Origin of the sequence: Rheinheimera pacifica, from assembly GCF_024809855.1 — a bacterium.
GTDB lineage: Bacteria > Pseudomonadota > Gammaproteobacteria > Enterobacterales > Alteromonadaceae > Alishewanella > Alishewanella pacifica_A.
This window is the reverse complement of record NZ_JANUEM010000015.1, coordinates 57,672-104,734: the sequence shown is the minus strand read 5'-3', so window position 1 is coordinate 104,734 and position 47,063 is coordinate 57,672. Positions and strand designations below refer to the sequence as shown.

General features: G+C 48.1%; 38 protein-coding genes (1 of these 38 only partly in view). 24 read left to right on the top strand and 14 right to left on the bottom strand.

Features of this window, described 5'->3' with window-relative positions:
• Nucleotides 1-131: 131 nt before the first annotated feature.
• Nucleotides 132-473, bottom strand: coding sequence for a zinc ribbon domain-containing protein YjdM (locus M2404_RS16960; protein WP_259240945.1), 342 nt, complete (start codon nucleotides 471-473; stop codon nucleotides 132-134).
• A 186-nt stretch (nucleotides 474-659) separates the two neighbouring features.
• On the opposite strand from M2404_RS16960, the gene M2404_RS16955 reads away from it, so the two are divergent.
• The 3 genes from M2404_RS16955 to M2404_RS16945 all read left to right on the top strand — a co-directional run bounded on the left by M2404_RS16955 (nucleotide 660) and on the right by M2404_RS16945 (nucleotide 5,600).
• Nucleotides 660-1,802 (top strand): pyridoxal-phosphate-dependent aminotransferase family protein, encoded by a 1,143-nt coding sequence (locus M2404_RS16955; RefSeq protein ID WP_259240944.1) that lies wholly within the window; start codon nucleotides 660-662, stop codon nucleotides 1,800-1,802.
• A 131-nt stretch (nucleotides 1,803-1,933) separates the two neighbouring features.
• Nucleotides 1,934-5,212, top strand: coding sequence for a S41 family peptidase (locus tag M2404_RS16950; RefSeq protein ID WP_259240943.1), 3,279 nt, complete (start codon nucleotides 1,934-1,936; stop codon nucleotides 5,210-5,212).
• Between the two features lie 139 nt (nucleotides 5,213-5,351).
• Nucleotides 5,352-5,600: a TIGR02647 family protein gene (locus tag M2404_RS16945; RefSeq protein WP_259240942.1), complete on the top strand. Its 249-nt coding sequence runs from the start codon at nucleotides 5,352-5,354 to the stop codon at nucleotides 5,598-5,600.
• Here M2404_RS16945 and M2404_RS16940 read toward each other — a convergent pair.
• The 4 genes from M2404_RS16940 to M2404_RS16925 form a co-directional block, all read right to left on the bottom strand.
• Nucleotides 5,565-7,529 carry a transglutaminase TgpA family protein gene (locus tag M2404_RS16940; protein ID WP_259240941.1) on the bottom strand — a complete coding sequence of 655 codons (1,965 nt, stop codon included), beginning with the start codon at nucleotides 7,527-7,529 and terminating at the stop codon, nucleotides 5,565-5,567. The genes M2404_RS16945 and M2404_RS16940 overlap by 36 nt on opposite strands.
• Entirely contained in the window at nucleotides 7,523-8,503 is a 981-nt protein-coding gene (locus M2404_RS16935) for a DUF58 domain-containing protein (RefSeq protein ID WP_259240940.1), read from the bottom strand. Before M2404_RS16935 ends, M2404_RS16940 begins: the two co-directional genes overlap by 7 nt.
• The gene (locus tag M2404_RS16930) at nucleotides 8,491-9,399 is read right to left on the bottom strand and encodes an AAA family ATPase (RefSeq protein ID WP_259240939.1); all 909 of its coding nucleotides are present in this window, start codon (nucleotides 9,397-9,399) and stop codon (nucleotides 8,491-8,493) included. Before M2404_RS16930 ends, M2404_RS16935 begins: the two co-directional genes overlap by 13 nt.
• A gap of 122 nt (nucleotides 9,400-9,521) precedes the next feature.
• Nucleotides 9,522-12,011: a S8 family serine peptidase gene (locus M2404_RS16925; protein ID WP_259240938.1), complete on the bottom strand. Its 2,490-nt coding sequence runs from the start codon at nucleotides 12,009-12,011 to the stop codon at nucleotides 9,522-9,524.
• Between the two features lie 287 nt (nucleotides 12,012-12,298).
• On the opposite strand from M2404_RS16925, the gene M2404_RS16920 reads away from it, so the two are divergent.
• The 5 genes from M2404_RS16920 to M2404_RS16900 all read left to right on the top strand — a co-directional run bounded on the left by M2404_RS16920 (nucleotide 12,299) and on the right by M2404_RS16900 (nucleotide 15,863).
• Complete coding sequence (locus tag M2404_RS16920) at nucleotides 12,299-12,700, top strand: curlin subunit CsgB (protein ID WP_259240937.1); 402 nt, start codon at nucleotides 12,299-12,301, stop codon at nucleotides 12,698-12,700.
• A gap of 82 nt (nucleotides 12,701-12,782) precedes the next feature.
• A complete protein-coding gene (locus tag M2404_RS16915; protein WP_259240936.1) occupies nucleotides 12,783-14,261 on the top strand; it encodes a hypothetical protein in 1,479 nt (492 codons plus the stop codon).
• Nucleotides 14,262-14,310: 49 nt separating this feature from the next.
• Nucleotides 14,311-14,691, top strand: a complete 381-nt coding sequence (locus tag M2404_RS16910) for a curli production assembly/transport protein CsgE (RefSeq protein WP_092793758.1) — start codon at nucleotides 14,311-14,313, stop codon at nucleotides 14,689-14,691.
• Between the two features lie 11 nt (nucleotides 14,692-14,702).
• Nucleotides 14,703-15,086: a curli assembly protein CsgF gene (locus M2404_RS16905; protein WP_259240935.1), complete on the top strand. Its 384-nt coding sequence runs from the start codon at nucleotides 14,703-14,705 to the stop codon at nucleotides 15,084-15,086.
• Nucleotides 15,087-15,863, top strand: a complete 777-nt coding sequence (locus M2404_RS16900; protein ID WP_215397687.1) for a CsgG/HfaB family protein — start codon at nucleotides 15,087-15,089, stop codon at nucleotides 15,861-15,863.
• Here the strand turns inward: M2404_RS16900 and M2404_RS16895 are convergent.
• Nucleotides 15,836-16,513 (bottom strand): helix-turn-helix transcriptional regulator, encoded by a 678-nt coding sequence (locus M2404_RS16895; RefSeq protein WP_259240934.1) that lies wholly within the window; start codon nucleotides 16,511-16,513, stop codon nucleotides 15,836-15,838. The two genes, M2404_RS16900 and M2404_RS16895, sit on opposite strands and share 28 nt — an antisense overlap.
• A 135-nt stretch (nucleotides 16,514-16,648) precedes the next feature.
• Here M2404_RS16895 and M2404_RS16890 point away from each other — a divergent pair, with 135 nt between their 5' ends.
• The 3 genes from M2404_RS16890 to M2404_RS16880 all read left to right on the top strand — a co-directional run bounded on the left by M2404_RS16890 (nucleotide 16,649) and on the right by M2404_RS16880 (nucleotide 19,711).
• Nucleotides 16,649-17,131: a low molecular weight protein-tyrosine-phosphatase gene (locus M2404_RS16890; protein WP_259240933.1), complete on the top strand. Its 483-nt coding sequence runs from the start codon at nucleotides 16,649-16,651 to the stop codon at nucleotides 17,129-17,131.
• A gap of 140 nt (nucleotides 17,132-17,271) precedes the next feature.
• Nucleotides 17,272-18,621, top strand: a complete 1,350-nt coding sequence (locus tag M2404_RS16885) for a class II 3-deoxy-7-phosphoheptulonate synthase (protein WP_259240932.1) — start codon at nucleotides 17,272-17,274, stop codon at nucleotides 18,619-18,621.
• 22 nt (nucleotides 18,622-18,643) lie between these two features.
• Nucleotides 18,644-19,711 carry a 2-dehydropantoate 2-reductase gene (locus tag M2404_RS16880; protein WP_259240931.1) on the top strand — a complete coding sequence of 356 codons (1,068 nt, stop codon included), beginning with the start codon at nucleotides 18,644-18,646 and terminating at the stop codon, nucleotides 19,709-19,711.
• Here M2404_RS16880 and ppsR read toward each other — a convergent pair.
• A complete protein-coding gene (gene ppsR, locus M2404_RS16875; protein ID WP_259240930.1) occupies nucleotides 19,708-20,517 on the bottom strand; it encodes a posphoenolpyruvate synthetase regulatory kinase/phosphorylase PpsR in 810 nt (269 codons plus the stop codon). The two genes, M2404_RS16880 and ppsR, sit on opposite strands and share 4 nt — an antisense overlap.
• 137 nt (nucleotides 20,518-20,654) lie before the next feature.
• Here ppsR and ppsA point away from each other — a divergent pair, with 137 nt between their 5' ends.
• The 3 genes from ppsA to M2404_RS16860 all read left to right on the top strand — a co-directional run bounded on the left by ppsA (nucleotide 20,655) and on the right by M2404_RS16860 (nucleotide 25,473).
• Nucleotides 20,655-23,033: a phosphoenolpyruvate synthase gene (gene ppsA, locus M2404_RS16870; protein WP_259240929.1), complete on the top strand. Its 2,379-nt coding sequence runs from the start codon at nucleotides 20,655-20,657 to the stop codon at nucleotides 23,031-23,033.
• A gap of 153 nt (nucleotides 23,034-23,186) precedes the next feature.
• On the top strand, nucleotides 23,187-23,873 hold the full coding sequence (locus M2404_RS16865; protein ID WP_259240928.1) for a glutathione S-transferase: 687 nt from the start codon (nucleotides 23,187-23,189) through the stop codon (nucleotides 23,871-23,873).
• A gap of 82 nt (nucleotides 23,874-23,955) precedes the next feature.
• Nucleotides 23,956-25,473 carry an alanine/glycine:cation symporter family protein gene (locus M2404_RS16860; protein WP_259240927.1) on the top strand — a complete coding sequence of 506 codons (1,518 nt, stop codon included), beginning with the start codon at nucleotides 23,956-23,958 and terminating at the stop codon, nucleotides 25,471-25,473.
• 85 nt (nucleotides 25,474-25,558) lie between these two features.
• Here the strand turns inward: M2404_RS16860 and M2404_RS16855 are convergent, their stop codons facing one another.
• Complete coding sequence (locus M2404_RS16855; protein WP_259240926.1) at nucleotides 25,559-27,406, bottom strand: ABC transporter ATP-binding protein; 1,848 nt, start codon at nucleotides 27,404-27,406, stop codon at nucleotides 25,559-25,561.
• Nucleotides 27,407-27,698: 292 nt separating this feature from the next.
• Here M2404_RS16855 and ribA point away from each other — a divergent pair, with 292 nt between their 5' ends.
• The 3 genes from ribA (at nucleotide 27,699) to ydiJ (ending at nucleotide 31,962) form a co-directional block, all read left to right on the top strand.
• Complete coding sequence (ribA, locus tag M2404_RS16850; protein WP_259240925.1) at nucleotides 27,699-28,283, top strand: GTP cyclohydrolase II; 585 nt, start codon at nucleotides 27,699-27,701, stop codon at nucleotides 28,281-28,283.
• A 92-nt stretch (nucleotides 28,284-28,375) separates the two neighbouring features.
• Nucleotides 28,376-28,843, top strand: coding sequence for a YehS family protein (locus M2404_RS16845; RefSeq protein ID WP_259240924.1), 468 nt, complete (start codon nucleotides 28,376-28,378; stop codon nucleotides 28,841-28,843).
• An 80-nt stretch (nucleotides 28,844-28,923) separates the two neighbouring features.
• Nucleotides 28,924-31,962, top strand: a complete 3,039-nt coding sequence (gene ydiJ / locus M2404_RS16840; protein ID WP_259240923.1) for a D-2-hydroxyglutarate dehydrogenase YdiJ — start codon at nucleotides 28,924-28,926, stop codon at nucleotides 31,960-31,962.
• A 102-nt stretch (nucleotides 31,963-32,064) separates the two neighbouring features.
• Here ydiJ and M2404_RS16835 read toward each other — a convergent pair whose 3' ends face one another.
• Nucleotides 32,065-34,626, bottom strand: a complete 2,562-nt coding sequence (locus tag M2404_RS16835; protein ID WP_259240922.1) for a TonB-dependent receptor plug domain-containing protein — start codon at nucleotides 34,624-34,626, stop codon at nucleotides 32,065-32,067.
• A 217-nt stretch (nucleotides 34,627-34,843) separates the two neighbouring features.
• Here M2404_RS16835 and M2404_RS16830 point away from each other — a divergent pair, with 217 nt between their 5' ends.
• Nucleotides 34,844-35,410 carry a GNAT family N-acetyltransferase gene (locus tag M2404_RS16830; protein ID WP_259240921.1) on the top strand — a complete coding sequence of 189 codons (567 nt, stop codon included), beginning with the start codon at nucleotides 34,844-34,846 and terminating at the stop codon, nucleotides 35,408-35,410.
• Nucleotides 35,411-35,424: 14 nt separating this feature from the next.
• Nucleotides 35,425-36,762 (top strand): NAD(P)/FAD-dependent oxidoreductase, encoded by a 1,338-nt coding sequence (locus M2404_RS16825; RefSeq protein ID WP_259240920.1) that lies wholly within the window; start codon nucleotides 35,425-35,427, stop codon nucleotides 36,760-36,762.
• Nucleotides 36,763-36,793: 31 nt separating this feature from the next.
• Here the strand turns inward: M2404_RS16825 and M2404_RS16820 are convergent, their stop codons facing one another.
• Entirely contained in the window at nucleotides 36,794-39,142 is a 2,349-nt protein-coding gene (locus tag M2404_RS16820; protein WP_259240919.1) for a TonB-dependent receptor, read from the bottom strand.
• Between the two features lie 161 nt (nucleotides 39,143-39,303).
• Between M2404_RS16820 and M2404_RS16815 the strand changes: the two genes are divergently transcribed.
• The 5 genes from M2404_RS16815 (at nucleotide 39,304) to M2404_RS16795 (ending at nucleotide 42,831) form a co-directional block, all read left to right on the top strand.
• Nucleotides 39,304-39,948 carry a LysE family translocator gene (locus M2404_RS16815; protein ID WP_259240918.1) on the top strand — a complete coding sequence of 215 codons (645 nt, stop codon included), beginning with the start codon at nucleotides 39,304-39,306 and terminating at the stop codon, nucleotides 39,946-39,948.
• A gap of 45 nt (nucleotides 39,949-39,993) precedes the next feature.
• A complete protein-coding gene (locus M2404_RS16810) occupies nucleotides 39,994-40,524 on the top strand; it encodes a YaeQ family protein (RefSeq protein ID WP_259240917.1) in 531 nt (176 codons plus the stop codon).
• A gap of 94 nt (nucleotides 40,525-40,618) precedes the next feature.
• Entirely contained in the window at nucleotides 40,619-41,533 is a 915-nt protein-coding gene (gene trhO / locus M2404_RS16805; protein WP_259240916.1) for an oxygen-dependent tRNA uridine(34) hydroxylase TrhO, read from the top strand.
• Nucleotides 41,534-41,698: 165 nt separating this feature from the next.
• Nucleotides 41,699-42,247: a cytochrome b gene (locus M2404_RS16800; protein ID WP_259240915.1), complete on the top strand. Its 549-nt coding sequence runs from the start codon at nucleotides 41,699-41,701 to the stop codon at nucleotides 42,245-42,247.
• Nucleotides 42,248-42,261: 14 nt separating this feature from the next.
• The gene (locus tag M2404_RS16795) at nucleotides 42,262-42,831 is read left to right on the top strand and encodes a YceI family protein (protein WP_215397667.1); all 570 of its coding nucleotides are present in this window, start codon (nucleotides 42,262-42,264) and stop codon (nucleotides 42,829-42,831) included.
• A gap of 20 nt (nucleotides 42,832-42,851) precedes the next feature.
• Here M2404_RS16795 and M2404_RS16790 read toward each other — a convergent pair whose 3' ends face one another.
• The 4 genes from M2404_RS16790 to nrdA all read right to left on the bottom strand — a co-directional run.
• Nucleotides 42,852-43,937, bottom strand: a complete 1,086-nt coding sequence (locus M2404_RS16790; protein ID WP_259240914.1) for a tetratricopeptide repeat protein — start codon at nucleotides 43,935-43,937, stop codon at nucleotides 42,852-42,854.
• Between the two features lie 70 nt (nucleotides 43,938-44,007).
• Complete coding sequence (yfaE, locus tag M2404_RS16785; RefSeq protein WP_259240913.1) at nucleotides 44,008-44,262, bottom strand: class I ribonucleotide reductase maintenance protein YfaE; 255 nt, start codon at nucleotides 44,260-44,262, stop codon at nucleotides 44,008-44,010.
• An 8-nt stretch (nucleotides 44,263-44,270) separates the two neighbouring features.
• Nucleotides 44,271-45,401: a class Ia ribonucleoside-diphosphate reductase subunit beta gene (nrdB, locus tag M2404_RS16780; RefSeq protein WP_259240912.1), complete on the bottom strand. Its 1,131-nt coding sequence runs from the start codon at nucleotides 45,399-45,401 to the stop codon at nucleotides 44,271-44,273.
• Between the two features lie 70 nt (nucleotides 45,402-45,471).
• Nucleotides 45,472-47,063 carry the 3' portion of a class 1a ribonucleoside-diphosphate reductase subunit alpha gene (gene nrdA / locus M2404_RS16775; RefSeq protein WP_259240911.1) on the bottom strand. Its footprint extends 694 nt past the window's final position, so 1,592 of the gene's 2,286 nt are visible here — the last part of the coding sequence; the start codon falls outside the window, past its right edge; the stop codon is at nucleotides 45,472-45,474.

Below are 47,063 nucleotides of genomic sequence, written 5' to 3'. Positions count from 1 at the left end.
GTGTTGTGGCAAGGATGGTTTAAACTACAAACCATCCTTGAGGGTTATGACCTCGCTAAGTCTCTTGAAGCCGACTTGTGATCAAGAGACAGGCTTAAAGCCCCGTTTTGTTATGCTGGGCTTGCACTTTTTTAGTCTTGTACCTTACGTACAAATTCAGACTTTAAACTCATGGCGCCAAAGCCATCTATTTTGCAGTCAATATCGTGATCGCCATCCACTAAACGAATGTTTTTCACCTTAGTGCCAATTTTTACCACTGAGGATGAGCCTTTTACTTTTAAATCTTTAATCACGGTAACGGTGTCACCATCTTGCAGTACATTACCTGCGCTATCACGAATTTGTTTGCTGTCTGTGGTATCAACGGCATTGGCCGACCATTCATGGCCGCACTCAGGGCAGATTAGCAGAGTGCCGTCTTCATAGGTGTAAACAGACTGACATTTAGGGCAGGCGGGTAATGTACTCATAGCAGGGTTCCTGAAACGCAAAAACGCGCATTATACATCAGGGCGGCTCACTGGTGGCACTATTGATCCGTTGAGCTATTAATCCTCTGAGCTATTGATCTTTTGAATAGTGGCAATAGCCGAACCATGCTGGCTTTGGGCACTGGTTTTGCTATGGTAAGCAAAAAATAACTGTACGGAGTAACTATGCAACAGGCTATGTTAAAGGCACCGACAACAGAGGCTTTTTTACCACCACGGCGCATTTTAATGGGCCCCGGGCCTTCTGATGTACATCCGCAGGTTTTAGCTGCTCAGGCCAGGCCAACAATCGGCCATCTGGACCCACTGTTTATCGGGATGATGGATGAGTTAAAACAGCTGCTGCAGTATGCCTTTCAAACTCAAAACGAGATGACACTGGCGGTATCTGCGCCCGGCAGCGCCGGTATGGAAACCTGCTTTGTTAACTTACTGCAGCCCGGTGATACCGTAATTGTGTGCCGTAACGGCGTATTTGGTGAACGTATGCGCCAGAACGTTGAGCGCTGTGGCGCTACGGCCATTACCGTAGACAATGCCTGGGGCGAGCCGGTAGATCCAACGGCAGTTGAAGCGGCATTAAAAGCTAACCCACAAGCCCGGTATCTGGCCTTTGTGCATGCTGAAACCTCTACCGGCGCATTGTCGGACGCGAAAACCTTGTGTGCACTGGCGCAGCAATACGGCTGTTTATCTATTGTTGACGCGGTAACGTCATTAGGTGGTGTTGAACTGCGGGTAGATGATTGGGGCATTGATGCCATTTATTCTGGCAGTCAGAAGTGTTTATCCTGTGTGCCGGGTTTATCACCGGTATCATTTTCGCCCAAAGCAGTTGAGCGTATTAAAGCTCGTTCCAGGCCGGTACAAAGCTGGTTTTTAGACCAAAGCCTGGTAATGAGTTATTGGAGTGGCGGCGCCAAACGCAGTTATCACCACACGGCACCGGTTAATGCGTTATATGCGCTGCATGAATCGCTGCGTTTGCTGGCTGGCGAAGGGCTGGAGCAAAGCTGGCAGCGCCATGCTGATATGCACACGCTGCTAAAGCAAGGTTTAGTTAATCTGGGGCTGGAGTTTGTTGTAGCAGAGCCGTACCGCTTGCCGCAGCTTAACAGTGTGTATATTCCGCAAGGCGTGGACGATGCCGCTGTGCGCAAACAGTTGCTGGTGCAATACAACCTGGAAATAGGCGCTGGTCTGGGTGAGCTGGCAGGCAAAGCCTGGCGTATCGGTCTGATGGGCTATGCCGCCCGGCGCGAAAATATCGCACTGTGTATCAAAGCGTTAGAGGATGTTCTGCCGTAGTTTATTAGCTAATCATGCCTTGTGGTTATTTGGTCGTTTTTGTTTGGCGCGTTTTGCCGCTTCTGCTAAGTTGAAGCACGAAATAAACATAACTAAGCCACTCAATTAAGTTAAATAGGCACGAGGCCATAATGAAACTACGTTACACCTTACTAAGCCTGGCATTGCCGGGTTTATTGTCGTTGCCGGCATTGGCAGTACAGGGTTATTACCGTTCACCGGTACTACAGCAGGATCAACTGGTGTTTACCGCTGAAGGCGATTTATGGCAAGCCCGGCTCAACAATGAAAAAGCCCGGCGTATTACCAGCCATGCAGCAGAAGAAACCCAACCTCTGCTGTCGCCTGATGGCAGCCACTTAGCCTTTGTGGCCGATTATGACGGCGCTGCTGAAATTTATGTTATGCCTTTAGCCGGTGGTGTAGCCAAACGTATCAGCTATGAAAACAGCCGGGTGCGTATTCAGCAATGGTTAGCCGACGGCCGTATTTTATATGCTACCGACAGTGCTGCCGGGCCAGCCAACTACTGGCTGTTGAAAACGGTTGATCCGGTCAGTTTAGCCACTGATACCTTACCTCTGGCCGATGCATCCGGCGGCACAATTGATGAGCAAAACGGTACGGTGTTCTTTACCCGCTTTGGCCTGCAACTAACCGGTGACAATAGCAAGGTTTATCGCGGTGGAGCGATGGGCGAGCTGTGGCGCTGGACACTGGGCAGCAAAGAAGAAGCGGTGCAGCTTGGTAAAGATCATCATGGCAGTATCAGCCAGCCGTTGTTTTATCAGGGCCGGGTATATTTTGTCAGTGATGCTGATGGCAACAGCAATATCTGGTCTGTTGCCGCTAACGGTGGTGATATTAAACAGCATAGTTTTCATCAGGACTGGCGCATTGGCCGGATCAGTGTGTCAGACGGGCGTATAGCATATCAGTTGGGCGCTGATATCCAGCTGTTGCAACTGGCAGATGGCCAAAGCCGTGCGTTAGCGCTTGAGATACAGTCAGATTTAGTGCAACAGCGCGAACGAATTATCAGTAAACCGCTGCAGTATTTTAATTCGGCCATTTATCAGGCGCAGCACGATAACAGCGACAAAGTGGTGGTAACTGCCCGCAGCCAGATTGCAGTTGCTGTGCCGGGTAAACAGCGGTTGGTGCAGATCAGTACACCGCCGGGCAGTCGTTCCCGCGCTGCGGTGCTATCTAAAGACGGTAAATGGATATATGCCATTAACGATCACAGTGGCGAAAATGAAATTTGGCGTTTTGCAGCCGATGGCTCAGATAGCGCGCAGCAATTAACGAAAGATGGCAGCGGGCATCGCTGGCAGCTAATGTTATCGCCTGATGGTGACTATCTGGCACACGATGACAAAAACGGCGATTTGTGGCTGCTGCAGCTCAGTACTGGCCGCAATAGTAAAGTATACAGCGGCGGTATCGGCCTGGCGGGTTATGATGACATTAGCTGGGCGGCAGATAGCAAACTGCTGGCGTTTACGCTTAATTCGTCCAGACAAAGCCGCTCGCAGGTTGTGTTGTATAGCCTGGCAGAGCAAAAAAATGCGGTACTGACTTCGGATAAATACACGTCTTATGCACCGGCATTCAGCCCCGATGGCCTCTGGCTGTATTTTGTTTCAGACAGGCAGTTCACTGCCACTCCCGGCCACCCCTGGGGCGATCGTAATCTTGGGCCGATGTTTGACCGCCGTAGCCAGTTGTTTGCTGTTAGCCTGAAGCAACAAGCCTGCTTTGCATTCCGCCCGGTACAGGAGTTGGAAAACTGTGACGACAAGGCAGCTAAAGCCAGCCTGAGCGGTAAAAAAGCGGCGTTAGTGGATTGGGACGGCCTCAGCGCCCGCTTGTGGCAGGTGCCGCTGGCATCAGGTAACTACAGCCAGTTGGCGGTAACGGATAAAAGGCTGTATCTGCTGGACCGCAACAGTGGCCCTGATAGCAAACCGGCATTAAAGCAAGTTAAATTCAGCCAAACAGAAGCCAGGGCTGAAGTGTTTGCTAATGATATTGCTGACTATCAGTTAGCAGCCAACGGCAAAAAGCTGTTTATGCGTAAGCACAGTGCCAACGGTGCCGGTGCTATGTATGTGGTGGAGGCGGGTGATAAAGCGCCAGCTGATCTGGCCAAAGCCCGGCTTAATAGTGACAGTTGGCAACTGAGTATTAACCCGGCGCAGGAATGGCAGCAAATGTTTGCTGACGGCTGGCGTATGCACCGTGATTTTCTGTTTGATAAGGGCATGCGTGGCCTGGACTGGCAAGCCAGCAAAGCGAAGTATCAGCCATTATTAGCACGGGTTACTGACCGCTATGAACTGGATGATATTTTTGCCCAGATGATGGGTGAGCTTAATGCCTTACACTCACAGGTTCGTGGTGGTGAATATCGTGCTGATGAAACAGCAGCAAAAGCAGCCAGCCTGGGGGCAGAGTTTAGTACCGGTAGAGATGGCCTGGTTATCCGGCATATCTACCGCACTGACGGTGAGCTACCGGCACAGGCCGCGCCACTGGCTAAGCCGGGTGTTAATGCCAGAGCTGGTGATAAACTTATTGCTATTAACGGCCTGGCGGTAAAAGACTTACCGGCCCTTACCCAGGCACTGCGCAATCAGGCCGGTAAACAGGTACTTTTAACTCTGCAGCGCGGTAAGCAGCAGTGGCAAACGGTTGTAGAGCCGGTTAGCAGCGGCAGTGACAGCATGCTGCGGTATCAGGACTGGGTTACGGCTAACCAGCAGCAGGTTGCCGATGCAACCAATAATCAGTTAGGTTACTTACATTTATATGCGATGGGCGCCAATGATATTGCTAACTTTGCCCGCGAGTTTTATGCACATTATGATAAACCCGGCTTAATTATTGATGTAAGGCGTAACCGCGGTGGTAATATTGACAGTTGGATCATTGAAAAACTGCTGCGCCGTGCCTGGGCGTTCTGGCAGCCAACACAGGGCGATGCCTATACCAATATGCAGCAGGCATTTCGCGGCCATTTAGTGGTATTAGCTGATCAACTGACGTACTCAGACGGCGAAACCTTTTCTGCCGGGGTTAAAGCGTTGGGGCTTGGGCCATTAATTGGTAAGCGTACAGCAGGTGCTGGTGTCTGGTTATCCGGCCGTAACCGGTTGGCTGATAACGGCATGGCCCGGGTGGCGGAAACAGCTCAGTTTGCCATGGACGGACGCTGGATCATTGAAGGCTATGGTGTAACGCCGGATCAGGAAGTGGATAATTTACCTTATGCCCGCTTTAACGGCAAAGACGCGCAATTAGAGCAGGCTATTGCTTATTTACAGCAAAAATTACAAAGCCAGCCCGTTGCGCCGCTAAAAGCACAACCTATGGCAAAACCATTGGCAGCAGACATTCTGCCGTAACATCTTTAGCACCAGTTCACACTGATATAAGCCCGGTAAATATAACCGGGCTTTTTTTACTGCTGTATTTCACATCAGAGCTTTGCTTTTAGCTTAAGGGCAGCTATGGTGAGTAAAACAACAGAGCAGGAACACACCTATGCCAATATCACCACAACTTAATGCTGAAATTCGCGTGTTAACCTTGTTTAATCTGGACAGTGCAATGGAAGGGATTAAAGTGCATAAATCGGCCGATACAGATACGCTGGCCGCCATAAAGCGGCTGTATGAAAAAGGGTTGGTAACACAGGAAGACGGCGGTTATTTAACCGATTTAGGCATTCACTGTGCCGAGCACCTGCAAACGGCGTTACGTATTCTTAATGGCGCGGCGCAACCGGCCTAACTCTGCTTTGTGGCACTGAAGGTATTGTTTCAACTGCTTAAGTGCCACCACATCTTCTTTATATAATGCCAACTCGTATAGTGCAATTAACTGCTTAAGACATACATTGTGTGCCGGGTAGTGGCTGGCGTATTGCAGTAAAAATGCCGAAACAGATAGCGATGGCGGTTTTGATGCCAATACCTTGCCCAGATAACGATACAGCTGTTTGGTGGCCTCCGGCGTGTTGTCAGTGCTGCTTCGGGTTAAGCGGTAATACAACAGCACTACAATAATAATACTGAATAGGGCAGCCACGGCATAAGCGATAGCCGGTAAGTGGCGGTACAGGTTGCGCCACAGCTGCTGCTGGCTGTTTTCATTAAACCCCAGTACCCATACCGACCAGTAATAGTCGAGATGCATCAGCTGTTGCCGTACATTTTGCAGTAAAGCCAGCTGGCGCCAACCCGGATCCAGTAAAGCACGCTGATCTTCCGGTAAGGCAGAGTCCAGGCTATTCAGAATGCGCTCAGGCGCCACCGCTGCGGTTGGATCAAATGGCTGCCAGACACCGTTATCAAGATACTCTACCCAGGCATGGGCTTCGCGCTGTCGTACCGCCAGATAGCCTTGCTGCGGGTGCCAGTTACCGCCCTGATAGCCCCCAACCACCCGTGCTGCAATACCGGCATGGCGCAGAATAACGGCGCTGGCCGACGCATAATGGCTGCAAAAGCCGGTACGGCTGTCAAATAAAAAAGCATCAATACTGTTGCTACCAAGTGGCGGCGGGGTAAGGCTGTAATAAAACGCTTGCTGGCGAAAGTGTTCAGCCAGAGCCTGCACCAGAGCATGGTTTTGTGGGTACTGCTGCTTAAGTTGATAGGCAAATTGCCGTGTCTGCGGGTTACCCGGCGCGGTGCGCAGGTTCAACAGTTGCTCTTGCTCAGATACCAGCATAACAGGTATAAGGCTGCCGCTTACCTGATAACTTAACCGCTGGCTTACCGGTTTACTGCTGCTTAACAGCCCGCCCGGGCTGATAAAAACATTACTGCTGCTGGTAACGGGGGTAGCCAAAGCAAATAAGCCGGTTTGTTGGCTGGCCTCGGCAATAATGCGGTAACTCAGGCTGCTATCTTTACTAGCGGCAGCATCGTTTGCCGCACGCTGGCGGTTGGCATTTTGCCGCAGTGTAGTTACCTGCCAACGTCTGCCATCAAAATCTTCGTATAGCCTGGCGCGCCAGTACAGTTGCTGTCGCGGTGGCAGGGCACCGTCAAACTCTACCCGAAATGCCAGGCTGTCATCCTGCACCAGTTGTTCTATGCTGCCCGGATCCAGCGTATCGCTAAGGCCTGTGCTGGCAATGTTAGCGTTGGGGATCTGCCAGAACGGTGGCAGGCGGGGAAACAGCAAAAACATTACCAGCCACAGTGGCAGAATAATCAGTAAGCTGCGGCCGGTCTGAGGCCAGTTCACCTGGTGGACAGAGGGCGAAAACAGCCGGTAGTGGCTGTACAGGTTAGCGGCAAACACCAGAAAAATAAGCAGGGCTATCAACATGTCCTGGTGCAGAATAAAGCAGCAGGCAATCAGGAAGTAATGCACCCACACCAGTTGGCGGGCTTCGTATAAATGCCGTAAAGCCAGCAGGCGTGCAGTAGCAGCCAATAGCAAAATTTGCAGCATAAAGTGCAGCACACCGGCTTGGCGAAGCTGTAAAAAGAAGGTTATAGCGATAATACCTGCCAGCAGATTTACCAGTTTAAGGCTAACCGGCGCTTTGGCCTGAAATACACTGAGCAACCGGTACAGCAGTAACAAAGCAAATATGGCAATAACCCAGCCGGCAAAAGCCTGTTGCAATAGCAATAACAACGAAAACTGAATGACCGCCCAGCAAAGCAGTAACTTTTTTTGTTGCAGCATCTGTTGGGTCAGCACAGTGCCAGCTCCTGCAGGCAGCGCTGTAAATGCTGCGGGCCCTTTGCCTGGGGCAGTGTCAGTGCTGGCAGTTTAAGCCCGTAACTGCTGCCGGATTGTTCCAGTTGTAATAATTGCTGGCAGGCATAACGTAAGGCACGCTCTAAAGCGTCGCCTGACAACGCTGGCACGACCACCCAGCTTGGTTCTGCCTGAGCCAAAAAGTGTTGTTGCCTGACAACCGGGTTCGCCGGGTCACGGGCCAGGCGTTTCCACACCATATGCCGCACACTATCGCCGGCGCGATAAGGTGCCAGTGTTTCTCCGGCATCGGTTTTAGCCTGTTGGCTGGCCGCATCTGATGAGAAGTTAACCGCAGGTTTATCGGTATCAGGGCTGGGGTAAACCCAATGGTATTGCACCAGTGCAACATAGCTCCAGGCACGCCATAAACCAAACGGATACTGGCTGGTGATCTTGATGCGTGGCAGGGCATATTTACCACGCTTTGCACCGCAGAGGTCTAGTGAGGCTGTGGTAGCGGGCTGGCTTAGCAGTACGGTTTCATTCTGTTCTGTGTCTTTGTGCCGGGTGTTATAGGGCTGCACAAAATGCATACTCAGCATAAAGTGCTGTTTATCACGGCTAAGATTTACCGCCACGGCGGTTTTTGTACCGGCAAAGCCTTCTGCGGCATGGCGGCACTGCAGGGTTAAGCCGCTCATATTCTGGTAAACCAGCACAATGCTGACCAAAAACATACTCAGCAGCAAATAGCACAGCAATAAGATCAGGTTATTCTGATAGTTAGTGCCCAACAAATATAACAGCGCAATTAATAACACAAACCACCAACCATAGCGGGTGGGCAGAATAAAAATCAGTTTTTGTACCAGCGTAACTTTGTCTGCGGCCGGTTGGCGCTTATCCAGATACCGGCTGATCAACCGCCAGTACCGCTGATATAGCCGTTGTTTTAACGTCAGATTGGGCATGGTGTTTGTAAGAGCAACAATTGGCTTAAACGGCTCTCCTGTGCGTCCGACGATGGCGCCAGGCGGTGCTCAGCAACATAAGGAAACACCTGTTGTACATCTGCAGCGGTAACATAATCACGCTGGTTAATTAAGGCGAACGCTTTGGCGGCACGCAAAATAGCTTTTGATGCGCGCGGTGATAATGGCAACATATCGCTGCGGTGGCGGCTGCTGTTAACCAGTGCCAGCAAATAATCTATCAGTGCATCTGATGCTGCTACTTTGGGTACTTGTTGCTGTAAGGCGCGCAGCTGTTCGGTATTCAGTTGCTCGGTTAACAGCTCCAGCCGGGAAGTACTACTGTCGCGTTGCAGTAGCTGATGTTCTGTCTGATGATCAGGAAAACCCAGCGACAGGCGAAACATAAAACGGTCCAGCTGTGACTCTGGCAGTGCGGAAGTACCGGCATGAAATAACGGGTTTTGTGTGGCAATTACAAAAAACGGTGTGGGCAGGGCGCGGGTTTCACCATCGACAGACACCTGTTTTTCTTCCATCGCTTCGAGCAGTGCGCTTTGTGTTTTCGGGCTGGCACGGTTTATCTCGTCTGCCAGCAATACCTGGCTGAATACCGGACCAGCCTGAAAACGAAATTGTTGTGACCGGGTATCGTAAATGTTCATGCCGACCAAATCACCGGGCAGCAAATCGCTGGTAAACTGTACCCGGCGATAACTAAGACCTAAGCTATTTGCCAGCGCGTGTGCCAGAGTGGTTTTTCCCATACCGGGTAAATCTTCCAGCAGTAAATGGCCCTCTGCCAGCAGGCAGCATAACGCCAGCCGGATCTGGCTGCTTTTTCCCAGAATCACCTGATTAAGGCTTTGCTCTACATTATGTAACTGAGTTAACACTATGGCTCCTTACTGCTGTGAGCGGAAATAACATTTACCGTTGGCTCATACTACCTCTGCGATGCAGAACTGCAAACTAAAAAGGCGGCCGAAGCCGCCTGCAGATATGTTTAACGCTACTATCAGAAGTTAACGGTTAAATCGGCTGAACAAGCGTCTGTACCCGCCAGACAAATCTTGTACGTTACCGTTGCCGCTTGTGAATTAAAACGATCACGGTAGCTGCCGCTGTTATCAATGGTTTCTACCAGTTGACCATCGCGGAACAGATCTAACTCACCGGATGCACCTGTCCAGCGCAGATCAACAATGGTTGAGCCGGTGCGGGTGCGTACAGAGCGTTGCAGGCTAAGTGCAATAGTGCTGTCGGTTACGGTTACTGTTTTCTCGGCTGTGTTGCTCAGGCCGGTGCTGTCAGTGGTAGTCAGGCTAACACTGTAGCTGCCACTGCTGGCATAGGTATGGCTTGGGCTGGCTGTATCGGCCTGATTGCCGTCACCAAAATCCCAGCTCCAGCTGCTGATATCGTTATCAGCATCGGTAGACAGATCAGTAAAGTTAACCGTTAAGCCGGACGCAACAAAACTGAAATCGGCTACCGGTGCCACTGGGCCGGGTGGGGTATCATCGTCAGACAATGCTGTCAGCGTCAGTGTCCAGCTATTGAGAGTGCCGGTATCCAGGCCTGCGTTATCAGACACAACCAGTGTCCAGTTGCCCTGCATGCTTTCGTCGTTAAAGCTGGTTACTTGCCAGTTTTGTATCAAATCGTCAGCACTGCCACCGGTACGGTTATGCAGCATATGCTCTGTGCCTTCCGGCGAGCGCAGTTTAACGATCAGATCGCCGCGCCAGGTATGGGTAATATTTACGCCAACATCAGTACCAAACACCACGCCGGTTTGTGGCACATTAATCACACTTTCTATACCGGCAGCATTGTTGTCTGGAATAGCCACGGCAGTGTTGTTGCTAAAAGAATAATCCTGTAAGCCTTGCGGCAATATGCTCAGGCTGGCATTGACCGATTTCACCAGCTCACCGGTCGCGCTGTCAACGCCGGTAACAGTAAACTGATAACTACCCCAGTCAGTTTCTGCTGACGTTGCAATATTCAGCGTTACCGTATCACCCGGTTGTGCTGTACTGGCAGACAAGCTGACGCCGTCCAAAGCGGGTTGCACATCAACACTTAGCGCAACTTCACCTGTCCAGTCGGCAATATTACCAATATCCAGCGTATACTGTGCGGCATCACCAGCGGTAATCTCTTGAGCGCGTGGGCTGATAGCCAGTTTAAATGATGGGGTAGGATCGGCTTCAACCATGGCACTGGACAGATTCAGCCGTTTGCCTGATACCGTTTTACCATCTAATGCAGGCAGGCTGTCGCCTGAATCCATCAGAATGGCCTTCATTTCAAGCGCTGTAATATCAGGATTAACTGACCACAACAGCGCTGCAGCGCCAGCGACATGAGGTGATGCCATAGAAGTACCTGAATAGCTGGCATAGCCACCACCGGGCACGGTCGATAAGATGGCTGAACCCGGCGCGCCGAGATCTACCGAAGTTGCACCATAGTTAGAGGCACCATTGACAAAAATAGACAGATTGTCATTTCTGTCAGTTGAGGCAACAGACACGATAACATCAAGATCATAAGCTGCCGGATACATTGGTGTGCTGTCTGCATCTGCGCCATTATTGCCTGCTGCGGCAATAAACAGTATACCGGCATCACCACCGGACTGAATCGCAGCCCTTAAGGTTTCAGAAAACGCACCGCCGCCCCAGGAGTTGTTGGTTGCCTTAATATCAACGCCGTGGTTGAGTTTTAAATCGGTAAAATAGTTAATACATTCGATAGCGCCGGCTGTACTACCACCTAACGGGCCTAAAAACTGACAAGGCAATAAGGTTACACTCCAGTTTACGCCGGTAATACCAATGCCATTATTACCTGATGCACCTATAGTACCGGCTACGTGTGTACCGTGGCTGTCGCTGTCCATCGGGTCTTGTTCAGCATTTAACGTTGAATAACCATAAGTACTGCCTGGCAGATTGCCCGGATTTACCCAGCGGTTGTCGATAAGGTCCGGGTGGGTGTAGTCCATGCCGCTATCAATTACGCCAATGATAATGTCATGGCTGCCGGTTGAGATATCCCAGGCATCAACCGCTTTAATATCAACTCCTGCGGTACCACCGTTTTGTCCGGTGTTTTGCAGGCCCCATAAATCACCAAAGCTGGGGTCATTTGGCACGGCTAAAGCATGTAACGGATAATCTGGCTCGGCCACTTCAACTGCCGGGTTTGATGCCAGTTTCTTGATCAGATGATCACGCTGGACTCCATTGGGTACCTGAACTTTAACAATACGACCATCTGCAACATAGCGCATTTTCATATCGCGGCCCTGTGCATCCAACTGACGCAGGCTGGCGCCATGCTGCTGGATCACAGTTTCCCGTTCTTGTTTGGATACGCCATGTTTAAACATCACCAACACAGCATCTTCTGCTGAATTTGTTACGGTGTCAGCCAGTGTATTCGCTGATAACAAGGCTGTTGCTACAGCCAATGCGATCATTTTCTTATTAGTCATAACTGTCCCCAGATTAATTAATTGTGAAAAATATGCTTATTTTTAGCACCAGATAGGAATAGCACGCAATGCAACAACTATTAAACAATTTATACAAAAATAAGCCAAATTAACTAGGCTAATCGGTGGGGTAGTTGTAAATGATAATCAGCATATCTTTGTTTATTAAGGGTTATATTATTTTAACTGATGTTATTAATTGTTTTCAAAATAGCTCTTTATTCCTATTGCACCTTTTTCGTGGTGCTTTAGCCTAACTTTCGTCGTAACGATTTGAGGTAGGTATTTTGCATAGTATTAACAAAAAGCTGGCATTAGTGAGTTTGTTGCTGTTAAGCGGCTCAGTGCATGCAGATATTTCGTTGCAAATGACATCTCTGCTGGAACGACATGCACTGGCAAGCGGTGTAGACATCACGCAATTGGGCGATCTGAATGTGGCGGATGTTACTCAGTCTGGTCAGGCTCATTACGCTGTGCTGTTGCAACAAGGTGTGCTAAATCAAATTTTGTTGCAACAAACTGGCTATGGGCATCAGGCTGAGCTGCTGCAGACAGGTAACAACAATATTGCCAACATTATTCAAACCGGTGAAAGCAATCTGATCCGGGTCGAGCAGTGGGGCAACAGACAATTGTCCATTGAGCAAAGCGGCGTTGGTGAGCGAATCTCTATTGTTCAGTACTGAGAGTTCTCATTCGGTTATAGGGTAACCGGCAACAAGATATAAATAATAAACTAATAAACAACAAAGAGTTAGGGAGAATCAGATGAAAGGTCTAATTTCACGTAAGCATATACTCGGCCTTACAGTTGCGCTGGCGATGTCAGCACCTGCACTGGCTGTCAGCAATGAAGTTATTATTAACCAGACATCAGCAGCAGCGGCTGAAGGTAACCTGGCTGAAGTGACACAAAGCGGCGAAATCAACCTTGCTGTTATTGATCAAAACGGCAGCATCAATACCGCCAGCGCTATGCAGGATGGCGTTTGGCTGGAGGCTTATCATTTTGTCAGCGGCAACGACAACCAAACCCGTACTGAACAACTGACTGACTGGCATATTGCCTATATTGATATTATCGGCGATGACAACACCGCCAGCATGACGCAAGACGGTTTTTACAATGTTGCTGAAGCGGTGATTACCGGTAATATCAATGATGTGGCCGTACTGCAATTTGGTGATTTGAACGAGACCTTTATCAACATTACCGGCAATGGAAATTTGGTTGAAACTACGCAGGAAGGTTTTGGTAACTGGGCCAATGCTGGCTTCAGTGGTAACGATAACAGCCTGTTCAGTGTGCAGGTTGGCGATAACAACGAAGCCGGTATGTTTAATCTGACCGGCAACCGCAATACCTTTGAGGTAGAGCAAACCGGTAATGCTAACGTTGGTGGTATTGTGGGCGTAAGTGGTGACAACAACAGCACCTTTGTGCAACAACAAGGCGATGGCAACGTTTTTATCCTGTCTAATCTGATTGGCGATGACAACCTTGTTGATGTGTATCAGCATGGTAATGCCAACCAATTCCTGCTGGACCCGCTGCAGGGCGAGCAAAATCTGGTGTTAATTGATCAACGTGGCGATGGCAACCTTATTGAGGCACCGCTTGGCCTGGTTGGTAACGACAACCAGATTGATATCTGGCAAAACGGTAATCTGAATGCCACCTTATTTGCCACTGACGGCGATGGCCATAACGTTGAAGTTATCCAGCGCGGTGACGGTAATATCGCAGAGCTGGTACTGGCAGGCAGTGATAACAGCGCCATGGTATACAGCCGTGGCGATGATAATATTGCCGCTGCAGGCTTATATGGTGCCGGCAACAGTGCCGATATTCAGCAAATAGGTGATACAAACTTCGCAGTGGTTGATGTGCTTGGCGACAATAATGATTTTTATATTGACCAGTCAGGCTCTGCCAATGAACTGCTGATAACCAGCGATGTAGCAGTTAATGGTAACAGCGTAAACGTAGAGCAAAACGGCGATATTAACCTGGTTGATGTGTTAATTGCCGGCAATACTAATACGCTGGATATCCTGCAGTCGGGCAATGGTAACTGGGTTGCCGGTGACAATGGCTATTTTGCATTAAGTGGTAATAACGGCCTGGTGGCCATTACTCAGAACGGCAGTGATAACCTGGTCTTGGGTAGCCAGGCAGGTCAGGGCAATGTGATGAGTGTTACGCAAAACGGCGATTTCAATACCGCCATTGTAGTACAAAACTAATGTATTGGCTCAGGCAGCCTGCCTGTCTGAGCCTGCTGTATTATCTGCTATGAAATTACTTTTTATTTTGTTGCTGGCCTGCGGTATGAGTTTGCCGCTGGCCGCTGCCGATATTGAGCTGGAAGGACTGGTGCTGGATCGCACCATTTCGCGTTTTGGCAAAGATTTCACCTACTACTATGCTGGTTACTGGCGCGATATGCCAGGCACCGATGGTATCACTGTTGTGGTATACGAACAGGTTTACCCGCAAGCGGGCACTTTTTTGTGGGTAGAAATGAATCAGAGCCGGGTATATCAGACTTATTTCGGCCGACGCTATAACGATGTCAAACAAATGGCTGAACAAGCTATTCTTCTAAGTATTAACGAGTTAGCCAATATACAAACTGCGCGTATGCTGGGTGACCCACAGAGCGATGAGCTGTGAAAGGATTAAAAATGAAGTGGATATTTCTGCCGTTATTCATGCTAAGTGCCGGTATTCAGGCAACTGAACTGGTATATACACCCATAAACCCCAGTTTTGGCGGTAATGCATTAAATGGAAATTTTTTACTGCAAAAAGCCCAAAGCCAAAATGCTCATAAAGCAAGTAATCCGGGCCAGTCTTTTGTTGATAAGTTTCGCGATGCCTTAGAGCGTAATATTATTAACTCGTTAACGCGCCGTATAGCCGACGGCGAGCTGGTTGAAGGGGTATATAACACCGGCGAGTTTATGGTGGAGGTAGTTACTGACACCGATGGCAGTGTAATTGTAAATATCACCAACCTTAATAGCGGTGAAGTAACCATTATTACTATTCCGGTAATTGGAGGATAAATGAAAGCAGTATTCTTCCTTACCGCAGTGTTGCTGAGCGGCTGTTCGTTATTGCCCAAACCGGCAATTAATATCTCTGCTGCCAGTATTGACGTACCCAGTACGCTGATGCAGGAATTGCAGCAAGGCAACAAACCCAGATTGGCTATTCCGGTGTCAGTGTATACGTTTCGTGATCAAACCGGGCAATACAAGCCACAGGCCAATGTTTCCAGTTTTTCTACTGCTGTTACTCAGGGCGCTACCTCTATATTAACTCAAACCTTACTGGACAGTGGCTGGTTTGCACCACTTGAGCGTGAGGGGCTGCAAAACTTGCTAACGGAACGTAAAATTCATGGCTCGAACAAAAAAGCGGCTGAACTGCCGCCGTTAAAAGAAGCGCGCTTACTGTTTGAAGGCGGTATTATTAGTTATGAAACCAACCTGACAACCGGTGGTATCGGTGCGGAATATTTCGGGGTTGGCGCATCTGAGTTATATCGGGAAGATCAGGTTACCATTTATCTGCGTGCTGTGGATGTGCATACCGGGCAGGTATTGTTGTCTGTGGCCAGCAATAAAAAGGTATTCTCGCAGGAGTTGCGCGCCGGACTGTTCCGTTATGTATCGTTAAATCGTTTACTGGAAGCTGAAGGCGGCTACTCAACCAACGAGCCGGTACAGTACTGTGTGAAGCAGGCTATTGAAACCGCCGTTGCTGAACTGATAAGTCAGGGCCAGCAACGTGGTTTTTGGCGGGCTGATACTCAGGCTGGCCTTACCAGCGAGGGCTGATCATTCCTGCCGGGCTGCTGCAGCCAGCGCAGCAGCTCTACCCGGTTTCTGGCCTGTGTTTTACGGAATATTGATGACATATGGGCTTTTACAGTATGCGCACTGATATTAAGGTTATCGGCAATTTCTTTATTACGCGAGCCTTCAGCCACCAGTTGAATAATGCGTTTTTCTTGCCTGGTTAACAGATTGCTGTCTGTGACAAGGCGTTGCCCGGCAGTAGAGTTCAGCCTTTGTTGTAGCAGTTCATCCAGCAATTCAGACATTACCGGGCGGGCATAATACAACTGGCCGTCCATCATTGTTTTCAAGGCTGTCAGCACTCGATCTAACTGCTCGTCGCGGAATATTGCACCGCGGATGCCGTTTACCAACGCCTGGGTTGGATTAAGCAGAGCACGTTCTGCCTGAAAAAAGAATAGCGGGGATTTTTGCTGTAAACATTGCAGTTCTACCGACATGCCTTTTTTATTTAAGTCTATACTGTGGTATGGACAGGCCAGTAACGTACCTGCTTTAAGTTGGGGCATTTGTAATATGTCTGAACGACTCTGTTGTTGTACTTTAATGCCGACAGACTGTGCCAGCAGTGAAATATTGTGTACAGTTTCTTGTTCCGTCAGCACGATAAGTTTGACAAACTTATCCATTTACTTCTCTCCGAAAAACAATCAAATTTTCCTGTCAGGAAACGCCATACTGAACCTGAGTTTAGCAATATGCAACCATTTAACGTTCAGCTTAAAGCATGCTAGCATAGTGAAATTGAGATACAGGGAGTTGTTATGCCAAGGAAAATCTTGTTTGTTTGTCTGGGAAATATCTGTCGTTCGCCCACGGCTCATGCGGTTATGCGCTATAAAGCAGCCCAGTATGCACTGCCGGTTGAAATAGAATCGGCAGGTACCAGTGCATCGCATCGTGGCGAATCTCCAGATCCGCGTAGCGTGCGTGAAGGGCAGGCGAAAGGTTATAAATTTAACGGTATTACATCCAGGCCGGTAAAAGAGCAGGACTTTACCTACTACGATCTGATCCTGGCGATGGATAATGATAATTTGCAGGAGTTAAACCGCCGCTGCCCGCCAGAGCATCAACACAAGCTACAGCTATTTTTACAATACCATCCTGAGTTTCCAACTGTAAGCGAAGTACCAGATCCCTATTACGGCGGTAGCCGGGGCTTTGCTCTGGTATTGCAGCTGATTGAGCAGGGCTGTGATGGCCTGCTGGAATATTTGTCAGATCCGTATTTTAAGCAAGCCTGATTGCGCAAAACTGCAGCATTCTTTTGCCAGCAGATAAAATTGTCATAAATTATGCCATGCTCAGCATTGAATTTACGTCCAGAAGTCTATAACTTGCATGGCAATTCATCAAACTCATCATCAAATATAGGAAAATCATCGTGACCACCTGGACGCCTCAAAGCTGGCGCAATCTGCCGATCCAACAGCAACCGAGCTATAAGGATCAGGATTTGCTACACCGTGTTGAACAGCAATTACATAAATATCCGCCGCTGGTGTTTGCCCAGGAAACGCGGGATCTGTTTAGCCAGTTGGGCCAGGTTGCTGAAGGTCAGGGGTTTTTACTGCAGGGGGGCGATTGCGCCGAAAGTTTTAACGATTTCAATGCACCTAAAATTCGTGACACCTTTAAAGTATTACTGCAAATGGCAGTAGTGTTAACCTTTGCCGGTGGTTTGCCGGTGGTAAAAGTGGCCCGCATGGCCGGGCAATATGCCAAGCCGCGCTCAAGTGATCTGGAAACCATTAACGGCGTATCGCTGCCAAGCTACCGTGGTGATATTGTTAACAGCTTTGAGTTTACCGAAGATGCCAGATTGCCAGACCCAAACCGGTTAACTACGGCTTATCATCATTCAGCTGCTACGCTGAACCTGTTGCGTGCGTTTGCTCAGGGTGGTTTGGCTGACTTACATCAGGTCAGTAAGTGGAATATGGGCTTTGTTGAGTCTAATCCGCTGAAAGACAGATACCAGGATGTGGCGCAACGTATTCAGGAAGCACTGCGTTTTATGGAGATTTGCGGTATTACCGGACAGAATTCCCCCTCTATCCGTGAAACCCAGTTGTATACGTCGCATGAAGCTTTACTGCTAAATTACGAAGAAGCCCTGACACGGCGTGATTCGTTAACCGGTGACTGGTACGACTGCTCAGCCCACATGGTATGGATAGGTGAGCGTACCCGCCAGCTGGATCATGCACATATTGAGTTTTTCCGTGGCATTCATAACCCGGTTGGCGTAAAAGTGGGGCCGGGTATGCAGCCAGACGACTTAATTCGCCTGATTGATGCATTAAACCCTGGCAACGTCGCCGGCCGTTTAACGCTCATTACCCGTATGGGGGCAGACAAACTGGCAGACAAGTTGCCGGCTTTGGTGCGTAAAGTGCAGCAGGAGGGCCGTAAAGTCGTGTGGAGCTCTGATCCGATGCACGGCAATACGGTAAAAGCGAGCAACGACTACAAAACACGTGATTTTGAAGCCATTTTACGTGAAATTCGTAATTTCTTTGCGGTGCACAAAGCTGAAGGCAGCCACGCCGGTGGTATTCACCTGGAAATGACCGGTGAACATGTAACTGAATGCACGGGCGGCGCTTATGGTTTAAGTGAGCACGATTTGGGTAAACGCTACTTTACGCAATGCGATCCGCGGTTAAATGCTGATCAGGTACTGGAATTAGCCTTCCTGATTGCCGATACTCTACGCACTGCGCGTAAATAATCACGCGCTCAAAGGAGCGTAAGTGTTATCAGGACAACAGGCTCAGGATGACGCTGGCCAGTATTCTACTGCTGGCCAGCGTTACTGCATTGGTATAGTAGGAGCGGGTAGTGTGGGCTGCTATCTTGGCGCTTACTTATGCCAGGACAGTGCACTGGACGTTAAGTTTTTTGGCCGTGAAACGATGGCACTGGAACTGGCGGCCAATGGCTTAAGTGCTACCTCGTTTGATCATCAGGCATATTTTGCCCAGCCTGTAGCGTTTTACAGCTCGCTGAACAGCTTAATTGAATGTGATGTAGTACTGCTAACAGTAAAAGCCCCAGCTCTTGTGCCAATGCTAGCCCAGTTAAAACGTTTTTTACGGCCTGAAGTGCCTGTGGTTGCTATGCAAAACGGTATCGGCATTGGTGAAATGCTAAACCAGGATTTGGCTAACCCGGTGCTACGCGCCATCATACCGTTTAACGTGGTAAAAAAACGCGCAGGGCAGTTTCATCGGGCTACGGCTGGCAATATTATTTGCCAACAAAATCAGCATGCTGCGGTAAACTACGTCATCAGAGTGTTCAATCATTTACAGTTACCGGTGCAACTGACCACTGATATTACGGCGGCAGAATATGGCAAGCTATTACTTAACTTAAACAACGCACTAAATGCTATCAGCAATTTACCGTTGAAACAGCAGTTACTGGATGCCGACAGCCGTATGTTACTGGCGCTGGCCATGCAGGAATGCCTGGCAATATGTAGTAAAGCAAAAATCCGCCCGGTGCCGTACACCGGGTTGCCAAACGCCATGTTGCCGTGGTTACTGCGTTTACCTACTATGCTGTTCCGTCATATTGCCAGTAAAATGTTGCCGATGGATGAGCAGGCCCGTTCATCGATGTGGGATGACATTCAGGCTAAAAAGCGCACTGAAATTATGTTTTTAAATGGTGCAGTGGTACGGATGGGGCAACTTTATCAGTTACCCACCCCGGTTAACACCTTACTGGTTGAGCAAATAAAGCGGCTGGAAAGCGGCGAGGGTGAACCGCTTTCTATTCGTCAAATACTACTACTGGTGAAACTGCAAAGTTAATACTTGTGCCGTTTAAGCCCGGTTTTGGCGATAATTTTCGCTGAAATTTCCTCAATTGACAGATGGGTCGAGTTTAAAAACGGAATTTGCTCGCGCTGATATAAATTTTCTACTTCTGCCAGCTCCAGTTGGCATTGCCGCAGTGACGCATAGCGGCTATTAGCCCGGCGCTGCTCACGAATTTGGCTTAAACGCTCGGCGGTGATGGTTAAACCAAACAGTTTACTCTTGTTACGTTTTAACACCTCAGGCAAACCCAGCTGCTGCATATCTTCCTCTACAAACGGATAATTTGCCGCTTTAATACCGTATTGCAGTGCCAGATACAGGCTGGTTGGCGTTTTTCCGGAGCGACTCACTCCCACCAGAATAATGTCGGCCTGATCAAAGTTTTTCAGGTTGGAGCCGTCATCATTAGCCAGAGCAAAATTAACCGCATCTATACGAAAATCATAACTTTGTTCATGGATGCTGTGAGTACGATGGGTTTTGGGTACAGGCGCCACACCCAGCTCGCGCTGAATAGGCTCGACAAAAGTATTGAGAAAGTCATAGCAAACGCCATTACTGCTATTAATAATCTGCCGTAACTGGTCATCAACAAAGGTTTGAAAGATTAATGGCCGTTGCCCCGTTGTTTTATAACGATCGTTAATACGCTGCTTTACCTGCTCGGCCATATCGGCAGTTTCAACAAAAGGGATGGTAACATGCTCAAATTGTGCAGGAAAAAGAGTAAGTAAGGCATGGCCAAACACCTCTGCAGTAATGGCGGTTCCATCTGATATATAAAAGGCTGTACGCACCGGAAACTCCGTTTTGTTGTTATAAAATTACATTGAAATTAAGGTTTTAATTAACCCTGACGCCAGTGTAAAATTGCCAGGCCCTGTAATGCTGGATGTAAGCTTACACGCCATACGACAAAAATTGGAGACGAACTGTGCAAGAATTTGTGATTTGGTATGAAAACCTGGGAATGCACGATGTAAACCGGGTGGGGGGCAAAAATGCCTCACTGGGTGAAATGATCAGTAATCTGGCTAATGCCGGCGTACAGGTACCTGGCGGTTTTGCTACAACAGCCTATGCCTTTAACCAATTTCTTGAACAAAGCGGCGTTAACGAGCGCATTTACCAACTGCTCGACGGTCTGGACGTTGACGATGTAACAGCACTGGCCAAAGCTGGTGCACAAATACGCCAGTGGGTTATTGAAACACCGTTTCAGCCAGAGTTAGAACTGGCCATTCGCGACGCTTACCAGCAACTACATCCAGACACAGCGCAGGATGTATCTTTTGCCGTACGTTCATCAGCAACCGCCGAAGATATGCCGGATGCGTCTTTTGCCGGTCAGCAGGAAACCTTCTTAAACGTGCGCGGTTATGACGCTGTGATTGTAGCTATTAAACATGTGTTTGCCTCGTTGTTTAACGATCGCGCGATTTCTTACCGTGTGCATCAGGGATATGACCACCGTGGTGTGGCATTGTCCGCGGGCGTACAGAAAATGGTGCGCTCTGATTTAGCCTCTTCCGGCGTTATGTTTAGTATTGACACTGAATCTGGCTTTGAAGATGTGGTGTTTATTACGTCTTCTTACGGTTTGGGTGAAATGGTGGTGCAGGGTGCCGTTAACCCGGATGAATTCTATGTACACAAACCCACACTGGCCGCTGGCCGCCCGGCAGTGGTAAAACGCAGCTTAGGCAGCAAAAAAGTTGAGATGATCTATTCCGGCGAACAAGGCCATGGCAAGCAGGTTAAGGTCGTTGATATTGAAGCAAAACGTAGCCAACAATTTTCACTAACCGACGCCGAAGTAGAAGAGCTGGCCAGGCAAGCCGTTATTATTGCTAAGCACTATGGCCGCGCAATGGATATCGAATGGGCGAAAGATGGTAACGATGGCAAGCTTTATATAGTGCAGGCGCGGCCGGAAACGGTAAAAAGCCGTGAAGACAGCAACAGTATGGAACGCTTTCAACTGTTGGCAAAAGCGCCGGTGTTGGTAGAAGGCCGGGCCATTGGCCAGCGTATTGGGGCCGGTACTGCTAAGGTGCTTAAAGGCATTGAACAGATGGACCAAATTCAGCCGGGTGATGTGCTGGTAACCGACATGACTGACCCGGACTGGGAACCGATTATGAAGCGGGCGTCGGCTATAGTTACCAATCGGGGCGGCCGTACCTGCCATGCGGCCATTATTGCCCGTGAGCTGGGTATTCCTGCGGTAGTTGGCTGTGGCGATGCTACAACTAAAATTAAAACCGGTCAGCAGGTTACGGTGTCTTGCGCTGAAGGTGATACCGGTTTTATCTATGACGGTAAACTGGACTATAAAGTTGTCAGCAGCCGTGTTGATCAAATGCCGAAGCTGGATTTAAAAATAATGATGAACGTTGGCAACCCGGAGCGGGCGTTCTCGTTTGCCAAATTGCCGCATGCAGGTATTGGCCTGGCGCGGCTGGAGTTTATTATTAACCGTATGATTGGCGTGCACCCTAAAGCACTGCTGAATTTTGATGCGCAGACTCCGGAGCTTAAAGCCACCATCAGTGACATGATTGCCGGCTACGCCAACCCGGTCGAGTTTTATATTGCCAAGCTAACCGAAGGTATTGCCACTTTAGCTTGTGCTTTTGCGCCGCAAAAAGTTATCGTGCGAATGTCGGATTTTAAATCAAATGAGTACGCTAACTTAGTTGGCGGACGCCAGTACGAGCCGCATGAAGAAAACCCGATGATCGGCTTTCGTGGTGCTTCGCGTTATATCTCAGAAGATTTTCGCGACTGCTTTGCCTTAGAAGTAGAGGCATTAAAACGGGTGCGTAATGTAATGGGTTTTACCAATGTTGAGGTAATGATCCCATTTGTACGTACGCTGGGCGAAGCAAGTAGTGTTATTGATTTATTGGCAGAGCACGGTTTAAAGCGGGGTGATAATGGCCTGCGCGTAATAATGATGTGTGAACTGCCCTCTAATGCACTGCTGGCGGAGGAGTTTTTAGAATACTTTGATGGTTTCTCCATTGGTTCAAACGACTTAACCCAGTTAACGCTGGGGCTTGACAGAGATAGCGGCCTGATAGCCCACCTGTTTGATGAGCGTAACCCGGCGATCTACAAATTGCTGGAGATGGCCATTAAAACCTGCAAAGCCAAAGGTAAGTACATTGGTATTTGTGGCCAGGGGCCGTCAGATCATGAAGACTTTGCTGCCTGGTTAATGCAACAGGGTATTGATAGCGTATCGCTGAACCCGGATACTGTGCTGGAAACCTGGCTGTATCTGGCGGAAAAATACGGTAAACAGTAAAGTGTTATTGCTGTGATATTGCAAACTAAGCCCCTTTAGCCGGGGCTTTTTTGTATCTGCTATATAGTGTTACATGTCTTGATGGAAAAGCTGATTGTGATTTTTTTCACTTCAGCACATAGTAAACATCTGCATGCTACTAAGGAGCCGACTATGCGTGAACTTTATATTGCCAACAAAAATTATTCGTCCTGGTCTTTACGCCCCTGGGTACTAATGCAGCAGCTGAATATCCCGTTTATGGAGCAACTGGTGCCTTTTAGCCAACAGGGCAACTTTGAGAACTTCCGCACTTTTTCTCCTTCAGGCAAAGTGCCATGTTTAGTACAAAAAGACATGGTGGTATGGGATTCATTGGCCATTGCCGAATACCTGTATGAAACCTCCCCGGATGTCTGGCCAAAAGATGCAAAGGCCCGCGCTTTTGCCCGCAGTGCTGCGGCAGAAATGCATTCTGGTTTTAGCACGTTGCGTAATACCTGCGGTATGAGCTGTGGCCACCGCGTGAAATTGCATCAGGTAACACCGGCTCTTGCACAGGACATTAATCGCTTAAATGAATTATTTGAGCAGGGGATCCGGCAGTTTGGCGGGCCATTTTTAGCCGGTAAAGCGTTTTGTGCTGCAGATGCTTTTTTTGCACCGGTGGCGTTTCGTATGCAAAGTTATAATTTGCCGTTTAGTAAAGTGGCCACCAGCTACCTGCAAAATTTGTTGGCTTTGCCATCAATGCAGGATTGGTATAAGCAAGCATTGGCAGAGCCATGGGTTGATCAGGCTCACGATGATGAAATTGCCGCTGCAGGGCAAATTATCGCAGATCTGCGGCAAACCAGCTAACGGCATAGCAATTCTGGTTTTGCTGTGGCAAATTAAGCGGCGTATAACACAATTAGCTTAAAAATAATTATAAGGAAGGGAAATGGAAGGCTTTATTAGTGCGCTAAATGGCATTATCTGGAGCCCGGCGCTGATATATCTTTGTCTTGGCGCTGGCTTATTTTACTCAATACTCACCCGGTTTGCACAGGTTCGCCATTTTAAAGAAATGTGCAAACTGCTGCTGAATAATACTGAATCAGCCAAAGGTATCTCATCATTTCAGGCACTGGCCGTATCATTATCCGGCCGGGTGGGGGTTGGTAATATTGCCGGTGTAGCCGCTGCTATTGGCTTTGGTGGCCCAGGCGCCGTGTTCTGGATGTGGGTTGTAGCATTTTTAGGTGCCAGCACCGCCTATGTTGAATCTACACTGGGGCAAATTTATAAAGTTGAAGAAAACGGTCAGTATCGCGGTGGCCCGGCGTATTATTTTGAACGTTGCCTTGGTTGGCGCTGGCTGGGTATTTTGTTTGCCATTTCTGCAGTTATCGGCTGCGGTATCTTTTTACCGGGCGTACAGGCCAATGCTGTAGGTAATGCGGTAACTCAGGTTTTTGGCGACGGTAATATGGTTGTCACCAGTTTCGGTGAAGTAGGTACCCATAAACTGATTGCGTTGGCAGTGATCCTGATTGTGCTGGCATTTATTATTTTTGGTGGTATTAAGCGTATTGCACACTTTACCCAGATTGTTGTGCCTTTTATGGCGCTGGGTTACATAGTACTTGCGTTAATAGTGGTATTTCTGAACCTTGATAAAGTGCCGGGTGTGCTAAGCCTGATAATCACTGATGCCTTTACTGCACAGGCCGGTTTTGGCGCAGCTATAGGCTGGGGCGTGAAGCGGGGTATATATTCGAATGAAGCAGGCCAGGGTACGGGCCCGCATGCTGCAGCTGCCGCTGAAGTTGAGCACCCGTCGCAACAAGGTTTAGTACAGGCGTTTTCGGTCTACGTTGATACGCTGTTTGTGTGTACGGCCACGGCACTTATGATCTTAATTACGCAGCAGTACAATATTCAAACCGAAAACTTTAATGCAGCAACTGGTGTTGGCACCATGATCATACAGAACGTTGATGCGGCAACTGAAGTGGCTTCACCTGCCTTTACCCAAATGGCGTTATTAAGTGTGTTTGGCCACTTTGGCCAGGTGTTTGCGGGTCTGGCTATTTTCTTCTTCGCTTTTACCACCATTTTAGCGTACTACTACATTACAGAAACTAACGTGGCTTATTTAAACCGGGTGTTTAATAACAAACTGCCCAATATCGTATTTAAGCTGCTACTGATGTTTATGGTGGCCTACGGTACGGTAAACAGTGCCGGGTATATCTGGAATATCGGCGATATAGGCGTAGGCTTAATGGCCTGGGTTAACGTAGTGGGTATTCTGGTGATATTTTTTATGTATAAGCCCACAATGCGTTGCCTGCGTGATTTTGAAGAGCAGAAAAAGGCAGGCGGTCCTATTACCTTTGATCCGGTAAAACTGGGTATCAAAAACGCGACTTTCTGGGAAAAACGGCTGGCCAAACAGCAGCAAGAGCAGAAATAACTCTGCCTGAGTAAAATCTGATTAAGAAGCCCGGCACATGCCGGGCTCTTTATAACAGCCTGAGATAATCTAATATAACCCTTGGTTATTCTACACCAATAAAACCACCGGTTTGATGCGCCCACAACTGAGCATAAATACCGCCGCTGGCAATCAGCTCGCTGTGGCTGCCTTGCTCAACGATATTACCCTGATCCAGTACAATAAGCCGGTCCATCTGCGCAATGGTAGACAAACGGTGGGCTATCGCAATAACGGTTTTACCATCCATTAGCTTATTTAAACTGGCTTGTATGGCTGCTTCTACTTCTGAATCCAGCGCTGAGGTGGCCTCATCGAGAATTAAAATAGGTGCGTTTTTAAGTAGCACACGGGCAATAGCGATACGCTGGCGCTGGCCACCAGATAATTTAACACCGCGCTCACCGACCTGGGCATCAAAACCTCTGTTACCTTTGGGGTCGGTTAAATCACGGATAAAATCACTGGCTTCGGCTTGCTCTGCAGCCAGCTGTAACTCAGCTTCAGTGGCGTCTGGTTTGCCGTAGGCAACATTGTCGCGCACTGAGCGGTGTAGCAGGGAGGTATCCTGTGTCACCATGGCGATATGTTGACGCAGGCTTTCCTGGCTTACCTGACTGATGTCCTGACCATCTATCAGGATTTTACCGCTTTCAATATCATAAAAACGCAGCAGCAGGTTTACCAATGTTGATTTACCGGCGCCTGAGCGACCAACTAAACCTACTTTTTCGCCTGGTTTTATGCTCAGGTTCAACTGTTGTAATATTGCGGCTTTACCGTCTTGCGTAGGGGCTTTGCCATAATTAAAACTAACCTGCTGAAATTCTATTTTTCCCTGTGGTACTGTTAACTTAGCCGCGTTATCGGCGTCTTTTACGTCAACCGGGCGTGACAGAGTGGCGATACCATCGGCAACCGTGCCTATATTTTCAAACAGGGCACTGACTTCCCACATAATCCACTGTGCCATACCATTTAAGCGTAGCGCCAGGCTGATTGCGATAGCAATAGCGCCCACCGTAATGGCGCTGCCTGCCCACAAATACAATGACAATGCCGCAACACTAAAAACTAACAGGTAGTTAAGCGTTTGCACTGATACGCTTAATCCGGTGGCGAGGCGCATTTGCTTGTATACCGGCTGTAGAAACACATCCATACTGTCTTTGGCGTAGCTTTCTTCGCGGTTTGTATGCGAAAACAGCTTAATAGTGGTGATATTAGTGTAGCTGTCTACAATACGGCCGGTCATCTCTGAACGGGCATCTGCCTGAGCGGTAGACACGCGTTTTAAGCGTGGCACAAAATAAAACTGCAGCATTATGTAAAATACCAGCCAAATCAACATCGGCACGATTAAACGTATATCGGCATCGGCAACAAAGAACAGCATGGCGCTAAAATACACCAGCACGTAAACCATCACATCCAGCAACTTCATTACGGTTTCCCGTACCGATAATGCCGTTTGCATAACTTTGGTAGCGATACGGCCGGCAAAGTCATTCTGATAAAAACTGACACTCTGGCGCAGCAAATAACGGTGAGCCAGCCAGCGGATCGACATGGGGTAATTGCCCAGCAAGGTTTGATGCACTATGGCCGAGTGAAGAAAAGTCATTAATGGCAGTAACACCAGGGTTACCAGTGCCATCCAAATCAATTTAGCGCGCTCGTCGGTAAAAAAGTTTTCCGGATCATTAGCAACCAGCCAGTCAACTAACTGCCCCATAAAGCTAAATAGTGATACCTCCAGTACCGCTAAAATAGCTGACGATAACGACATGAATAACAACGATGTTTCCGTGCCCCTGGTGTAGTGCCGACAAAAAGCCAGTAAGCCACGTGGCGGTTGGCCCGGCTCGGCTGCTGGAAAGGGTTGGGTAAGGCGTTCAAAAAAGCGTAGCATGAAGAATAACCGGTAGTAAAAACAGCGGCTATTGTAACGGGTTTAATAAAAATTGCATGGTTACTGCGGCAATTCACCGGTTTTTAACGGTATTAGTTGCAGATATTTTCACGGCATGGTTTTGTGATATTATCACAATTTGTCGGCTGATATAATATCGGACACTGCTATAATACCTGCGTTGGGCCTCCTTGAATTAACGGCGCTGTGGCCCAATTAACGGCCAATGAAAGCTTGCACTGTAGTTAATAAAGCGTGCGCTGTGTTAAGTGCAGCCGCTATCTGAGAAGTCATGATGAAACTAAAACTTGTAACCTCAACACTATTACCCACACCTTTTGCTGAGTTCCGTTTGCATGGCTTTGAAGCACCTAATGGTAAAGAGCATGTTGCGTTAACACTGGGCGACGTTACCACAGATGAGCCTGTGCTGGCTCGGGTGCATTCAGAGTGTTTAACCGGAGATGCCTTGTTTAGCCTGCGCTGCGATTGCGGCCCACAATTAGAAGCGGCGATGCGCAAAATTGCTGAGGCAGGCCGCGGTTGCATTTTGTATTTACGCCAGGAAGGCCGTGGTATTGGCCTGATTAATAAAATTCGTGCCTATGCCGAGCAGGACAAAGGCCTGGACACGGTAGAAGCAAACGAAATTCTGGGCTTTTTGCCGGATATGCGCGAGTACGGCATAGCAGCTCAAATGTTTGAGCAATTGGGTATTCAGCAAATTAGGCTGCTTACCAATAACCCGCGTAAGCTAAAAGCGTTAACCGATGCTGGTGTTAACGTATTAGAGAGAGTGCAACACCGGGTAAAAACCTCGGCACACAGCCACCGTTACCTGGCTACCAAAGCCAGTAAACTGGGGCATTTGCCATAGGCAGCAGTGTGTTACAGCAAAATACGGATTTAACGGCGGCTGTGGTATTATAGCCGCCGTTTTTCATCTGACTTTTGCTACAGGATATTATCTTGACCAACAACGACGTACTGCGCAGCCTGCGTTACACGCTAAACGCTCCCAACCACAGCATGGTTGCTATTTTCGCCCTGACCAATGTTACGGTGACGAAAGAGCAGGTAATTGCCTGGCTGGAATCTGACGAAAGCGAAAATTTTGCCTTAATCAGCGATGTGCTGCTGGCTGGCTTTCTTAATGGTGTAATTATTCAGCGTCGCGGGGCTAAAGACGGTGTTATTCCCGAGCCGGAAACCAAGCTCAATTACAATATTATTTTGCGTAAACTCAAAATTGCCTTTGATTTAAAAGACGATGACATTTTAGCCTTATTAGACGGTGCAGACTTCCGTTTAAGCAAGCATGAACTCAGTGCCTTTTTCCGCCGCCCGGATCATAAACACTACCGTGCATGCCAGGAACAGGTTCTGCGTTATTTCTTACGTGGCCTGCAGCAGAAAATACGGCCGGTCGTCAGTTAGTTTTTACCGCATAATTGCAGTTAAATCTGCTGCCAAGTTAATGTTATACTGCAGGCACTTATTGCCGAGTGTCTGCAGTTATGATCCCAAAGCTTAATCCCGAACTCGCGCTGGATGCCAGCATTGTTGCTTTTAGTAAAGCGTTAGTTGCCGCTGGTTTTGCCGGCGATATTGAAACCAGTTATGGCAGCCGTTTAGCCGTTGCTACCGATAACAGCGTATATCAGGCTTTGCCACAAGCAGTATTGCTGCCTAAATCTACCGATGACCTGGTTATTCTTACATCATTGGCACAAACGTCCAGTTTCTCGCATATTAAATTCAGCCCACGCGGCGGTGGCACCGGTACGAATGGCCAGGCACTTACGGAACACGTAGTGGTCGATTTATCGCGCCATATGCGCAACATTCTGGAAATTAACCTCGAACAGCGCTGGGTACGGGTGCAGGCGGGGGTGATTAAAGATCAGCTGAACGCATTTTTAAAACCCTACGGCTTTTTCTTCGCGCCGGATTTATCCACCTCAAACCGCGCTACCATCGGCGGTATGGTAAATACCGATGCTTCGGGGCAAGGCTCATTAGTATACGGTAAAACCAGTGATCATGTGCTGGCATTAAAAACGGTGCTTATAGACGGCAATATCTTAAATACCCATAAAATGGCCACCTTTGAGGCTGAACACCGTGCTCAAATGCCAAACAGCATTGGCCGTATTTATCAGCAGGTGCTTGATAGCTGTCGTAATTTCCGGCCGCAAATTTTAGCAAAGTTCCCCCGCTTAAATCGTTTTTTAACCGGCTACGATTTAGAACATGTGTTTAATGACGATCTCACCGAATTCGATTTATCGCGTATTATCACCGGCTCTGAAGGTTCGCTTGGTTTTGTAACAGAAGCCAAACTGAATATTACCCCGATTGCCAAATACAAATGCCTGGTTAATGTTAAATACGACAGCTTTGAAAGCGCATTGCGCAACGCGCCGTTTCTGGTTGCAGCTGACGCAACCTCGGTTGAAACGGTTGACAGTAAGGTACTGAATTTAGCCCGCGCCGATATCATCTGGCACCAGGTAAAAGACTTAATCACCGATGTGCCCGGCATTGAGATGCAAGGGCTGAATATGGTGGAGTACAACAGTGAAAGCCAAACAGAGATAGAGCAGAAAATTACCGCACTAACAGCGCGGCTGGATGGCGCAATAGCCGATAAAACCGATGGTATTATTGGCTACCAGCTAACCTATGATAACGCTGCTATTGGTAATATTTACGCCATGCGTAAAAAGGCCGTGGGCTTGCTGGGTAATGCAAAAGGGCGGCAGAAACCCATCGCCTTTACCGAAGATACTGCGGTACCACCGGAGAATCTGGCCGATTTCATTATGGAGTTTCGTGCTTTGCTCGATAGCCACGGCTTGCAGTACGGTATGTTTGGTCATGTTGATGCCGGCGTATTGCACGTGCGACCGGCGCTGGATTTATGCGACCCACAGCAAGAGCAATTACTGCGCACTATTTCTGATCAGGTAGTGGCATTAACAGCCAAGTATGGCGGCCTGATGTGGGGTGAACATGGTAAAGGTTACCGTAGTGAGTATGGCCCGGCGTTTTTTGGTGATGAGCTGTTTAACGAACTGCGCAAAATTAAAGCAGCCTTTGATCCACGCAACAGAGTAAACCCCGGAAAAATCTGCACGCCGTTTAACAGTGCCGACAGCCTAGTGTCGGTAGATGACCAAAAGCGCGCCTGGTTCGACCGGCAAATACCGGTAGCGGTAAAAGACAGTTTTGACAGCAGCCTAAACTGTAATGGTAACGGCCTGTGTTTTAACTACGAAGAAAACTCGCCGATGTGCCCGTCGAGCAAAGTCACCAAAGACAGGCGCCACAGCCCGAAAGGCCGGGCCGGTTTAATGCGTGAATGGTTACGCCTAACCGAACTGCAAGGCACTGATGTGCTGGCACAAGAACAACAACTACTCAGTAAATCTTCTAGTATCAATGGTTTATGGCAACGTATAAAAAACACTGTAGCCAAGCGTCAGGGCGAAGAGGATTTTTCGCATGAGGTGATGGACGCCATGGAAGGCTGCCTGGCCTGTAAAGCCTGTGCTGGCCAGTGTCCGATAAAAGTCGATGTACCGTCGTTTCGCGCGCGGTTTTTACAGTTGTACCACAGCCGTTATTTGCGCCCTGCGAAAGATTATATCGTCGCTAATATTGAGCGCACAGCACCGTTACTGGCCAAAGCGGCCGGGTTGGTTAACTTTGTTTTAAAGCGCAAAGTTACCGCTACATTGCTTGAAAAAACAGTTGGCTATGTCGATACGCCATTGCTATCGGTGCCCACCCTGGCGCAGCAAATTGGTGAGCAGTATCGTTTTGATTTAGTTAGCTTGCAGCAGCTACCAACAGAGCTAAAAGCACGCACCGTTTTGCTGGTGCAAGATCCTTTTACCAGCTTTTATGAAGCAGAGCTGGTGACAGATGCATTACATTTACTGCAAAAACTTGGTTTTAACCCGGTGTTGCTGCCATTTTTGCCTAATGGTAAGCCGCAGCATGTAAAAGGCTTTTTACGCCAATTTGCCAAAACTGCGGCTACAGCAGCGCAGTTTTTAAATCAGTTACAACAGCTGGGTTTACCCATGCTGGGGCTGGATGCCTCTTTAGTACTGGTATACCGCGATGAGTACAATAAAGCGCTGGCGGATAAACGCGGTGATTTTAACGTACAGTTACTGCATGAATGGCTGGTACAACAAACCTTGCCCAGGGCCAATAAAGCTGCCGAGTTCGCCTTGCTGGCGCATTGCACAGAAAAAACGGCCTTACCGGCTACTGAAAAAGCCTGGCAGCAAATATTTAGCAGCACAGGGCTAAGCTTAAAACCGGTGAGCGTAGGTTGCTGTGGTATGGCAGGTACTTATGGTCATGAAGCACAAAATCTGGATAACAGTAAAACACTGTTTGATATGAGTTGGCGTGCGCCGGTAGAGCAGTTTGGCACCGAACAGATACTGGTTACCGGTTTTTCCTGTCGCAGCCAGGTAAAGCGGCTGGTAGGAGATAAGCCAAAACACCCGCTGCAGGCATTATTGGCAGCACTTTGAAACTGAAAAATCCGCCTTAGCCGGCGGATTTTTTGTCAGTCGTAAACCACCTCCACGGAGGTGGTGACCGCTTTAGCCGATCTTGGTTATAACAGCCAAAAATCAGAACTTATAAGTACCTTTTAAGTACCAGTAACCACCGTTAATTCCCATCGGGGAGGTTTCATAATACTTACCACCCAACTCGGCTTTCCATGCATCCGGCAGTTCCTCCGGGTCATTATCCAGTAAATTTTGCGCACCGGCAGACACAATAAAGTTGTCGTTAATGTAGTAACTGACTTCCGCATCCAACGTTACTTTCCAGCTTGCCTTAGTTGTACGGGCCGGATCATCAGCATGTACGCCCTGATAAGTACCGTAATAGTTGGTTCGCAGAAACATAGACCAGTCATCCCAACTTTGGGTCCAGGTAAAGGTGGCGCGGTGTTTTGGCAAATCTTCTTCAAGGCGTGATACACGGAATGCACCGGTAATATCGGTAAAACGGGTAACTTCGGTATCGTTCCAGTTGTAGGCAAGCGCGAAACTGCTGCGCCCACCGTACAGATCCATAGCGTAGTTGGCCACAATATCGATACCCTGGGTTCGGGTGTCAAAATCGTTCGTCAGGTAAGTAATACTGGTTAATGAGTCAATCCCCCGGACACCGGCCGCTTTTAACTCGGCGATATCCTCAGGGGTAACCGGAATTGCATCTGACTGGCTGATACGATCTTCTACCTCAATACGATAATAATCGGCAGTAACGAAGAAGTCATAGCCGGTATAAACCAGACCCAATGCATAGCTGGTTGATTCTTCCGGTTGTAACTCAGTGGCACCTTTTAGCTGTGCTACCGGGTTAGTCGGGGGTAAAACGCCAATATCTACCAGCACGCCCTGATTTGCCTCAGTACGCACATTGCTGACATTAGCCTGACCAACGGTAGGGGCGCGAAAGCCAGTGCTGGTTGAGGCCCGTAGCGCCCAATCATCGTTAATGCGGTATTGGCCGGTAAGTTTATAGTTGGTTGTGGTGCCAAAAGAATCATAGTCTTCAAACCGCAGTGCCACAGCACCTAACAGTTTTTCCGTAAATTCGGCTTCAACATCAATGTACGCTGCATAGTTACGCCGGGTAGAGATACCTGCTGTTTGTGGCTGAAAGCCAGGGAAACCGTTAGAACCGTTACTTAACCCCTGATCGACATAAGGGCCAATTTCCCAGGATGCTTGTTCACCAGCAACAATTTCAAAGCTTTCCTCTGTCCACTGGGCACCAAAAGCAACTGTTAAGTCTTCATATAAACCGGCAGGAACAAACTTTACAAAGTCAGCGCTAAAGGTTTTTTCCAGCTGAATATATCTGCCGGCTTCAAAATCAGTAGGGGTTTCCGGGCCTAAAGACGCATTGACCGAGTTAAATAACTGAAATGTTGACTCACTACGGCCAACTACTCCGCTGAAGTCATACAGAATGCCGCTGGCAAAACCGTTTTTAAACTCGCCTTTAGTCCCTACAGCTAAAGACGTGTCGGTAATATTGCCGCCGAAGTTTGGAGTAAAGCCACCAGGGAACATTGAAAAGAACGTAAAGCAATTATCCGGCAAGGCATTGACGGCTGAGGTAATTTGCGCATGATTCAAGCCGGAAATAGGCACGTTAGCGCAGCCTCCTGCGCCGGTAGTGTCTACTACCTGCAAGGTTTCGCCACCATCGTTTGAAAATACCTGGGGCCGGTTATGTGGATTACGATAGTAGAAACCACCGCGTATATCACGTTCTGAATAGTTACCAAACATGTAAGCTTCACGGCCGTTGCCTAAATCAAGCCCGGCATTGGCAAACAGCGTAATATCGTCGTTAATTTCAGGGGAACCCCATACTTGTACCGGGTTTGCTACAAAGGTATTACCTGCATCTATTAAGCTCTGGGCATCGCCACGCTGCACACTGCGGCTGGTAGCATCAACATTTTTATACTGCATACTGACATTAACAAAGCCGTCTTTGGTCAGCGGCATGCCCACATTGGCTGATAGTTCAGTTGAGGTGCCATCCCCGGCATAATACTCGCCTCGCTTTACTTCGACAGTACCGCCTTCAGCGGCGTCTTTCAGTACAAAGTTAATCACACCAGCAATGGCGTCTGAACCGTACTGAGCGGCAGCACCATCACGCAATACTTCAACCTGCTTCATCGCGATGCCTGGTATCACGGATAAATCGGGCCCCTGAGCGCCATCGTTTATACCGCCGCCCAGGAATGAAATAACCGAAGAGCGGTGCCGCCGTTTACCATTTAACAGCACCAGCGTGCTGTCGGAAGATAAACCCCGCAGGTTAATTGGCCGGATCAATGATGCGGCATCACTGATAGGTTGGGCATGTACGTTTAAAGATGGCACAGTCGTGCTGATCAGGTTCAGCATGTCAGAGTTGCCGTTTTTATTTAGTTCTTCACCGCCAATAATATCTACCGGCACCGGCGAGTCACCAACAGAGCGCGGGGCAGAGCGGCTGCCTACAATGGCAATTTTTTCTATAGATTTTTCTGCTGCACCATCTGGCGTGCTTTCCTGTGCCAGTGCGGCAGTTGACGTGATACCAAAAGATAGTGATGCTGCCAGTGCAAATTTAACTGCCCGTGCAACCGGATTATAGTTGTTAAGGTTTTTCATAGTCTTTTCCTGGATTATGTTGTCTACCAGACGCTTATACTGTTTTTGTTGCGTCCTAATAACCTTATGAGATAATCCACCCGCTGTCCATCGCACAATTATGTTATTTCGTCGCTCTAATCGGTAATTGCATTCGTTTGCAACAGCAAAAATAGATTGCAGTTGACACTTTGTCTGATTTATAAACTGCACTACCTTTTTCGTTTTGGCAGCAACGATGCAGATCACCGAACTCACCCCGGCTTTTTTTCCTGCCGTTGTCAGCCTGGCCAACACTATTCACGGCGATAATTATCTTAGCCATACCAACCTGGCAGCAATGCAACTGCAAGGTATTGCAAGGGGCATTAATGCCAGTTTTGTAGCAGTTGATGAGCAACAGCAGCTAGTGGGTTATCGCTTAAGCTTTGCTGCCGGGCAGTGGCAAAGCGACAACTGGTGTTCAGAAGCACTGTGGCCTGTAGCGCGTGCTGATATGGCGTATTTTAAATCTGTGGGAGTAAGTGCCGGGCAGCGGGGTAAAGGCATTGCGTCTTCACTGTTGCGGGCCTCAGTTACAGCATTAAAGCAACAGGGTGCTAAAGCCGGGCTGGCGCATATCTGGCGCGAGAGCCCGGGCAATGCAGCGCAACGTTATTTTAGCCGGGCAGGGGCTGTGTTAGTTAAAGTTCACCCACAGCGCTGGCGGCATTTGTCTGAAACGGTGGGCTACTTTTGCCCGGTGTGTGGTGCATTATGTAACTGCAGCGCAGCTGAAATGGTGCTAACTTTTAATGCCCGCTAGTTCAGGAGCCCGTTATGTATGATCCGCTGGTGGATAAGGATATCGGGCAGGGGGCAAACTATCCGTCTTCTTACTGGGCTGCGCAAACCAAAAACAGCGCAGGCACTGGTGCAATTGTAGCTGACCAAAGCACAGACATTGTAGTGATTGGCGCCGGTTATACGGGGCTGAGCTGTGCCTATCAGTTGGCAAAACGGTTTAACCGCGACGTTACTATATTGGAAGCGCATCAGACCGGCTGGGGCTGTAGTGGCCGTAACGCCGGTTTTGTACTGCGTGGCACCGGTCGCCTTGGGCTGGCACAGCTGACAAAACGATTTGGCTTAGATACTGCACAGTTGTTTCACCAGGAATACGGCGCTGCTATAGAGCAGGTTAAGCAGATGATTGCAGAGGGCGATATTGCTTGCGATATCCAGCCAGAGGGCTATTTAAAAGTCGCTCATAATGCAACGATAGCGGCAGAGTTACCGGCACAGGCAGCGTTTTTGCAGCGTCAGTTTGGTTATCAGGCAGAGTATTTGTCTGCTGCGCAACTGAAAAACGACTATATGCACAACCCCCATGCCTATGGGGCTGTCAGGTTCCCCGATTGTTTTGGCGTTAACCCGCTGACACTTGCTCAGGGCTATGCAGCTATGGCGCAACAAAGTGGTGCCAAGCTCTACACAGGTTCTCCGTTGTTAAGTTGGCAGCGCGGCACTGACGGCAGTTTTCTGCTGCAAACGCCACAGGCCAGATTGCGTTGTAAACAACTGGTGCTGGCAACTAATGGTTACACACCCAAGTGCCTGTACCCACCGTTAAACCGCGCCTGTTTGCCGGTGCTAAGCAGCATTATTGTTACCCAGCCGCTGACAGCGGAGCAGCTTGAACAAAGTGGTTTACACCACACTCAGTTGGTAATGGATACCCGTGCGCTGAAATACTACTACCGTAAGTTACCGGATAACCGTATTTTATTCGGCGGGCGTAGTGCCGTGTATGGTAAAGATGCTGAAAAAGCAGTGTATCCGGCGCGTCTGTTAAGCGCACTTAAAACCTGTTTCCCGGTGCTGGCACAGTTAGGTTGTGAATACCACTGGAGTGGCTGGGTTGCCGTGTCATATGATGATTTACCACGGGTGTGTGAAGCTGAACCCGGATTGTTTTATGCCGGCGGTTATTGCGGCAGTGGTTTATCGTTCAGTACTCTGGCCGGAGTGCGTCTGGCCGAATTAACCATGGGCATTAAAGTACCGCCGTTGCCGATATACCAAAACCGCCTGCCGCCGTTTCCGTTACCGGCTTTCAGGCGGCTTGGTCAGCTGGCTTATTACCAGTGGGGCCGCGTTAAAGACCGTTTTCTGTAATAAAAAGCCCGGTTAAACCGGGCGTAATTTATCAGAAGGTTGCCCGCAGGCCAACGGTTATCGCCCGGCCTGGCAGTGGCGCATCGGCTTTGATAAAAGAGCTGTGCACAAAACCCAACTCGTTGGTTAAATTGGTGCCGCGTAAAAATACGCTCATATCTAACCGGGACAAACTGAAATCGTAATTTACGCTGGCATCAAGCAGGGTATAGGCTTTGGTAACGGTTTCGTTGGCTGACACTTTGTCCTGCTTTGCGTAACGCGTTATACCTAAATCAGCGCTCCAGTTAATACCGTTGTACTGATAACCCAGGCCGGTTTTATAAGGCGGAATACGTGGCAGATAATCACCACCATCCAGTTTGGCGCGCACGGCGTCAAAAAATACATTCAGTGATTGAGCATGATCTAACTTGTAGCGGGCTTCAAATTCTGCACCGTACAAGGTGGCATCCTGCTGCTGATACTGATACAAGCCAAAATTTTCATGGCTGTGATCTTCCTCATCTGCTTCGTCACCATGGCCCGCTTCTAAATCTGCCATGGTAAGGCCGGTATCTGCCAGATACAGGTAGTTGTGTACCTTGTTGTAGAAAAAGTTATAGGTGAAACTCAGATCGCCGTTAAAACTGCGAAAGGTGATATCGATATTATTTGCAGTTTCTTTTTTTGCTTTTTGTTCAGATAACTCCAGTTCACCATCATGTAGCTGGTACATCAGGCCAAGTTCATAGCTGCTGGTGGCAATATGCGCACCGTTCGAATACAGCTCTGCCGCACTGGGCGCACGCTCTGAGCGGCTTACTGCCAATGCCCAGGAAAAGCCCGGTACAAATTCCCAGACCACACCGGCCGACGCACTGACAGCTGCAAACCTGTCAGCCATGCCATTAACTAAGGCATCATCATGCCCCAGCGCCAATGCGCCAGCATCATGCTTTGTCCGCTCAATACGGCCGCCCAACTGAGCTGATAAATTACCAAACTGTTTTTCTTCCAGCATAAAAAGCGCATGCGTTAATGTTTTGCTGTCCGGTGTAAATGCTTCTTCGCCCAGGGCCTGATAATCAGCGTGCTGTAAATGGTAGCCTACCAGGCCATGCCAACCGCCAATGGTTTCATGTTCCAGCGTAATACGGCTTTCCAGTGCTTTGTTTTTAAAGGTGGAACCTATGCTACCTGCTTCAATTTCCTGATGTTGATAATCAGTGTAAGCAGTATTAAGTGATAAAGTTTCAATACCCGAAAACGGGCTGTACCATTCACCGGCTACACTGACGCGGTTTTGCTTTAGTTTGGCAAAAACATTGTCATCATCGTGCAAATGTTCATCGTCATGTTCGTCGTGTTCTTCCTCATGGTGGTGATGACCCGGGATACCATAGTCAGATTCCAGCCGACCAATGCTGATGCCGAATAAACCGCGCTCGCCAATATAACTGACACCGCCATTAACAGCTTTGCTTTGTATCCAGGAGTTTTCCAGTGTTTTACTGCTGTCGCCTTCATCGTTGCTAAAACGTGGTACACCATAATCTGAGCTATCACGGTTAAAGCCATCAAAGTGCCAGGCAATATTATTGTTACTGCCTTCGTGGTTTAATGCGACAGTTTTTTCATCTGAAACATCCACATAGCGGGTTTCCAGGGTGGTTTCGCTGCTGCTGCGTAACTGGCGCGGAATACGGTTATCTACAACGTTGATCACCCCACCAATAGCGCCACTGCCATACAGTAAAGTAGCGGGGCCTCGCAATACTTCAATTTGTTGCGCGGTAATGGCATCTGCACTAATTGCATGGTCCGGCCCGACACGGGATACATCCGCCGTGTCCAGACCATTATTTAAAATACGTACGCGCGGGCCGTCCAGGCCTCGGATAATCGGGCTTGATGCCACCGGGCCATAATAATTGGCATGTACGCCAGGCTCATACTTTAACGTTTCGCCAATAGTAGGCTCAGTACGCCGGCTTAGCTCTTCTCCGGTTAATACGGATACCGGCGTCGCCATTTCCAGGTTGTATTTATGAATACCTGAGGCGGCGACTACAATACGCTCTACACCACCTGGTAGTAAGTTAATATTCAATTGTGGTTGCGCCGGCGTTACGGTAATAAAGCTATCGCCATAACCCGCAGCTGAGATATGCAGTTCTGCATTGGCCGGAGCCTGAATGCTAAAACGGCCTTGTTCATCGGCATAAACATACTGCTGGCGGCCATGGATGTGGACACGGGCATTTTTCAGCGGTTGGCCCTGAGGATCTGTTACAACGCCGGTATAGCGTTGCGTTTGCTCTTGTGCTGCAACATTAAATGCCAGACCAACAAATATTGATAACAGGCTGTAACGTCGCAAAACAGGGATACGGCGCATGTTGAAATCTCTCAAAAAAATAAACATTTTACAGTTTTATGCTGCGCCAGCAAACGCCATACGGAGTGAATAGCCTAAATGACAGCTATCAGCGATTAAATTCTGGTACAACACCGGCAGAAGTTATTAGAATATTTGTTTTTTACTGTTGAGGTTTCTACGTGGCAGGTTTTTGGCCGGAGTTTTTATTAATTGCTGTAGTACACCTGATGGCGGTTGCTAGCCCCGGGCCGGATTTTGCCATAGTGCTGCGTTATGCCGTGCGGTTTGGCCGCAAAGCGGCGACTGCTGCTAGCCTTGGCATTGGTGCTGCAATACTGTTGCATGTTACCTGGTCACTGGTGGGCATAGCAGTGCTTATTCAGACTACACCCTGGCTGTTTAACGTATTAAGCTTTGCCGCAGCAGGGTATTTGTTTTACATCGGCATAATGGCGCTGAGAAGCTCTGCACCGTCGCATCCTGAACAAGCTATTGCTAACAGCGTACATGAGAATATGCCCTCAACCGGTAAAGCCTTTGTAGCTGGTTTTATTACTAATGGCTTAAATCCCAAAGCTACCTTATTCTTCTTATCGCTGTTTGCGGTCATTATTTCGCCAGCGACACCACTTTTTTACAAAGTAATTTATGGTGGTTATATGGCTGCTGCCACAGCAGCCTGGTTTTGTATGTTATCAATCATTCTAACTCAAACAAAAGTAAGAGGTTTTTTACTGCTAAAAGGCTACTGGTTTGATCGGTTAATGGGGCTATTATTATTGGCACTGGCTATGCATCTGGTTGTTTCAGGTATTAACCGCTAAACTCTGCCTATGCCAGACAGAGTCTGGCTTAGTGAGGTTGTGATCATGCAAATGGCCAGCAAGGTAATAAAGCTGGATCTGCAATACAGTTGCGAAGCCAGCCATGCTTATCAGCAACAACGGCATTATGTTTCACCCTGGCAGGGGGAAAGCGCAGAGCATTTTGCCAAACGCTTACTGGCTTATTTTAGCTTGTACGAACAACACCCCAGTTTTGCTAAAGATGACTCAGGCGGTAAAGCGCCTGACTTGTATATTCAGGATCAACAGCAGCATTTTCAGCTCTGGTGCCAACTGGAGCTGGTACCCGAAAAACGCCGGTTGCGTGCTTCGCACCTGGCAGATCAACTGCTGTTGGTGTTGGATGAACAGGAAACCAGCAAAGCACAACACGACCAGTGGCCAGCTAATCAACGTATTTTTACACTGAGTGCTGCACAGCTGGCAGAGTGTTGTCTGATGCTGAAAAGCCATATGAAGCTTAGTGTATGGCGCGAAGATCCGCTGTTGTCTATTACCGATGGCGAGCATTTATTACAACTTAATCTTTCTGCATTGCTGGAAAAACCACATTAAATATGTGGACTTGCCTTAATTACTGCGAACGCTATAATACGCCCGATTTTAATATTGCTTCGGATTTACGGTCCGCCTTTGCAAGAGGTAAGTTATGTACGTAGTTGCTGCTTTATATAAATTTGTCCGTTTGCCTGATTACGTAACACTGCGCGATGCGCTGTACGATCACATGGTAGCGAACAAAGTCAAAGGGACGTTATTACTGGCTGAAGAAGGTATTAATGGTACCATCTGTGGTGAACGTGCCGGAGTGGATGCCGTTAAAGCCTGGCTTAATGCTGATAGCCGCTTTGATGGTATGAGTTACAAAGAATCACTGTCTAACGAACTGGCGTTTTACCGCACTAAAGTAAAACTGAAAAAAGAAATTGTTACTATGGGCGTAGAAGGTATTAACCCTGCGCACATTGTCGGTACTTATGTAAAAGGCGATGACTGGAACCAACTGATCAGCGATCCCGACACCATTTTAATTGATACCCGCAATGACTACGAAGTGGCTATCGGCACTTTTAAAAATGCGATAAATCCCAACACTACTACCTTTCGTGAATTTCCGCAGTGGGCGGCAGAGAATTTAGATAAAGCCAAACATAAGAAAGTCGCCATGTTTTGTACCGGTGGTATCCGCTGCGAAAAATCCACCGCTTTTTTAAAAGAGCAAGGCTTTGACGAGGTGTATCACCTTGATGGCGGTATTCTGAAATACTTAGAAGAAATGCCGGAACAAAATAGCCTGTGGCAAGGCGAGTGCTTTGTATTTGACCAGCGCGTAGCGGTAAAGCATGGTCTGGAACAAGGAAGCTATGATCAGTGTTATGCCTGCCGTATGCCATTGTCGGTAGAAGAAATGACCTCTGATAAATATGTTAAAGGTTTGAGCTGTCCGCATTGTTATGACAATACGACAACAGAGCAAAAAGCAGCCTTTGCTGAGCGCCAGCGTCAGGTTGAGTTAGCCAGGCAGCGCGGAGAAAAGCATATTCGTGATGGTAAATTTGAGTAAATATTGTCGTCAGCTATGATTGGAGCCAGCTTAATGCTGGCTTTTTTGCGCCTTTATAAACATGACACCGGCAAATCTTTCTAATAAATAGAATTATTTTTGATGAATATTGCAATTTTACTTTAATGAAATTGCTATATTATCAGGAAATTACAGGAGCTCAGTATGCTGAAAAATAGTTCATCCCAATATGGTTTAATCAGTGTTGTACTGCACTGGCTGGTAGCATTAACAGTATTTGGCTTGTTTGGTGTGGGTTTTTGGATGGTAGATCTGAGCTATTACAGCGAGTGGTATCGAACAGCACCATACTGGCATAAAAGTGTTGGTATTTTACTGGCCATAGCAATGCTACTGCGCGTTTTGTGGCGTTATTTCAGCCCTCCGCCATCAGCATTGGCATCGCATAAAGGCTGGGAAAAACGTACATCGGCTGCGGTACAGTTTTGTTTGTATTTAGGTATTTTTATATTGGTAATAAGTGGCTATCTTATTTCTACAGAAGATGGCCGGCCAATAGCGGTGTTTACCTGGTTTGAGGTTCCTTCGCTGGGGGCATTGTTTGCCAACCAGGCGGATATAGCAGGCTTAGTGCATGAATATGTCGCCTACAGTTTGATAACGTTGGCTGTACTACATAGTCTGGCGGCATTAAAGCATCACTTTATTGATAAAGACAATACGCTAAAACGTATGTTTGGGCGTAAACCTTAACTCTGGAGATAACAATGAAAAAACTATTATTGGCTGCGTCAATGGCCGCTATGATGGCAGTACCGGCGCAAGCGGCTGACTACGTTATTGATACACAAGGCGCGCATGCCTTTGTGCAATTTAAAATAAGCCACCTGGGATATAGCTGGTTATATGGTCGCTTTAATACATTTTCCGGTGATTTCAGCTATGACGCTGACAAACTGGAAGCTTCTAAAATTCAGCTGACTATCGACACTAACAGTGTCGATTCTAACCATGCCGAACGCGATAAACACCTGCGCAGCGGTGATTTTCTAAATGTCAGCAAACACCCTAAAGCCACTTTTGTCAGTACTAAAATTGTCCCCAAGGCAGGCGACACTTTTGATTTGCATGGCAACCTTACCTTAAATGGTGTGACTAAAGAGGTAGTTATTGCCGCAGAAAAACTGGGGGAGGGTAAAGACCCGTGGGGCGGTTACCGTGCAGGTTTTGCCGGTACTACCACCTTAACCCTTAAAGACTTTGCTATTAATACTGATTTAGGCCCGGCATCTGCCACTGTGCAGCTGGATTTAACGGTAGAAGGTATTCGTAAGTAATACCGCGAAACAGGAGATCATCAGATCTCCTGTTTGGTTTCTTTTGTTTCGGCCTGATCCTGTCCGTTATCTTGCTTTTCTTCCTGCTTTTCTTGTATTGGCTCTGTTACCGCTTCTGGTTGTTCAATAACGGTTGGTGCGTCTTTAGCTTTTAATGCGCTGAGTAAACTTAACAGAATAAGGTTGAATTCTTCATCAGCAACCCGGGCGTGTGTCAGGCTGCCGACCAACAAGGTGGCTTCGAAGTTATCACCGGTACGGTACATCAGTTGTGCCAGACGCAGCGTGGCCCAGGGTAGGGTTTTGTTTTCGCTGTCACTGTAAAACTCCAGGTATTGCTGCAACGCCGTAATACCCTGCATAGCATCCTGATCGGCCATAACTGCCAGGCGGCCAATATGGTACAGCGCATTGTATTTGTCGGTTAGATCGGTTGCATATTCTGCCGCCAGTTTGTAGTTGTCAAAAGCGCCGTCATAGTCTTCCAGTTCATTAAGAATTTGCGCTTTACGTGCCAGCAGGCGGGCATTAGGCGGGTCTGGTATCATTTGTTCCAGCAGAGCCAAAGCTTCGGCGGGTTTCTTTTCATTTAACAAAATACGGCTTTGTGCCAGTAATGCCTGAGCCGGATTTTCTTTTGCCAGTTGTTCTGTCATTGTCAATGCCAGTTCTTTATCGCCGCCGGCATTGGCAGGTGCAACGCTATAAAAATCAATTAGTGCCTGGCGGGCAGCATAGTGATCAGGTTTTATAATCACGGCTTTTTGCAATAATTCCACACCACGCGCAGCCCGTTCTTTAGCCGAAAATACGTTACCATTACTCGCTAAACGGATTTTACTCAAGCCTGCCAGATAATTAAGCTCGCTGTTACCCGGAAATTGTTCTACGGCAAAGTTAAGCAAGGTATTGGCATCTTCCAGCCGTTGCTGGGCAATCAGAGCTTTGGCGTAGATCACTAAGATATCGCCATGCTGCTTATAATCGCTTTGTTGTAAAATCTGGTGCTCAAGTTCGCTAAACTGAGATTTGGCCAGCAACTCTTCGTACTGGGCTACGTTACTGGCTGGCAGGGCACCGGCGAGCAAAAACAATAAGGCTTTCATTATCGATCTCCTTAAAGATCAATGAGTATTATCAATAGTCTGCGGGAATACGCCAGAAATTACCATCAGTTCAGGGGATTTCAATTTCTATATCTGTAACCGGAACGCTACAGCAAGGCAGAAACTCACCTTTACGGACAAAAGCCAGCGGTTCATTAATATAACTTACTTCGCCGCATAGTAATTTACAGCGGCAGGCACCACAATAGCCTTCCCGGCAATGAAAATTTACTTCTAATTGTTCACGCTCCAGTGCATCAAGCAAAGTTCGTGCGCTGTTATCAAAGTTGATAACAGCGCCATTGCTAAGCTTAATGTCAGGCATAAACAGGCTTAGAGATCGAAATCGCCGAAGTCGCCACCATCAACTTCGTTATCAATCTGGCCAACCAGATAAGAGCTGATTTCGGCTTCTTGCGGTGCCACCTGCACATTGTCTGATACCAGCCAGGTATTGATCCACGGAATAGGGTTTTGCGTGGTAGGAAAAATAGCTTTCATACCAATAGCCTGCATCCGGCTGTTAGTAATGTATTCGACATATTGGCACAAAATATCTTTATTCAGGCCAATCATTGAGCCATCTTTAAATAAGTACTGCGCCCAGTCTTTTTCCTGCTCGGCGGCCTTACGGAAAATAGTATAAGCTTCTTCTTCACATTCTTTGGCAATCTTTGCCATATCGGCGTCATCATCGCCGGCGGCCATAATATTCAGCATGTGCTGGGTGCCGGTTAAATGCAGAGCTTCGTCACGGGCAATCAGACGGATAATTTTCGCATTACCTTCCATCAGCTCGCGCTCAGCAAAGGCGAAGCTGCAGGCGAAGCTAACGTAAAAGCGAATTGCTTCCAGCACGTTTACCGACATCACGCACAAATATAAGCGGCGTTTTAACTCGTACAGGCTGATGCTGTGTGTTTCGCCGTTAATAGTGTGTGTACCTTCACCGCAACGCTGATACAGGTTAATGCCGTTTATCAGGTCATCGTAGTAGCGGGTAACATCTTCGGCGCGCTCAAGGATCTTCTCGTTCAGCATAATGTCGTCAAACACTTTGTGCGGCTCGGCACTGATGTTACGCACAATATGGGTATAACTGCGGCTGTGGATGGTTTCGCTAAAAGCCCAGGTTTCAATCCAGGTTTCCAGCTCAGGCAAAGAGACAATAGGCAAAAAAGCGACATTGGGCGAGCGCCCCTGTACCGAATCCAGCAGGGTTTGATATTTCAGATTACTGATGAAAATATGCTTTTCATGCTCTGGCAGGTTTTGATAGTCAATCCGATCTTTACTGACATCAACTTCTTCCGGCCGCCAGAAAAAGCTCAGCTGTTTTTCGATCAATTTTTCGAAAATACCGTATTTTTGCTGATCATAGCGCGAAACATTCACCGGATTACCGAAGAACATTGGCTCTTTCATTTGATCGTTAATTTGTCGGTTAAAGGTTGTGTACGCCATTGCCACTTATCGTCCTAATAGGGTGTCATTACAAAGTACGGGCTACCGAAGTAGCCCGTTTAGTCCGGAATTAAATTTTACAGGCGCCGCCTGCGCAGCCATCATCTTCTACTTGGGGTTTAATATCTTCCTGCATATCAGATGCGCCGTCACGGGTGTTGTGGTAGTACATGGTTTTTACACCCAGCTTATACGCCGACAGTAAGTCTTGCAGTAACAGCTTCATTGGTACTTTGCCGCCGTCAAACTTATTCGGGTCATAGTTAGTGTTAGCAGAAATGGTCTGGTCGATAAATTTCTGCATAATTGCCACCAGCGAGATATAACCGGTGTTGTTCGGAATATCCCACAACAGCTCATACTGGTTTTTCAGACGCTCATATTCCGGCACTACCTGCTTTAAAATACCGTCCTTACTGGCTTTTACGCTGATATGGCCGCGTGGTGGTTCAATGCCGTTAGTAGCATTGGAAATTTGTGACGAAGTTTCTGACGGCATTAATGCCGACAGCGTGGAGTTACGCAAACCATGATTCAGAATGTCTTTACGCAGCTGTTCCCAATCCAGCAGTAGTGGCTCGTTGCAGACTTTATCAAGATCTTTCTTATAGCTATCAATTGGCAGTATGCCCTGAGCATAAGTGGTTTCATTAAATTTAGGGCAGGCGCCAAACTCCTGTGCCAGCTTATTCGACGCTTTGAGCAGATAGTACTGAATAGCTTCAAAAGTACGGTGCGTTAAACCATTGGCTGAACCATCTGAGTATTTAACGCCATTTTTCGCCAGATAATAAGCGTAATTAATGACACCCACACCTAAAGTGCGGCGGCTGATAGACGCATGAAATGCTGCCGGAATAGGGTAGTCCTGATAATCCAGCAAGCTATCCAATGAGCGCACAGCCAGCTCTGCCAGTTCTTCAAGTTCGCTCAGGTTTTCAATAGCACCTAAGTTAAACGCTGATAGCGTACACAGGGCTATTTCGCCTTCCGGATCATTCACATCATTCAAAGGTTTGGTTGGCAGGGCAATTTCCAGACACAAATTGCTCTGGCGCACCGGCGCCAGTTTCGGATTAAACGGGCTGTGGGTATTGCAATGGTCAACGTTTTGCAGATAGATACGGCCGGTACTGGCGCGCTCCTGCATAAACAGCGTAAACAATTCCAGTGCCTTTAAGCGCTTTTTCCGGATAGACGTATCGGCTTCGTACTTAACGTACAACTCTTCAAACTTTTCCTGATCTTCAAAAAAGGCATCGTATAAGCCGGGTACATCAGACGGGCTGAATAATGTGATGTAATCATCTTTAATCAGGCGGGTGTACATCAGGCGGTTAAACTGCACGCCGTAATCCAGATGCCGTACGCGGTTTTCTTCTACACCGCGGTTGTTTTTCAGCACCAGCAAAGATTCCACTTCTAAGTGCCACAACGGGTAGAATAACGTAGCTGCGCCGCCACGGACACCGCCTTGCGAACAGCTTTTAACAGCAGTCTGAAAATGTTTGTAAAATGGAATACAGCCGGTATGAAAGGCTTCGCCATTACGGATTGGACTGCCCAGTGCACGAATACGGCCGGCATTAATACCAATACCAGCGCGCTGGCTAACATATTTAACAATGGCGCTGGAGGTTGCATTAATTGAATCCAGGCTGT

Bases quoted from the DNA above. Each gene is read 5' to 3' on its own strand.
- ydiJ (WP_259240923.1), top strand. From the start codon at position 28,924: ATGATCCCAAAGCTTAATCCCGAACTCGCGCTGGATGCCAGCATTGTT.
- trhO (WP_259240916.1), top strand. From the start codon at position 40,619: ATGTACGTAGTTGCTGCTTTATATAAATTTGTCCGTTTGCCTGATTAC.
- ribA (WP_259240925.1), top strand. From the start codon at position 27,699: ATGATGAAACTAAAACTTGTAACCTCAACACTATTACCCACACCTTTT.
- nrdB (WP_259240912.1), bottom strand. From the start codon at position 45,401: ATGGCGTACACAACCTTTAACCGACAAATTAACGATCAAATGAAAGAG.
- M2404_RS16950 (WP_259240943.1), top strand. From the start codon at position 1,934: ATGAAACTACGTTACACCTTACTAAGCCTGGCATTGCCGGGTTTATTG.
- M2404_RS16905 (WP_259240935.1), top strand. From the start codon at position 14,703: ATGAAGTGGATATTTCTGCCGTTATTCATGCTAAGTGCCGGTATTCAG.
- M2404_RS16860 (WP_259240927.1), top strand. From the start codon at position 23,956: ATGGAAGGCTTTATTAGTGCGCTAAATGGCATTATCTGGAGCCCGGCG.
- M2404_RS16945 (WP_259240942.1), top strand. From the start codon at position 5,352: ATGCCAATATCACCACAACTTAATGCTGAAATTCGCGTGTTAACCTTG.
- M2404_RS16895 (WP_259240934.1), bottom strand. From the start codon at position 16,513: ATGGATAAGTTTGTCAAACTTATCGTGCTGACGGAACAAGAAACTGTA.
- M2404_RS16800 (WP_259240915.1), top strand. From the start codon at position 41,699: ATGCTGAAAAATAGTTCATCCCAATATGGTTTAATCAGTGTTGTACTG.
- M2404_RS16825 (WP_259240920.1), top strand. From the start codon at position 35,425: ATGTATGATCCGCTGGTGGATAAGGATATCGGGCAGGGGGCAAACTAT.
- M2404_RS16915 (WP_259240936.1), top strand. From the start codon at position 12,783: ATGAAAGGTCTAATTTCACGTAAGCATATACTCGGCCTTACAGTTGCG.
- M2404_RS16790 (WP_259240914.1), bottom strand. From the start codon at position 43,937: ATGAAAGCCTTATTGTTTTTGCTCGCCGGTGCCCTGCCAGCCAGTAAC.
- M2404_RS16925 (WP_259240938.1), bottom strand. From the start codon at position 12,011: ATGACTAATAAGAAAATGATCGCATTGGCTGTAGCAACAGCCTTGTTA.
- M2404_RS16810 (WP_259240917.1), top strand. From the start codon at position 39,994: ATGCAAATGGCCAGCAAGGTAATAAAGCTGGATCTGCAATACAGTTGC.
- M2404_RS16830 (WP_259240921.1), top strand. From the start codon at position 34,844: ATGCAGATCACCGAACTCACCCCGGCTTTTTTTCCTGCCGTTGTCAGC.
- M2404_RS16835 (WP_259240922.1), bottom strand. From the start codon at position 34,626: ATGAAAAACCTTAACAACTATAATCCGGTTGCACGGGCAGTTAAATTT.
- M2404_RS16955 (WP_259240944.1), top strand. From the start codon at position 660: ATGCAACAGGCTATGTTAAAGGCACCGACAACAGAGGCTTTTTTACCA.
- M2404_RS16935 (WP_259240940.1), bottom strand. From the start codon at position 8,503: ATGCCCAATCTGACGTTAAAACAACGGCTATATCAGCGGTACTGGCGG.
- M2404_RS16900 (WP_215397687.1), top strand. From the start codon at position 15,087: ATGAAAGCAGTATTCTTCCTTACCGCAGTGTTGCTGAGCGGCTGTTCG.
- M2404_RS16795 (WP_215397667.1), top strand. From the start codon at position 42,262: ATGAAAAAACTATTATTGGCTGCGTCAATGGCCGCTATGATGGCAGTA.
- yfaE (WP_259240913.1), bottom strand. From the start codon at position 44,262: ATGCCTGACATTAAGCTTAGCAATGGCGCTGTTATCAACTTTGATAAC.
- M2404_RS16820 (WP_259240919.1), bottom strand. From the start codon at position 39,142: ATGCGCCGTATCCCTGTTTTGCGACGTTACAGCCTGTTATCAATATTT.
- M2404_RS16910 (WP_092793758.1), top strand. From the start codon at position 14,311: ATGAAATTACTTTTTATTTTGTTGCTGGCCTGCGGTATGAGTTTGCCG.
- M2404_RS16855 (WP_259240926.1), bottom strand. From the start codon at position 27,406: ATGCTACGCTTTTTTGAACGCCTTACCCAACCCTTTCCAGCAGCCGAG.
- M2404_RS16890 (WP_259240933.1), top strand. From the start codon at position 16,649: ATGCCAAGGAAAATCTTGTTTGTTTGTCTGGGAAATATCTGTCGTTCG.
- M2404_RS16865 (WP_259240928.1), top strand. From the start codon at position 23,187: ATGCGTGAACTTTATATTGCCAACAAAAATTATTCGTCCTGGTCTTTA.
- M2404_RS16960 (WP_259240945.1), bottom strand. From the start codon at position 473: ATGAGTACATTACCCGCCTGCCCTAAATGTCAGTCTGTTTACACCTAT.